Origin of the sequence: Nonomuraea sp. NPDC005501, assembly GCF_040605905.1 — a bacterium.
GTDB lineage: Bacteria > Actinomycetota > Actinomycetes > Streptosporangiales > Streptosporangiaceae > Nonomuraea.
Genome location: NZ_JBEXDT010000080.1, coordinates 1 through 43,555, shown reverse-complemented (window position 1 = coordinate 43,555; position 43,555 = coordinate 1). Strand labels below are relative to the sequence as shown.

The following is a 43,555-nucleotide window of genomic DNA, read 5'->3' as shown; positions in this document are numbered from 1 at the left end:
TTAATTGTGTTGGTAGTGGTTTACAGCGGTGTGAAATCCCGAACGGCGGCGCCGCGGCCCGTCTCCCGGCGGGCCGCGTCGCCGTGAGGCGGCCTCCCGGGATGCCCGGTTCGCGGCATTCACAGGTGATTCCGGTAAGGTCGCCGCGACCGGATCGAGGGACGGGACGAATGACGAAGAGGGTGGCGGCCGTGCTGGCCGCCTTGGCGGTGCTGGCCGCGCTCGTGGTGTTCCAGACGAGCGGCGGCGACGGGTCGTCGCCGGGTGTGCGGCTGCTGCGGCAGGCCGACGGCAGCATGGTGCTGGCCGACACCAGTGCCACGGCGCCGGTGCTGGACCTGTACGAGGACTTCGACTGCCCGGTCTGCAAGGACCTGCACAGCCGGGTGGACGCCACGATGCGGCGCCTGGCGGCCGAACGCAAGGTCAAGGTCGTCTACCACCCGATCACGATCTTCCAGGACGAGCCGATGCGCTCGAACTCCATCCGGGCCGCCGCCGCGGCGCGCTGCGTGCCCGAGGCCAACTGGCTGGCCTTCCGCGACGAGCTGTACGGCATGCAGCCCGCCCCGCACGGCGAGGCCTCCGGCTTCACGCTGGAGGAGCTGGTCAGGGCCGCCCGCCAGGCCGGCGCGTCGGTGGACCAGTGCGTCACCTCCCAGACGTACGCCGAGGACCACCTGAAGCAGAGCGCCAGAGTCCGTCTGGAGGGCACGCCCACGGTCGTGCTCGACGGGCGGCTGCTCGGTGACGAGGCGTTCGACCCCAAGGCCCTGGAGACGGCCATCACCGGAGGCTCGGGCGTCACCGTGTGACTCTTTGTGTCCATAAGGTGAGACCGATGTGCCGAATGGTGAGTCCGTATGGCAGACTCCTAGGCACCATGTTCTACGGTCTGCTCATTATCGGCAGGCGCGCTGGCTGACGCAGGGACCGAGCCAGCGCGCAGACCTCTCACGCCCGTGAGGGGTCTTTTTGTTTTCCAGGGAGACGACACCATGGCCGACGACCGCTTCCACGTCTATGACACGACGCTGCGTGACGGCGCACAGCAGGAGGGGCTCAACCTCACCGTTGCCGACAAGCTCGCCGTCGCGCGCCATCTGGACGGGCTGGGCGTCGGCTTCATCGAAGGGGGATGGCCGGGCGCCAACCCCAAGGACACGGACTTCTTCAGGCGGGCCCAGACCGAGCTCGACCTGAAGCACGCGCAGCTCACCGCGTTCGGCGCGACCCGCCGGGCCGGTGTGAAGGCAGCCGACGACCCACTGGTGGCCGCACTGCGCGAATCCGGGGCGCCGGTGGTGACCCTTGTCGCCAAGAGTCACGACCGGCACGTCGATCTGGCCCTCCGCACGACGCTTGAGGAGAACCTCGCGATGATCCGCGACACGGTCTCCCATCTTCGCGCGGAGGGCCAGAGGGTCTTCCTCGACGCCGAGCACTTCTTCGACGGCTACCGGTCCAACCCCGCCTACGCGCTGGAGGTCCTCAGGACCGCCGCCGAGGCCGGCGCCGACGTCGTCGCCCTGTGCGACACCAACGGCGGCATGCTCCCCGACGAGCTGGCCGACATCGTCCACGCGGCCTCGCAGACCGGCGCCCGCGTCGGCATCCACTGCCACGACGACACCGGCTGCGCCGTCGCCAACACCCTGGCCGCCGTCCAGGCCGGCGCCACCCACGTGCAGGGCTGCGCCAACGGCTACGGCGAGCGCTCCGGCAACGCCAACCTGTTCACCGTGGTCGCCAACCTCCAGCTCAAGCGCGGCTTCGACCTCGTACCGCCGCAGGCGCTGGCCGACATGACGCGCATCGCCCACGCCATCACCGAGGTCACCAACGTGACCCCCAACTCCCACGCCCCGTACGTCGGCACGTCGGCGTTCGCGCACAAGGCCGGCCTGCACGCCAGCGCCATCAAGGTCGACCCCAACCTCTACCAGCACATCGACCCCGCCCAGGTGGGCAACGACATGCGGATGCTGGTCTCCGACATGGCGGGACGCGCCTCGGTCGAGCTGAAGGGCCGCGAGCTGGGCTACGAGCTCACCCCGGAGCACACGAAGTCCCTGGTCGAGCGGGTCAAGGACCTGGAGTCGCAGGGCTTCACGTTCGAGGCGGCCGACGCCTCCTTCGAGCTGCTGCTGCGCGACACCGTCCAGGGGGAGCGGCGCCGCCACTTCGAGGTCGAGTCGTGGCGGGTGATCGTCGAGCGCACCAAGGGCGGCGACCTGGTCAGCGAGGCCACGGTCAAGCTGCACGCCAAGGGCGAGCGGATGGTCGCCACCGGCGAGGGCAACGGCCCCGTCAACGCGCTCGACCGGGCCGTGCGGCTCGCGCTGGAGCAGCTCTACCCGGAGCTGGCCAGGCTGGAGCTCATCGACTACAAGGTCCGCATCCTGGAGGGCACCCACGGCACGGGCGCCATCACCCGCGTGCTCATCACCTCCAGCGACGACACGGCCGAGTGGGCCACGGTCGGCGTCGCCGAGAACATCATCGACGCCTCCTGGCAGGCACTGGAGCAGGCCGTCACCTACAGCCTCCTCCGCGCGGGCCACGAGACCGGCTGAGACGTCCGGGGGTCTCCCGACCCCCAGCCGTCCGCCCGAGCTCGGACCGATGCTCGTGGAGCGAGGCGGTGATCAGAGCAGGCGGGTCGAGAAGGACACGCCCTCGACCTTGACCTTGCCGCCCGAGCACGACACCTTCGGGTCGTCCGTGCCCGGCACGACGACCGTCAGCAGCGACGCGGCGGCGGGGGAGACGACGACGGCGGCCGGCTCCTTGGACAGGTAGGTCGGCGACACCCAGCCCAGCTTCCCGCCGCGCTCGACCGTCTGCCCGCCGACCGGGCGGCAGGAGGAGTCGAGCTGGAGCAGCGTGACCCGGAACTTGCCGTCTCCCAGCACCACCCGGCCGCCCTGGTTCGAGACGACCTTGAGCGACGGGGCGAACCTCCACAGGTTGCGCACCTTCGCGCCGCCCGCCGCCGTGTCGAGCACCGCCATCAGGTCCTCGCCGTGGTTGACGAGCACCGAGCGGGTGCGGGCCGTGCCGTACGCCTTGTCGGTCAGACGGAACGCCTGCCGGTCGTCGCCGATCGCCGACTTGGTGAGCTTGCTGGCCGTGCGCGGGCGGAAGCTCCTGCCGACGACCGTCGGGACGTTGTGCGCCTCGGGGGAGAGCGTCCAGTAGCGGTAGGCGCTCTTCTCGTAGGAGTGGAAGCCGGCGTCCATGAGGATGTCGCGGCCGTGCGCGTAGTAGGTCACGCCCAGGTGGTCCTCGTGGCCGTGGAACTTCAGGCCGGGGCCGAACCGGATCGAGTAGAAGGTGGAGTCCGGCTTGTTCCACGCCGTCCGGCCGTACACGTAGCCGGCGCGGTAGACCTTGACCTCCTGCTTGGGCGTTCCGGTGTCCACCCGGGGCTCGGTCTCGGCGCTGCCGTCGCCGAGGGGCACCATGTAGCCGTTGGGCATGGTGGAGTGGGCGATGAAGTCCTTCAGGGCGTCGGTCCGTTTGGAGATCTCGCCCGGCACCTTGCGCCCGCAGTCCTTCATGTTGGCGATGGCCACCTGGAGCCGGCCGTACACGTAGACGGCGTAGCGCGGAGCCTGCTCCATGAGCGCGCCCTGCGCGTCCACGTCGAGCTTGACGGTGCCGGTCAGGCGCCGGGAGGCCAGGCTCGCCCAGTCGGAGCGGCCGTAGCGGCAGCCGATGCCCATGAGCGCGATGTCCTGGTCCATCCCATGGTTGTGGCCCTTCTTGTAGAGCCTCGGGTCGGCCAGCAGCCGGGCGTGGTCGGCCAGGCTGTCCTTCAGCCAGGCGTCCTTGACGTGCATGCTCAGGCAGACCAGCGCCTGCGAGCGCAGGGAGACGGGGTGGTCCTTCCAGACGTACGACGCGGTGCCGCGGGCGCCGCGCCGGTTGTGGGCCACCCAGTCCTTGGTGATCTCCTTGGCCCGGTCGAGGTAGCGCTCCTCGCCGCTGTTCTCGTAGGCCACCACGAGCGTGCCCATCCAGCGCAGCGACTGGAAGACGAACTCCCAGGAGCGGTTCCTGTACGGGCTCGCCGCCCAGTTGATCCTGCTGCCGAGCTTGTACGGCGGCAGGCCGACGAGGGAGATCTCGCCCCGCATGACCTCGTCGGCCGTGGGCGTGGCGGGCAGCCAGTCGCCCTGGCACTGGGCGGTGCGCTTCACCTTCTCCGGCCCGGTGGCGGGGGTGTCGGCCCGCGCCGAGCCCGCCAACCCGCAGAGAAGGAGCAGGGAGGCAAGGGGGATCGCGAGGCGGCGCACGCCGGTTTCCTTCCGGGCCGTGAAGATGGGGGCGGAACATGCTGTCCGAATCGCGATCAACCGGTCAAGTCGGGTGGCTTGCCAGGTGTCAGATCGTTAGCGGCCCGATAGTTGTTCGTCCTTTGTATCCTGTTTGCTCGTCCGGAGGCAGAGGAGGCCGATGATGTCGTTGGTACGCCGGCACTGGCCGCTGCTCCTCGTCCTCGCCGCCGGGGTCGTGCTGCGCGGCCTGGCCCTGCTCGGCTACCGGCCGGCGATCTGGTTCTGGGCGGACTCCTTCGCCTATCTCAACGCCGCGCTCGACCTGCGCCCGCTGGAGTCGCGCACCTCCGGCTACTCGTTCTTCCTGTGGGCGCTGCGCCCGCTGGCGAGCGTCGAGGCGGTCGTGGTCGTGCAGCACCTGCTGGGGCTCGGCATCGGCGTCCTCGTGTACGCGCTGCTGCGCCGCCGCCTGCCCGGCTGGGCCGCCGCCCTGTTCGCCCTGCCGGTCCTCCTGGACGCGTACCAGATCCAGCTCGAACACATGATCATGGCGGATCTGCTGTTCGTGTTCCTCGTCATGGCGGCCGTCGCGCTGCTCCTGTGGCGGCCCCGTCCCACGGTGGCCGCGGCCGCCGCGGCCGGGGTCCTGTTGGCCGCCGCCACGGTCACGCGGACCATCGGGCTGCCGCTGATCGCCGTCGTCGCCGTCGCGCTGCTGCTGCGCCGCGCCGGCTGGCGCTCGGTCGCCGCGCTCGCCGTGGCCGCCGCGATCCCGCTCGCCGGCTACGCCTCGTGGTTCGCCTCCGTCCACGGCACGTACCAGCTGAGCCGCGGCAACACGTTCCTGTGGGCGCGCACGCTCACCTTCGCCGACTGCGCGCGTATCCAGCCGGACCTGCCGCGCCTCTGCCCGAAAGAGCCGCTCGGGCAGCGCAGGCAGCCGCCCGAGTACATCTGGGACGCCGACTCGCCGATCAACACGATCAAGGGCGGCAACGCCGCGCGCGACGAGGCCGCGGGCCGCTTCGCCCGGCAGGCGATCCTCGCCCAGCCGCTCGACTTCCTCGCCGCCGGGCTCGCCGACGCGGCCCACGTCTTCAGCTGGGAGCGCTGGGTGTACCCGGTGGACGGGGAGCAGAGCGCCTACTCCTTCCCCGAGCGGATCCCGCCGTTCAAGGACGTGCCCGCCTCCAAGGACCGCACCGCCGCCGAGATCACCACCGACTACCAGGGCGCCTCCGGCCAGACGGCGGTCGTCGAGCCGTACGCGGGCTGGATCCGCGGCTACCAGAGCCAGGGCTTCCTGCGCGGGCCGTTCCTCGGCGCGCTGCTCCTCGTCGGCCTGGCCGGGGTGGCGCTCAGGTGGCGGTCGCTGGGCGGCGCGGTGCTGCTGCCGTGGGCGGCCTCCGTGACGCTGCTCCTGCTGCCCGTGCTGATCGCCGCCTTCGACCACCGGTACGTGCTGCCCGCCGTACCCCTCGCCTGCCTCGCGGCGGGCCTGGCCGTCGCCCGCCGTACGCCGTCGCCCTCTCTCGGGGACGACGCGGCGACCCGCCGGCGGCCCGCTCAGCCGGCCGGGCGGGCCGGCTGAGCCATGATGGCCTCATGAAGCTGAACGATCTGGTGATCCCCGACACCGCCGCCTGCCGCGGCGCGCTGGAGGTGGCGACCAGGTACCACTCGCCCTCGCTGCTCAACCACTCGGTCCGGGCCTACCTGTGGGCCGCCGCCCACGCCAGGAAGCACGGCATCGCCTTCGACGCGGAGCTGCTCTACGTCTCGGCCATGCTCCACGACCTCGGCCTGACCGCGGAGTTCGACAGCCACACCGTGCCGTTCGAGGAGGCGGGCGGGCACGTCGCATGGGCCTTCTGCGCGGGCGCCGGCTGGTCGCGCGAGCGCAGGCAACGCGCCCTGGAGGTGATCGTCCGGCACATGTGGGACGAGGTGCCCCTCGCGGACGACCCCGAGGGACACCTGCTGGAGCTGTCCACCGGCATGGACATCTCCGGCCGGCGCACCGACGAGATCCCGCCCGACCTGCGGGAGGAGGTCCTCGGCCGCTACCCGCGGCTGGACATCGCGAAGGAGTTCGCCGCCTGCGTCACCGAGCAGGGCGAGCGCAAGCCGTCCAGCCTGGCGGGCGGGTTCGTCCGGTCGGGGATCGCCGAGCGGATCGCCCGCAACCCGCTCGACTCCTGACCCCGCGCTCTCCTACTTCGGGCCGGCGGTCTGGACGACCTCGAACGACCACAGCTCCGAGCCGGACGCCGCCGGACCATGCCCGTGGCCGTGCCCCTGACCGGCCCCCTGGTTCTGGTCACCGCCCTGCTGTCCGGCCTCGGCGGCGGCCTGGGCGTGGCCGCGCTGGAACGCCTGCCCCTTCTGCCAGGCCTGGAAGTCCTCCTCGCTGCGCCAGCGCGTGTAGACGAGGTACCGGTCGGTCCCCTCCACCGGGCGCAGCAGCTCGAACCACTCGAACCCGTCGGAGGACTCCACCATCCCCGCCCGGTTGGAGAACCGGCGCTCCAGCTCTTCCCGCATCTCAGCGGGAACGTTCAGCACATTGATCTTCACGACGGACAACGCGACCCCTCTCGCGGCAGTCTCACCGCACCGGCCGCCCCGTCGCGAGCCGGTGCCGTTGCCAGGCTAACCCGCGCCCCCACCGGGGGACGGACCGGCTCGGCGGCGACGATAGCCTTGTCGGGTGCGTATAGCGAGGTTCTCCACAGGCGAAGGCGTCACGTTCGGCGTGGTAGAGGGCGGCCCGGGCGAGGAGTTCGTCTCCGCCATCTCCGGCCACCCGTTCGGCGAGGTCCAGTTCACCGGCGAGAGGTTCCCGCTCAGCCAGGTGAAGCTGCTCGCCCCCATGCTTCCGAGCAAGGTGGTGGCCATCGGCCGCAACTACGCCGAGCACGCCCGCGAGATGGGCAACGAGGTGCCGGACGAGCCGCTGATCTTCATGAAGCCGTCCACCTCCGTCATCGGCCACGGCGAGGCCGTCGCCTACCCCACCTCGCTGTCCCACCGGGTCGACTTCGAGGGCGAGCTGGCCGTGGTGATCGGCCGGCTGTGCCGCGAGGTGCCGGTCGAGCGGGTCAAGGACGTCATCTTCGGCTACACCTGCGCCAACGACGTGACGGCCCGCGACCTGCAGAAGCGCGACGTGCAGTTCACCCGCGCCAAGGGCTTCGACACGTTCTGCCCGCTGGGCCCGTGGATCCGCACCGACCTCGACCCGAGCGACCTCGCGCTCACCACGACGGTCAACGGCGAGGTGCGGCAGAGCGGCCGCACCAGCCAGCTCATCCACGACATTCCCGCGCTCGTCGCCTACGTCAGCGCGGTCATGACCCTGATCCCCGGCGACGTCATCCTGACCGGCACCCCGGCCGGGGTCGGCCCGGTCGAGATCGGCGACGAGGTCAGCGTCGGCATCGAAGGCATCGGCACTCTGACGAACAAGGTGGTCGCTCGTGACTGATCTCCGGGTGCGGTTCGCCCCGTCCCCCACCGGCATGTTCCACGTGGGCGGCGCCCGCACGGCGCTGTTCAACTGGGCGCTGGCCGAGCACGCGGGCGGCCGGTTCGTGCTGCGCGTCGAGGACACCGACGCCACCCGCAACCGGCCCGAGTGGACCGAGGGCATCATCTCGGCGCTCGACTGGATCGGCATCAACGGCACCAACCCGGCGTTCGAGGGCCCCTACTTCCAGTCGGCGTACGAGCCGCAGCACCGCGAGGCCGTGGCCAAGCTGCTGGCCGACGGCAAGGCGTACTACTGCGACTGCACCCGCGAGCAGCTCGTCGCCCGCACCGGCTCCGAGCACCGCGGCTACGACGGCCACTGCCGCGAACGCGGGCTGAGCGAGGGCGCGGTCCGCTTCCGCACCCCCGACGAGGGCGTCACCGTGGTCGACGACGTGATCCGGGGGCGGGTGGAGTTCCCCAACGACGCCCAGGAGGACTTCGTCATCGCCCGCACCGACGGCTCGCCCCTCTACGTGCTGGCCAACGCGGTCGACGACATCACCCAGGCCATCACCCATGTGGTGCGCGGCGAGGAGCACCTGGGCAACGCGGCCAAGCAGGAGCTCCTGTGGCCCGCGCTCGGCGCGACGCCGCCCGTGTGGGCGCACCTGCCGGTCATCGTCAACGAGCAGCGCAAGAAGCTGTCCAAGCGGCGCGACAAGGTGGCGCTGGAGGACTACCGCGAGGAGGGCTACCTGGCCGAGGCCATGGTCAACTACCTCATGCTGCTCGGCTGGGGCCCCGGCGACGACCGGGAGATCATGCCGTGGTCGGAGATGGTGCCGCTGTTCCGGCTGACGGACGTCAACAGCTCCAGCGCGTTCTTCGACGAGAAGAAGCTGCGCGCCTTCAACGGCGAGTACATCCGGGCGCTGCCGGTCCACGTCTTCGAGGAGCGCTGCTCGCCGTACCTCGACCCCGACTGGGACCGTGAGACCTTCAGCAAGGTCGCGGCGCTCGCCCAGACGCGCATCGCGGTGCTGTCGGAGATCCGGCAGAACGTCGACTTCCTCTTCCTCGACGAGCCGGTGTTCGACCAGGCGTCGTGGGACAAGGCGATGAAGAACGCCCCGGTGGAGATCCTCACCGGCTACCTGGAGCGCCTGGACGGGGTGAGCTGGGACCCCGAGTCGCTGAAGGAGGCGCTGGAGGAGGTCGGCGCCGCCCACGGCCTCAAGCTCGGCAAGGCGCAGGCGCCGGTCCGCGTCGCGATCACGGGCCGGACGGTCGGTCTGCCGCTGTTCGAGTCGATCGAGGTGCTCGGCCGCGAGCGCTCCCAGGATCGCCTCCGCGCGGCGCTAGCGCGCCTGCGAGGCTGACGGCCGCCCCGGCGGCCATCGCCAGCCACACCCCGGTGACGCCGGCGTACGCGCTCAGCCCGTACGCCAGCGGCACCTGCACGGCGAAGCCGGCCAGCGTGGCGGCGAGCAGCCGACCGCCCCTGCCGCTCGCCTGGAGCACCCCGCCCACGGCGATGAGCCCGCCGAAGGGCACCAGGTAGAGCGTCATCCAGCGCAGGAAGCCCACGGCGGGCTCGACGTCGGCCGTGAAGAGCGCGGCGACGGGCGCCGCCACGACGTTCAGTGCGAGCGCCACGGCCGCGCCGGCGCCCAGCCCCAGCAGGAGGGGCGAGCCGGCGGGCTCGGAGCGCGCGGTGCGGATCATCGCGGCCTGCCGCAGCGCGTAGAACACCATGACGCCGGCCAGCATGATCTTCTGCCCGATGCCGTACCCGGCCAGCTCCCGCGTCCCGAACCCGGCCACGAGGTCCACCAGCGCCATGCCCACGGCCGAGCGGGCGAGGAAGTCGCCGGACATGGGCAGCCCGGTCCGCACCACCTCCCACGCCGCGCGCCCGCCCGGTCCCGGTTCCGTGATGAGGTGGCGCGAGGTCACGAGGGCGAAGGCCAGGGTCACCAGCCTGGCCGCCACGGTCGCCAGCGCCGCGCCCTGGACGCCCATCCCGAGTCCGTAGACGAACAGCGGGTCGAGCGCGATGACGAGCACGTTGCAGATGATGGCGTGCCGCATCGGCCGCCGGGTGTTCCCCCGGCCCTTGAGGATGCCGTCCACGACGGTCTGCGCGAAGAACACGGGCAGCCCGCCGAGCGAGACCAGGAAGAACCCGGCCGTGAGCCGCCACTCGTCGGTGAACAGCGCCGCCAGCGGCTCGCGCAGCAGCACGCCGGGCACGGTGATCGCGGCCGACAGGACCGCCCACAGCGCCCAGCCGGCCCGGACCACCGGCGCGATGGGCGCGCGCCCGTCGCGCCGGCCGACCAGCACCGTGACGCCCGTGGGGACCGCCAGGAACAGCCCGTAGGCCAGGTACTCGACGGTGGTGCCCACGGTCACGGCCGCGATCGCCCCCTCGCCGAGGCCGGAGACCCAGAGCAGGTCGATCAGCCCCACCGCCACGACCGCCGTCACCAGCTCCACGTACACGGGAACCGCCAGCCGGATCATCGTCTACCTCGATTCGTTGTATCTCGTTTAGAGGTATAACGGTACGATGCGGCCCATGGCAAGCGGAGGAGACCTCGCCCTGACGATCCTGGGCTTCCTGAACGAACGGCCGATGCACGGCTACGAGCTCAAGACCCGCCTCGCGGCGCTCTCCGGCCACCTGCGCCCGGTCAGCGACGGCGCCCTCTACCCGGCCATCTCACGGCTCGAAGCGGCGGGCCTCGTCGAGCGGCACGAGGAGGCGGGCGCGGCGGCCGCGCGCCGGCAGGTGCTCACCCTCACCCCGGCGGGCCGTGAGGAGCTGCTGGCCCGCCTCCGGGCCCCCTCGGACCTCCAGATCAGCGACCAGGCGCGGTTCTTCGTCCTGCTGACGTTCCTGTCGGCCCTGCCGGACCCGGCCGACCGCGCCGCCGTGCTCCGCCGCCGCCTCGCCTTCCTGGAGGCCCCGGCCAGCTTCTTCTACGAGGGCGGCCGGCCGGTGCGCGCGGAGGAGGAGGCGGACCCGTACCGGCGGGGGATGCTGCTGGTCGCGCGGGCGATCAGCTGGGCGGAGAAGGAATGGCTCCGCGAGCGGCTCGCGGAGCCGCCCGCCGACACGGGCTGAGCGTCAGCCGGCCCGCAGCTCGGTGAGGACGGCGAGGACCCGCTGGAGCAGCGGCCCGGTGTCGTCGGCCCGCCACACCAGGTGCAGCACGGTCGAGGTGCCGGCCAGCGGGCGCGGGGTCACCCCGACGCGGCGCAACGTCCGGTGAGAGTCGGCCAGCACGGCCGCGCCGAACCCGGCCGCGACCAGCGCCAGCAGGGTCTGGACGCTGTGGCCCTCCGCGCCGATCCGCGGCACCACACCGGCGTGGTGGCACAGGGCGACGATCTCGTCGTGCGAACGGGGCGAGACCTCGCGCGGCCACAGCACCAGCGGGACCTGGCCAAGTGCGGACAGCGGGGCCGGCTCGCTCCCGTGCGCCAGCGGATGCCCCGCGGGCAGGAAAAGCGTGAGCGGCTCCCGCCACCAGACCTGGGTGGCCAGGCGGGCGTCGCGGGCGGGGAGCCGCTGCACCGCGAGGTCGCAGTGGCCGTCCAGCACAGCCGCTGACATCTCGGTGTCGTTGAAGCTCTCCCGCAGCCGCAGATCCACCCGGGGCAGCTCGCGGCGCAGCCGTCCCAGGGCCGCGCCGAGCGGCCCGTTGATGCCCGAACCCGCGAACGTGATCGTGAACCGTCCCGACAGCCCCTGACCTGCCAGGCGGGCCTCGTCCAGTGCCGCCCGCGCCTCGGCCAGGACGGTACGCGCCCGCCGCACGAGGGCCTCACCGGCGGGGGTCGGGCTCAGCCCGCGGCCGGTACGGGTGAACAGCGCGCCGCCCACCTGCCGTTCCAGCTCGCGGAGCTGGCGGCTCAGGGTCGGCTGCGTCAGGTGCAGGCGCCTGGCCGCGCCGCTGAGGCTGCCCTCCTCGGCGATCGTGACCACGTACGTGAGCAGCCGCAACTCCATGCCATACCTCCCGAGCATGGCAAGTATAGGAAAGACGCGCGCTCAGGCAGACCTCGGTCCGGCGAGGGCAAGGATGGAACCAGTTGAAACGGACAAAAACCGGGAGAAGCCAATGAACCGCCAGGAGTGTTACGAGCACGGCATGACGGTGCTGGAGCAGGTCGACGGCGAGGCCGGGCAGCGCATCGTGAACTCGCTCGCCGACATCTCACCCGAACTCGGTCACCAGGTCGTCGCGTGGGCCTTCGGCGACATGTACGCCCGGCCTGAGCTGCCGCCCCGCGACCGTCAACTCGTCACGCTCGGCGTGCTGACCGCGCTGGGCGGTTGCGAGATCGAGCTGGAGGTGCACGTCAACGCCGCGCTGAACGTCGGCCTGACGCCCTCGGAGATCTCGGAGGCACTGCTGCACTCGGCCGTCTACTGCGGCATGCCACGCGCGATCAACGCCACGCTCGTGGCCAAGAAGGTCTTCGCCGAGCGGGACCTGCTGCCCATCACCAACGTCGGCTGACCGTGAGCCGCACCGCCGGGGGCGCGGGGGCCGCCGTCCTGGCAGTCCCCCGCGATCCTCGGCCGAGTGGCCCGGTCAGACGAGGCCGCGGCGCTTCAGCAGCGGCTCGATGGACGCCTCGCGCCCGCGGAACTCGCGGAAGGCCGTCAGCGGGTCCGTGGCGCCGCCCCTCGACAGCAGCGTGCGCCGGAAGTGGTCGCCGTTCTCGCGCCTGAGCCCGCCGTTCTCCTTGAACCACTCGACGCTCTCCGCGTCGAGCACCTCGCTCCAGATGTAGGAGTAGTACCCGGCGCTGTAGCCGCCCGAGAAGATGTGCGCGAAGTAGTTGGTCCGGTAACGCGGCCGGACCGGCGGGAAGGCGATCTGGGCCGCCTCCAGGGCCGCCTGCTCGAACGCCTCGGCGTCCTCCACCGTCTGGCCGGGCTCCAGCTTGTGCCAGGCCCAGTCGAGCAGGGTGGCGGCGAGGTACTCGACCGTCATGAAGCCCTGGTTGAACTGCTCGGCCGCCTTCATCTTCGCCACGAGCTCGGCCGGCATCGGCTCGCCCGTCTCGTGGTGGCGGGCGTAGTTGGCCAGCACCTCGGGCCAGGTGCCCCACATCTCGTTGACCTGCGACGGGTACTCGACGAAGTCACGCGGCACGCTCGTCCCGGAGACCCGCGGGAAGCGCACCTCCGAGAACAGCCCGTGCAGCGCGTGCCCGAACTCGTGGAAGGCCGTGTTCACCTCGTCGTAGGTGAGCAGGGTCGGCCCGGAGGCGGGCTTGGTGAGGTTGAGGTTGTTGAGCACCACCGGCTTCTCGCCGAACAGCAGCGACTGGTTGACCAGGTTGTTCATCCAGGCGCCGCCCCGCTTGCCCTGCCGGGCGTACGGGTCGAGCGCGAACAGGCCGAGGGCGCCGCCGTCCTCGTTGAACACCTCGAAGACGCGCACATCCTCGTGGTAGCCGCGCAGGTCCGGCCGCGGCGTGAACGTGATGCCGTACAGACGGGTGGCCGCGAAGAAGACGCCGTCGCGGAAGACGCGGTCCAGCTCGAAGTACGGCCGCATCGCGCTCGCGTCGAGGTCGTAGCGGGCCCGGCGCACCTTCTCGGCGTAGAACGACCAGTCCCACGGCTCGATCTCGAAGCCGGCCTGCTCGGCCAGCGCCTCCGCCTCCTTGCGGGCGTTGCGCACGGCCGGGCCGACGAGCTGGCCCAGCATCTCCTCGACCGCCTCGACGGTCTTGGCCGTCTGGTCGGCCACCTTGTACGCGGCGTGGCTCGGATAGCCGAGCAGCCGGGCCCGCTCGGCGCGCAGCGTCGCCGTGCGGATCGCCAGGCCGAAGTTCGCCGGCGCCCGCTCCACGCTCAGCGTGTAGAGCCGCCGGCGCACGTCGCGGTCGGTGAGCTGGGCCAGGCCGGGCTGGTTGGTGAAGTTCAGCAGCGGCAGCACGTACGTGCCCTCGCGCTTCAGCGACGCGATCCGGTCCTCGTCGAACCCGTCGAGCTCCTTGGGGTCCTCCACCACGAGCGCGGACTCGGTGGAGGCGCGCATGAGGTTCTGGGCGAACTCGGTGGACAGCCGCGACAGCTCCTCGTTGAGCTCCCTGAGCCGCTCCTGCTCGGTCTCGGACAGGTCGGCGCCGGCCCGGACGAAGTCCTCGCGGTACTTCTCCAGCAGCCACGCCTCCTCGGGGTCCTCGGTGGTGACCTGCTTGACGCGGGCCCACAGGGCGCGGTTGAGGCGGATGGCGTCGCTGTGTTTGGCCAGCTCGGGAGAGATCCGCTTCTCGATCTCCATGATCCCGTCGGTCGAGGCGGACGCGGCGACCGAGAAGAACGCGGTGGCGGTGCGGTCGAGCAGCCGGCCGGAGCGTTCGAGCGCGGCGATCGTGTTGTCGAACGTCGGCGGCTCCTCGCTTCCCGCGATCGCGTCGACCTCGGCCAGCTGCTCCGCCATCCCGCGCTCGAACGCGGGCGGGTAGTGCTCCTCGCGGATGTCGGCGAAAGGCGGCAGTTGGTACGGCAGGGGACTGGGGGCGAACAAGGGGTTCTCGGCCAACGCTCGGGCTCCTCACGTGGTGTTTTGTCCCCCTCAGCTTGGCACGGGGAGAAGCCCGCCGGGTGTTCCGGGGGAATCGTTTTGGCACTGGCCCCAAGCTGGGCTATTCTTTCGGACGTCGCCGAACGCGCCCCCCGGGGCTCGGAGCGGTGGGGTATGGTGTAATTGGCAGCACGACTGATTCTGGTTCAGTTAGTCTAGGTTCGAGTCCTGGTACCCCAGCAGTGAGCAGCGGATGTCTCGGAAACCGAGGCGTCCGTTTTTCATTTCACCAGACTGCCGAGGATCTCGGCGATCCGCCGGCACGCCGCCGCGGTGGGCGCATGGGCAGCGATCGCCGGCTGATCGGCGAGCTGCGTGCCGCCATGGCCGAGAACGCCGACCCGCACGCCCGCCTCCTTCGCAGCCCGGCACGCCGGCATGCTCGACGAGCGGCAGCGGATGGCCGGTGAGATCCACGACACGGTCGCCCGGGACCTCGTCGCGCTGATCGGGCCGCTCGACGCGGCTGCCCGCGGAAGGACGCCCCGGCGGGGGAGCAGGGACGAGCCGTCCGCGCCGCCCACCGGGGCGAGACGGTCCTCGCGCCCGCCGCCGTGGGCCGCCTGCCCGAGCGGGTTCGCAGGCCCGCCCGTGGCACGCTGAACCCCCGGGAGCTGGAGGTGCTGCGGCTGGTAGCCGGGGGAGCGACCGGCCGCGAAGCCGTGGCGGAGGCGTACCGCCGCGGACTGCTGGGCGACCGGCGCCGGCGGCCGGGGGCGGGCGCGGACCGGGACCCATGCCGCGATCTACCGGCGCGTGATCGCGGTTTGGTTGTGGTCTCCGGGGTGCGGTAGAGTTACGTCCGTCGCCGGGGCAGCCCGGCGGATCACTTGTGGGACACGGTCCCGTCGTCTAGTGGCCCAGGACGCCGCCCTCTCAAGGCGGTAGCGCCGGTTCGAATCCGGTCGGGACTACCACAGTCACACAAGTCAGCGAAGGTCCCGTCGTCTAGTGGCCCAGGACGCCGCCCTCTCAAGGCGGTAGCGCCGGTTCGAATCCGGTCGGGACTACGTTCTTTCTCGTTCACGCCCCGAGCGCCTCAGCGCCGGGGCGTTTTCGCGTCGGGCAGTTGCCTGCAGCCGGCCACGGTTCCGGTGAGGGGCCATGGCGAGCGGCGGGCCGTTCTGGAGGCGTGTCCTCGACCGACAGCCGCGCGGACGGATGAGCACTGTGGCCCGGGACCGCAGGCAGCGGTCCCGGGCACGGCGGCTAGGAGGCGTTGGAGCGGGCCTTGAACAGCGCCCGCCGGGCCGCCTTGGCGACCTGCTTGTCCGGATGCACCTGGGAGATCAGGTCCAGCAGCTCCTCCACGTGGGAGTGCGGGATCTTCCAGATCACTTCCAGGAGGTTGTTCAGCAGCTCCGGCCCGATGTCGCGCAGGCTGCTGACGAACTCCGACCGGCCGAGCCCGGCGGAGATGGTCCACATGTCCAGGATCAGCCAGTGGGTGTCGTCCTCGGTCGGCTCGGGCGCCCCCTCGATCTCCAGCTGGCTCAGGTGCGTGGCCGCGTACGGCCGCAGCGACGGCTCCTTGAGCGCGGCCTCCCAGGCCGGGATCGCGGCCTCGCCGAGCGTGCCCACGACGCTGGCGGCCTGGACCCGGATGAGCGCGTCGCTCTCGTCCTCGGCCGCCGCGTCGAGCAGCTCCTCGGCCGCCTTGGCCGGCTCGCGCAGCCGCATCCACGCGGCGAACTCGGCGTCGGCCTCCTCCTCGGGCAGCTCGGCGCTGAGGGCGAGCAGCTCGTGGGCGCTCATGGACTCGATGGCGGGCCGCGCATCGATCTCGACGTCGGCGTCGTCCACCAGGTGGATGACGCCCTCGGTGCCGAGCGCCGTCAGGCTGAGCGTGCCGCCGGCGCCCTCGGCGGCGTCGAGGGCGACCATGCCGTAGCCGGTCAGCCAGTCGATCGCCGGGGCCAGCGGGTCGCCCGCCGCCTCCCACGCGTCGGAGCCCAGCTCGTCCAGGTCGGCCGCGGCCTCGGCCAGCTCCTGGCGCAGGCCGTCGAGCTCGCGCGCGCCGCCGGCCAGCAGCAGCCGCACCAGCACGCCCCGGGTGAGCCCCGACAGGGCCATGGTCAGATCGTCGTCGGGCAGCTCCGGGTCGCCGTAGTCGACCGAGTGGAGGCCGAGCATCCAGGCGTCGAGCACGTCCTCGTCGTCGTCGAACGGCCACTCCGACGTGTCGTCCTGGACCGCCACCGTGTTGCCCTCGCCCGGCTCAAGGAACTCCAGGTCGACGGCGAGGTTCCAGACGTTCCAGAGCTGGGGGACGGCCTCGGCGAGCGAGCCGTCGGTCTCCGGCCTGGCCAGGCCGACGGCGGCCAGCGCCTCCTCGACCTCGGCGTCGGACAGCAGGGTGTCCTCGCCGACGCGGCGGCCGGAGCCGACCCACAGGGCCAGGTCGCGGGCCTTGGCGATCAGCGGCACCTCGCGGGCGGCGGCGGCCAGCTCGGAGTCGGGCCGCAGCCGGATCGTGGGCAGGGCGGCGAGCTCGTCGGCGAACGGCTCGAAGTCTCCCAGATCGCTGGTCTCCTCCTCGTCCTCGTCTCCGCCCTCGGAGTCGTCGAGGAGCTCCTCCATGAGCTCGACGAACTCGTCCTCGACGTCGTCGAGCTCCTCCCGCAGGCCGTCCAGGGTGTCGGAGCCCTGGGTCAGCCTCCCGGTCTCGGAGAGGAAGGTGAGGTAGGCGTCCACGGCCGGCAGCATCCCGTCGGCCGCGGCGTCGGGGTCCTCCACGACCTTCGGCATGCGGTCCAGCAGGAGGTTGCGCAGGTCAGGGCGCTTCCACGTGCCGAGGTCGCTGGAGAAGGCGAGACGGTGCCACAGGGCGGCGGGCCCGACGAGCTCGGGGTCGCTGTCGGGCGCGTTGACACGTGCCCACATGATGAACTCTTCGAGCAGGGGTCGCAGCTCAGTGGCGGCTACCTCGATGCGATCTGTCACGCACTCAGGCTAGTGCGCCAGCGGCGCACTCGGCCCCCCAAATGCGTGCTTTTGCTGATCATGACGTGCGGCGCATCGATTCGGTGATCCGCTCGGCGGCGGCCATCACGGGCACGGCGTGCAACCGCCCGGGGGCCCGGGTGAGCCGCTCAATGGGGCCCGAGACCGACACCGCGGCGATGACCTTGCCGCCGCTGCCCCTTATGGGCGCAGAAACGCTCGCCACGCCCTGCTCGCGCTCGCCCACGCTGTGCGCCCAGCCCCGGCGTCGCACCGACGCGAGCGTCGCGGCCGTGAACTTGGCGCCGCGCAGGCCGCGGTGCAGCCGGTCGGGCTCCTCCCAGGCCAGCAGGATCTGCGCCGCCGAGCCCGCCGTCATGGGCAGCGCCGATCCCACGGGCACGGTGTCACGCAGGCCGCTGGAGCGTTCGGCGGCGGCCACGCACACGCGTTCGTCACCCTGGCGGCGATAGAGCTGCGCGCTCTCGCCCGTCAGATCCCGCAGGTGCATCAGCACCGGCGAGGCCACCGCGAGCAGCCGGTCCTCGCCGGCGGCCGTGGACAACTCCGAGAGGCGCGGACCCAGGACGAACCTGCCCTGTGTGTCACGGCTCACAATGCGGTGGTGTTCGAGCGCGACGGCGAGCCGATGCGCGGTGGGGCGGGCCAATCCGGTGGCCTGAACGAGCTGCGCCAGCGACGCCGGGCCGGCTTCGAGGGCATTGAGCACCAGAACGGCCTTGTCGAGTACTCCGACTCCGCTAGAGTTGTCCATAGGCCGATACTGCCGTCTCGACATATGAGAAGGCAAGTCGGAGCGAAGCCATCAGGCGAGGGAGCGCCGGTCTCTGGACTGAGGAGCGACCGAGCTGCGATGCGGAGCATCGCCACAAGCAGGCGGAGCATCGCCTTGACCAGGAGGAGATCATGGGCCGCACACTGGCGGAGAAGGTCTGGGAGCAGCATGTCGTGCGCCGCGCCGACGGCGAGCCCGACCTGCTCTATATCGACCTGCACCTCATCCACGAGGTGACCAGCCCGCAGGCGTTCGACGGGCTCCGGCTCGCCGGGCGCAAGGTGCGCAGGCCCGACCTCACCATCGCCACCGAGGACCACAACGTCCCCACGGTGCTCGGCCCCATCGCCGACCCGGTGTCGAAGACCCAGGTCGAGACGCTGCGCAAGAACGCCGCCGAGTTCGGCATCCGGCTGCACCCCATGGGCGATGCCGGCCAGGGCGTGGTGCACATCATCGGCCCGCAGTTCGGCCTGACGCAGCCCGGCATGACGATCGTCTGCGGCGACTCGCACACCTCCACGCACGGCGCGTTCGGCGGCATCGCGTTCGGCATCGGCACCTCCGAGGTCGAGCACGTGCTGGCCACGCAGACCCTGCCCGCCTACCGGCCCAAGACCATGGCGATCGAGGTCTCCGGCGAGCTGCCCGTCGGCGTCACCGCCAAGGACCTGATCCTGGCCATCATCGCCAAGATCGGCACCGGCGGCGGCCAGGGCTACATCGTCGAGTACCGCGGCGAGGCCATCCGCAAGCTCTCCATGGAGGGCCGGATGACGGTGTGCAACATGTCCATCGAGGCCGGCGCCCGCGCGGGCCTGATCGCCCCGGACGAGACCACGTTCGCCTACCTCCAGGGTCGCCCGCACGCCCCCTCCGGCGAGCAGTGGGACCAGGCGGTCGAGTACTGGACGTCGCTGCGCACCGACGACGACGCCGAGTTCGACAAGGTCGTCGAGATCGACGCCTCGACGCTCACGCCGTACGTCACCTGGGGCACGAACCCCGGCCAGGGTCTGCCCCTGGACGCCTCCGTCCCGGACCCGGCGGGCTTCGCCGACCCGATCGAGCGCTCCGCCGCCGAGCGCGCCCTGGAGTACATGGGGCTGACCGCCGGCACGCCGCTGCGCGAGATCGAGGTCGACACCGTGTTCGTCGGCTCCTGCACCAACGGCCGCATCGAGGACCTCCGCTCGGCCGCCGAGATCCTGCGCGGCCGGCAGGTGAGGACGCGCACCCTCATCGTGCCCGGCTCGATGCTGGTCAAGCTGCAGGCCGAGCAGGAGGGGCTGCACGAGGTGTTCAAGGCCGCCGGCGCCGAGTGGCGCGAGGCCGGCTGCTCCATGTGCCTCGGCATGAACCCCGACACGCTCCAGCCGGGCGAGCGCAGCGCCTCGACCTCCAACCGCAACTTCGAGGGCCGCCAGGGCAAGGGTGGCCGCACCCATCTGGTGTCGCCGCAGGTCGCCGCCGCGACCGCCGTCACCGGCCGCCTGACGGCTCCCGCCGACCTCTAGGAGATCCCGACCATGGACGCGTTCACCACCCACACCGGTACGGCGGTGCCGCTGCGCCGCAGCAACGTCGACACCGACCAGATCATCCCGGCCGTCTGGCTCAAGCAGGTCAGCCGCACCGGCTTCGAGAACGGCCTGTTCGCCGCCTGGCGCGAGGACCCCGGCTTCGTCCTCAACGACCCCGCCTACCAGGGCGCCTCGATCCTCGTCTCCGGGCCCGACTTCGGCACCGGCTCCTCGCGCGAGCACGCCGTATGGGCGCTCCAGCAGTACGGCTTCCGCGTCGTGATCGCCGCCCGGTTCGGCGACATCTTCCGCAACAACTCCACCAAGATGGGCCTGCTGCCGGTCATCCTGCCGGGCGACAAGGTGGAGGAGCTCCAGGCCGCGGTGGAGGCCGACCCGACGCTCCAGGTGACGGTCGACCTGGACGGCCGCGAGGTGCGCTGGGCGGGCGAGGTCGTCGGCTTCGAGATCGACGACTACACCCGCTGGCGGCTCATGGAGGGGCTCGACGACATCGGCCTGACTCTGCGGCACGCGGAGGACGTGACGGCGTACGAGAATGAGCGGCAGCCATGGCTGCCGACGACCGTCTAGAGGACGACGAGCTGGCGCGGCGGTTGCGCGAGGCGCACCGCCGCGTCAACGCCGTGCTGGCCGGGCTTCCCGCCGACCGGAAAGAGCGGCTGGCGCGCAGATATCTGACGATCTGCGACCTCGCGAAGCGCGATCCGGTACGGGCCGCGGCCCGCCTGGATCTTCTCCTGGCCTCCCTGGACGGCGATTCCGACACGCCACGCGCACCCGAAAGCACGCCGGGTGATTGAGTTCGCCCGCAATCCGGCCTAGTTTCGGGAGTGTAAGGGGTTTCTACGTCGAACTTCGTTAGCTGGAACCCCGAGCCGTAACGGGGGGAGCACAACTTACATGAACAAGCGAGAGCTCGTTGACGCCATAGTAGAACGGGTCGGCGACCGGAAGACGGCGACCGAGGCGGTCAACGCGATCATCGACGTCGTCCAGAAGGCCGTGGCCGGTGGGGACAAGGTTTCGATCACCGGCTTCGGTGCCTTCGAGATGGTCCACAAGCCGGCGCGTTCGGCCAGGAACCCGTCGACCGGCGCCGAGATCAAGGTCCAGGAGAGCTGGGGGCCGAAGTTCCGGCCGGGGTCGGACTTCAAGGAGCTGGTGAACGCCGGCGGCAAGAAGGCCGCGAAGAAGAAGTAACGACGTCCCACCCGCCCGGTCCCCGTCTCGGGGGCCGGGCGTTCCTTTGCCCGGACCTCCTCACCCGGGAGGCTCGGGCACGGGGAACGTGGACAGCGTGACGTAGCTGATCTCCCCGTCCGTCATCGCCAGCCGCACCCGCTGACCCGAGCGGAGCAGCAGCAGCGGGCCCGCGTCGAAGGCGTGCGTCGCGAAGGGCAGCACGGTCCCGTCGTCGAGGAAGACCGTGCCGGAGCGGGTGACCTCGTCGAAGGTACGCACCGTGGCCTGCACGCGTACCAGCCTATTCCGTTTGCTCGGGCCGCCGAACGGAACTATTTCCACCTATGCGGTCGAACCCTGACTTCCAGCGCTTCGTCTGGGCGAACGCGGTGACCCAGATGGGCACGCAGGTCACCACCGTCGCCCTGCCCCTGGCCGCCGTCCTCACCCTGGACGCCGGCGCCCTGGAGCTGGGGCTGCTCGCCGCCGCCCAGATGGTCGCCTTCCTCCTCGTGGGGCTCCCGGCCGGTGTCTGGGTGGACCGCGTGCGCCGGCGGCCCATCCTGGTCTGGTCCGACCTCGTGCGCGGCCTGGCGCTGGCCACGGTCCCGCTCGCGGCCTGGGCGGGCGTCCTCACCCTGCCGCAGCTCTACGCGGTGGCGCTGGTCGTCGGGTTCGGCACGGTGTTCTTCGACGTGGCCCACATGAGCCTGCTGCCCGCCGTCGTGCCCGAGGACCGGCTCGAACGCGGCAACGGCGCCCTGGAGGTCACCCGCAACGTCTCCCTCCTGGCCGGCCCCGGCGCGTACGGACTGCTGCTGTCAGCCTCCGCCTGCGGGGCGCTGGCCGGCGCGGCGCTGGTGCCGCGGCTGACCGCCCGCTTCGGCACGGGCGCCACCCTGTACGGCTCGGCGGCGCTGGCCGCGGTGCTCTCTACCTGCCCGCGCTGGGCACCGGGCCCGGGTGGCGCCTGGCGTTCCTGCCCGTGGCCGGGGCGCTGTTCGGCGCGGCCAGCTCGGTCTTCGGCGTCGCCCAGCTCAGCCACCGGCAGCGCGTCACCCCCGGGCACCTGCTGGGCCGCGTCAACGCCGCCGTGCGCTTTTTCATGTGGGGCGCCGTGCCGCTGGGCGGGCTGCTCGTCGGGGCGCTGGGGGAGCGGGCGGGCGGTCACGCGGTGTTCGCCACGGGCGTGGCCGCGCTCGGCCTCTCCCACCTGGCGGTCGTCACCGCGCCCCGGCTCAGGACGGCCACAGCTCCGCCACCACGGCCGCGGTGTGCGGACCGAGACCCAGCCTGACGGCCGCGCGCAGGTCGTCGGGGGTGTCCACGTCGCGCCGCACCGAGTCGACGCCGTCGAGGCACAGCTCCTTGGCCCCGCCCGCCAGGTGCCTGGCCCGCGACTCCCCGCCGAAGCGGGGCGTGAACGGCAGCCCGGCCCGCACGCCGTAGAAGGTGGTGCCCACGTCCAGCGCGTCCGGCACGAACGCCTGGTCGAACTCCGCCGCGGCGGCCAGCACCACGGCCAGCTCCGCGGGCCGCAGCGCGGGCAGGTCCGCCTGCAGCGCTCCCACGGGGTCACCGGGGGCCAGGCGTACCGCATGGGCGGCGCCCGTGCGCAGCGCGGTGTTGAGCCCGCGGTCGGGGTCGTGCACCACGTCCGCGCCCAGCGCGGCGAGCGGCCCGGCGGCGGCGGGATCGGCGGTCACGACGACCACCCGGGCCACGGCCGGGCAGGCCAGCGCGGCCGACACGGTGTCACAGGCCACGGCGACGGCCAGCCGCGTACGATGCGGACCGGTCGCGGCGGCCAGCCGCGTCTTCGCCGCGACCAGCGTCTTCACCGGGACGACCAGTGACCAGCGGTTGCTCATAGCCGCTCCCCTGAGCTGTGGATTCCGCTGTCGGGCATTGCTCAACCGTAAGCCCCAGGACAGGACGCTCAGCGCGCGGGCCTGAGTCCGAACGTTCGTACGACAGTCGGCTGGGGCTTGCACCAAGTCCGGACGTTCGGCTGTGTTCGCCTGGTCTACAACAGGGCGCTGGAGGAACGCACCCGCGCTTTCGCGTGTTTCTCGCACTTCCTCGCCGGACCGTTGGTTCCCTTTGTCCAGATTGTGCTCCGGTTGCGGAACGATAGGGACGCGCATGCCGTTAGATGCTCGGGTATGGCGGTGCGCCTGCGGCGACTCCCATGACCGCGACGTGAACGCGGCCCGCAACATCCTCGCCGCCGGGCCGGCGGAGAGGCCAAAGGGTTAAGCATCGCGCCTCGACATCCCGCGCGGCCAACCGGGAGACTTGGGGCGCGATACGTTCGTGTTGGAGGGTTGGAGGAGAGCATGAGGCGCCTCACGCGACCATCGCGTTTCTGGGAGACCCTGGCCGTGGTGATCGTGAAGCCACTGTCGCTGCTCCTGGTCAGACATGACTGGCGCCATGGGGAGCGGATCCCGCGTGCGGGCGGTGTCATCATCGCCGCCAACCACCTGTCGTGGTCCGACCCCGTGCTGCTGTCCCATTTCCTGTACAACAACGGGCGCTGGCCGGTCATCCTGGCCAAGGCGGCGCTGTTCCGGGTGCCGCTGCTCGGCCACGCCGTGCGCTCCTTGTGCGCGATCCCCGTCGAGCGGGGCAGCAGCGAGGCGGCCAGGTCGCTGGAGGCCTCGGAGCAGCGGCTGCGCGACGGCGGTGCGATCTTCTTCTACCCCGAGGGCACCTGCACCCGCGACCCCGGCCTGTGGCCGATGGTGGGCAAGACCGGCGCCGCCCGGCTGGCCCTGGCGAGCGGCGCCCCGGTGATCCCCGTGGCCCACTGGGGGGCGCAGGAGCTGCTGCCGTACGGGGAGAAGAGGCCCAGGCTGTTCCCGCGCAAGACGTTCCGCGTGTCGGTGGGGCCGCCGGTGGACCTGTCGCGGTACTCCGGCAAGCCGCCGCAGGGGCAGGTGCTGCGCGACGCGACCGCCGACATCATGGCGGCGATCACCGTGCAGCTCGCCGAGCTGCGCGGCGAGAAGGCGCCCGAAACTCCCTACGACCCGGCCGGACGGTGACCCGATGACGAAGGCGGCGGTGTTCGGCACCGGCTCGTGGGGCACCACGTTCGCCATGATCCTGGCCGAGGCGGGCAACGGGACCACGCTGTGGGGGCGGCGGCCGGAGCTGGCCGAGGCGATCGACCGTACCCACACCAACCTCGACTACCTGCCGGGCGTGACGCTGCCCGCCTCGCTGCGCGCGACGACCGACCCGGCCGAGGCACTGGACGGGGCCGACTTCGTGGTGCTGGCCGTGCCGTCGCAGACGCTGCGGACCAACCTGGCCGCCTGGCGCGCGCACATCCCGCCGGACGCGGTGCTGGTCAGCCTGATGAAGGGTGTCGAGCTGGGCACCACCAAGCGGATGAGCGAGGTGATCCGCGAGGTGGCGGGCGTCCCCGAGGAGCGGGTGGCGGTCGTCTCGGGCCCCAACCTCGCCAAGGAGATCGTCCAGCGTCAGCCCGCCGCCACCGTCGTGGCGTGCAGCGACGAGAGCGTGGCCGCGCGCCTGCAGAGCGCCTGCCACCTGCCGCCGTGGTTCCGCCCCTACACCAACACCGACGTGGTGGGCGTGGAGCTGGGCGGCGCGGTCAAGAACGTCATCGCGCTGGCCGTCGGCGTCGCGGTGGGCATGGGCATGGGCGACAACGTCGCCGCGATGCTGATGACCCGGGGGCTGGCGGAGATCTCGCGGCTGGGCGCCGCGCTCGGGGCCGACCCGCACACGTTCGCCGGGCTGGCCGGCATGGGCGACCTGGTGGCGACCTGCACCTCGCCGCTGTCGCGCAACCGCACGTTCGGCGAGCGCCTGGGCCGCGGCATGACGCTGGAGGAGGTCGTGGCCGCCACCAAGCAGACCGCCGAGGGCGTCAAGTCGTGCGAGTCGGTGCTGGAGCTGGCCAGGAAGCACGACGTCGAGATGCCGATCACCGAGGTGGTCGTGGGCGTCGTCCACGACGGCATGTCGCCCAGTGAGGCGGGAATGCTGCTGATGTCCCGTTCGCCGAAGCCTGAGCGTTATGGGGTCTGACCATTAGGGACAACACCGGCGTGCTTGGCTCGCTGTGGTGCGGACACGCCGGTAGATTCGGACGTCATGAGCAAGCCACGTGTCGCCGTCGTTTTCGGGGGTCGTAATTCCGAGCACGCCGTGTCCCTGATGGGCGCGGGCAGCGTGCTGGAGGCGATCGACAAGGACAAGTACGAGGTGATCCCGGTGGGGATCGCCCAGGACGGCAGGTGGGTGCTCGCCGCGGCCGGCCAGCGGTTCGCCATCGAGGAGGGAGAGCTGCCCAGCGTCGACACCTCCGGCGCCGCGCTCGCCGTGCCGCCCGGGCAGGGCTCGCTCGTGGCCTACGACCCGGGCAGCATCCCGGTCGAGCTGGGCACGGTGGACGTGGTGTTCCCGGTGATGCACGGGCCGTTCGCCGAGGACGGCACGATCCAGGGGCTGCTGGAGATGGCCGGCGTGCGGTACGTCGGCTCCGGGGTCCTGGCCAGCGCCGTCGGCATGGACAAGGCGTACATGAAGACCGTCATGGCCGCGGCCGGGCTGCCGGTCGGGCGGTACGTGGTGGTGCGCGACCGCGACTGGCGGCTCGACCGGGAGCGGGTGCTGAAGGAGGCCGAGGAGCTGCTCGGCTGGCCGGTGTTCGTCAAGCCGGCGCGGGCCGGCTCGTCGCAGGGCATCTCCAAGGCGCACGACCGGGCGACGCTGGCCGAGGCGGTGGAGACGGCCCGGCGGCACGACCCCAAGGTGCTGGTCGAGGCGGCGGTCGAGGGGCGCGAGATCGAGTGCGCGGTGCTCCAGTCGCTCGGCGACGAGCCGTCGCGGGCGTCGCTGCCCGGCGAGGTGAGGGTCGAGGGCGGCCAGGAGTTCTTCGACTTCGAGGCCAAGTACTACCCCGACCAGATGTCGCTGACCGTGCCCGCCGACCTGCCGGGCGAGGTGGCGGAGGAGCTGCGGGCGATGGCCGTGCGGGCGTTCGAGGCGCTGGAGTGCGAGGGGCTCGCGCGGGTGGACTTCTTCTACACGCCCGAGGGCCGGATCGTCTTCAACGAGATCAACACGATGCCGGGGTTCACGTCGCTGTCGGTGGCGCCGCAGCTGTGGGCCGCCTCCGGGATGAGCTATCCGGAGCTGGTGGACCGGCTCGTCCAGCTCGCCCTGGCCCGTCCGGCCGGATTGCGCTGACCCGCTCAGGGCTTCGGCGTGACCTGGCCGATCGGGTCCGAGAGGTCGGCGAGCACCTGGGGCGCCACGTGCGTCCCGGCGATCGTCACCTCCACGTACAGCGGGGCCGCGACGGCCGTGTAGAGGGTGGGCTTGTCGGGGTCGGCGAACCAGCCGACCCCGTCGATCTCCTGGAGCTGGTCGGTCGGCGCCATCCGGGCCGGTCGCGGCACGCCGCAGCGCAGCGCGATCTCCCCTTCACCCCAGACGGCCACGTACGGCGACTCGGGGACGGACGTGCCGCGTGCGGCGCCGTCCAGCGTGCGGGGCAGCACCCCGGACAACCGTTGGCAGGCCGAGGCCGCCTCGCCCTGCGGGGTGGGCGGCTCGACCTGCACGGCTCCGCACGCGGCGAGCGCGAGCAGCAGCGGCGCTATGGCGGCGGCACGCATGGACGGCGAGTTCTCCCGGAAAGATCTACCTCAGATGTGCACGATCGGGCATGTCAGGGTCCGTGTGATCCCCTCGACGCCCTGGATCTGGGCCACGACGAGTTTGCCCAGCTCATCGACGTTGCGGGCCTCCGCCCGCACGATCACATCGTACGGTCCCGTCACGTCCTCGGCCTGCGTGACTCCGGGGATGCCGGAGATCTCGCCGGCCACGCTCGCCGCCTTGCCGACTTCGGTCTGAATAAGGATGTAGGCCTGCACCATTACGTCCTCCCGGGCGATTGGATCACGCCGAAGGGCCACCGTACCCTGTGTGGGTCAGGAGGTGTGTCATCAGAGTCGGAGATCTCGGCGAATTCGGAGCGGTAAGGCGTATTTCCGGACGTCTACCGCAAGGAGCCACTGTTCTACTCGGACCGGGCGATGATGCCGCGATGGTCGGTGCGCCGGACGGGCGCGTCGTGGTGTCAACGGACCTCTTGATTGAGGGTAGGCACTTCCGGCGCGATTGGTCCAGCGGCTATGACGTGGGCCGGAAGGCGGCGGCCCAGAACCTCGCCGACGTGGCCGCCATGGGCGCGGTTCCGACGTCTCTCGTGGTCGGGCTGGGCATGCCGGCGGATCTGCCGGTCAGCTGGCTCGACGCGCTGACCGACGGGTTCCGCGACGAGTGCGCGGTCGTGGGGGCGAGCGTGGTCGGGGGCGACATCGCCCGCAGCGACCTGGTGGTGCTCGGGGTGACCGCGCTCGGCGACCTGGGCGGACGGGCCCCGGTGACCAGGTCCGGGGCGCGTCCCGGACAGGTGGTGGCCGTGGCGGGACGGCTCGGCCACGCCGCGGCGGGTCTCGCTCTCCTGGAGGCCGGTCGTGACGTCCCGCGGGGGGCGGGGGCGCTGTTCGAGGCGGTGGAGGCGCACCGGCGGCCGTGCCCGCCGTACGAGCAGGGGCCGGAGGCGGCGCGGCTGGGCGCCACCGCGATGCTGGACGTGAGCGACGGGCTGCTGCAGGACCTCGGGCACATCGCCCGGGCCGGCGGGGTGCGGGTGGAGGTGGACCCGGACGCCCTCGTGGTGGGGAAGCCGGTGGCCGCCGCCGCCGAGGAGCTCGGGGCCGATCCTCTCGACTGGGTGCTCACGGGCGGTGAGGACCACGCGCTCGCGGCCGTGTTCCCGGCCGGGGCACGGCTCGGGTCGGCGTGGCTTGTCGTGGGGGCCGTCGTGGCCGGCGAAGGCGTGACCGTACGGGGACGTGCCGTCGGACAGGGTGGTTGGGATCACTTTCAGTGACATGATGTCCCGTTTTGCAGGATATTTCCCCAATATGAGATGTGACTCACGGGAATGCTGGGACAAAGTCGTAGCGAAGGTGTTATGAAGATTGGCGGCCACTGTAACCGGCAAGAAAGGGCAGCCATGGGCCGCCACGGCACAGGTGGATCCGACGACGCGAGCGAACGGGGGAACGGCAGGTCCGACGACTCTCAGGACGAGGACTTCGGACTGACCGACCGCGCCGCGCAGTGGGCCGCCGCGCCGGATCCGACCGCCAGGAGCTCCTTCTGGGACTCCGACGACCAGCAGGCCGAGCCGCCAGGCTGGCCGGAGCCGCCGGACCAGGTGGGGGTGACGGGTCAGTGGGCGCCGATGCCCAAGCAGGAGCCCGGCCCCGCCGTCCGCCGCCCGGAGAACGATCCGTTCGAGACCACCGGAGCCCTGCAGCCGCCCTCGCGGGGCGCGGCCGGCCCGGGACCGGCCGCGGAGCAGCCGTTCGAGACGACGGGTGCCTTCGTACGGCCTCCGAACTGGGACGAGCCCGGGGTCTGGGACGCGCCCGCACGCGGCGAGGTCGGAGACAGCACACAGACCTTCGGCATGCCGCAGGACTTCGGCGGCGATCGCCCGTCGAGCCCCAACGTGTTCGGAGGTGACGCTCCTTCGGGCCCGCATGGGTTCGGCGGCGATCGCCCGTCGAGCCCCAACGTGTTCGGCGGCGACGCTCCTTCGGGCCCGCAGGCGTTCGGCGGCGATCGCCCGTCGAGCCCCAACGTGTTCGGCGGCGACGCTCCTCCGGGCCCGCAGGCGTTCGGGCCCGCCGACCCGCACGCGACCGCGCCTGGGGCGCCGCACGGGTTCGGGCCCGCGGACCCGTTCGGAGCCGCGGACCCGTTCGGAGCCGCGGGCCGGCGACCGTCCGGGGCCGACGCCACGCAGGTGTTCGGGCAGGACCGGGACGCGTCCGGGCAGACGCAGGCGCTCCAGCCTCCGGCGGGCGGCCCGCCCGCGCCCGGCGACGTCAAGGTGTACGGCAGCCCGACCATGATGGACCTGCAGGGCCCTGAGTGGTCGGAGCGGCCCGACAACGGGTTCCTCGGCTCCGGCTGGTCCGGCGACGACGAGCCCGCGGGAGAACGCGATGCCGAGCGCGGCAGGGACCGCGACGGGGAGCGTGACGGCGGGCGGGACGGTGAGCCCGAGCCGCGCCGCCGCGGGCGCCGCAAGTCCCCGTCCGGCGACGCCGACCCGTTCGCCGAGCCCCCGGCCAAGGGCCGGGGCCGCCTCGCGCTGCTCTCCGTGGCGGCCGTGGCCGTCGTGCTGGGCGGCACCGTGGCGGGCGTGAAGCTGATGAGCGGAGGGTCGCAGCCGTCCGGCTGCCCCGGCGACGGCTGCGTCGCCGTACAGGCGACCAACCAGCCCGGTCCGCAGGGCTCCCAGCCCGTCGAGGAGGACACCGAGCCGGCGGAGGGCGAGACCGAGGAGCCGACGGAGGAGCCCACGGGCAAGACGGCGCAGCCCGCCGGGACTCCCGGCCCGCAGGCCACGACCGGCACCCGCGTCCCGCGCCGGACCGCCTCGCCTCAGCCGAAGCCCACCAAGACCAGGAAGCCGGCCAGGGCCACCGAGGAGCCGCTGCCGACGAGCTTCCAGGCGACCGAGACGACCGTGCCGGAGGAGGTCGCCACGATCACGGTCACGGACCCCGCGGACAACACCTCGGGCAACCCGGCGCCGACGGCGCCGGCCACCGAGACGGCGGCGCCCATGGGCGGCGGCTCGGTCAGCCTCGGCTTCAGCGTGGTCAGCCAGCGGCTGGCCGGCTACACGGCCCACCTGGACGTGGCCAACGCCTCGCCGCAGGCGCTCAAGTCCCTCACGGTGTCGGTGCCGGTGAAGGGGCGCGTGCTGAACATGACGGGCGCGGAGTGGACGCAGGACGGCGATCTGCTGATCATCGACCTGCCGGCCTCGCTGGACGAGGGCGACTCGACCGAGATCACCTTCACCGCCACGGGCCGTGCCACCGAGCCGCGGAACTGCGGCCTCGTGGGCGGGGACTGCGCCGTCGACTGACGTCCCCAGGGCGGGCGGCGCAAGGGTCGCCCGCCTCCTGCCGTCGCCCCTCCCACGGCGCCCCGCCGGCTGCGGAGGGCGCGGACGGTGGAATGGTTGGATGGGGGCATGACCGTTACGACCCCTCCGCGTGTATTGACCGTCGCCGGATCCGACTCCGGCGGCGGTGCGGGCATCCAGGCCGATCTCAAGACCATGCTGGCCCTGGGTGTCCACGGCATGAGCGTGATCGCCGCCGTGACGGCCCAGAACTCCGTCGGCGTCCAGGGCTACTGGGAGCTGCCCGCCGAGGCCGTGCGCGCCCAGCTCGACTCCGTGCTGGGCGACATCGGTGCGCAGGCGGTCAAGACCGGCATGCTCGCCTCACCCGAGCTGGTCGAGGTCGTGGCCGTGACGCTCGGCGCGTACGAGGCGCCGGTCGTGGTCGATCCCGTGGGCGTGTCCAAGCACGGCGACTCCCTGCTCGCGCCCGAGGCCGTCGAGACGATGCGCACGCGGCTGCTGCCCGTCGCCACCGTCGTCACGCCGAACCTGTGGGAGGTCGAGCAGCTCACCTCGGTCAAGGTCGAGGACGAGGACGGCATGCGGCGGGCCGCCGACGCGGTGCTGGAGCTGGGCCCCGCCTGGGCGCTCATCAAGGGCGGGCACCTGCCCGGCGAGCCGGTGGACCTGCTGACCGACGGCGCCCGCGAGTACCGCTTCACGGCCGAGCGGCTCGACAACCGCCACACCCACGGCACGGGCTGCACGCTCGCCTCGGCGATCGCCTCCCACCTCGCGATGGGCGAGGACGTGCCGGGGGCGGTGGGCAAGGCCAAGGAGTACGTCACGGGGGCGATCCGGCTGGGTTTCCCGCTCGGCGACGGCATCGGCCCGGTGGACCACGCCTGGCGGTGGCGCTGATCGCCCGTCGCTCGTCGGGCATGACGAAAGCCCGCCGCTCGGCCGGGAGCGGCGGGCTTTCGCGAAGATCGGTACTAGCGGGTGACCTTGCCCGCCTTGATGCACGAGGTGCACACGTTCAGCTTCTTCGGCGTGCCGCCGACGACCGCGCGAACCGTCTGGATGTTGGGGTTCCAGCGGCGACGGGTGCGGCGGTGGGAGTGGGAAACGTTGTTGCCGAAGATCGGGCCCTTGCGGCAGACATCGCAGACGGAAGCCACGGTATCGCTCCTTAAAACAGTCGATGTAGCCCTGTCCGCTGATGGTCGTCGGGCGGAGGGCATGCCGGGACAACCGGCCAGCCAGACGAGGATATCCGATCCACGCCACCAGGTGCGAACTGGAGCACTGGACTGGGACAGATGCGGCGATATCCTCCTCGTTCAACGGTAGCGCACTCGGGAGGTCGTAGCACCGCATGGAGGTTCTCGACCCGCCCCGGGTACGCCGCTGGGCCCGCCTGGCCGCGGACGCGCTGGGCAGGTCACGGGCGGAGATCGACGCGCTCAACGTGTTCCCCGTCGCCGACGGCGACACCGGCACGAACCTCCACCTGACCATGCTGGCCGCCGCCGAGGCCGTCGAGGCGCTGCCCGACGACGTGGACCGCGCGGTGGTGTGGCAGACGCTCGCGTACGGCGCCCTGGTGGGCGCGCGCGGCAACTCCGGCGTCATCGTCAGTCAGGCCCTGCGCGGGCTGGCCGAGGAGCTGAAGGACGGCTCCGACCTGAGGGCCGGCCTGGTCAGGGCGTCGTCGCTGGCCAGGGAGGCGGTCGCCCGGCCCGTCGAGGGCACGGTCCTGAGCGTGCTGGGCGCGGTGGCGGGAGCCGTGCGGGAGGCCGACGGCGACCTGGCCGAGATCGCGCGGCGGGCCGCGCGGGAGGCCCGCGCCGCGCTTCGCCGCACCCCCGGGCAGCTCGACGTGCTGGCGCGCAGCGGCGTCGTGGACGCGGGCGGCGCCGGGCTGGCGATCATCCTGGAGTCGCTGGCGGCCGTGGTGACGGGCTCCTCCGGCGATCGGTACGGCGAGCGGTACGAGGTGCCCGCGCCGACGGCGCGCGTGTCGCCGATGACCGAGGTGGGCGCGGGCTACGAGGTGATGTACCTGCTGGACGCCGACGACGCCGCGGTGGCCACGCTGCGCGAGGAGCTCGACGCGATGGGCGACTCGCTGGTGGTCGTGGGCGGCGACGGGCTGTGGAACGTCCACGTCCACGTGGACGAGGCCGGACCCGCGGTGGAGGCGGCGCTGCGGGTGGGGCGGCCGTACCGGATCAGGATCACGTACCTCGCCGAGCGGACCCACCGCGGCGACGCGGGCAGGGGCGTGGTGGCCGTCGCCGCCGGCGACGGCATCGCGGCGCTGTTCGAGGAGTGCGGCGCGGTGGTCGTGCGGCGGGAGCCGGGCACGCGGCCGTCGCTGCCGGTCATGCTGGCCGCGATCAGGCAGGCGGGCGGCGAGGTCGCCGTGCTGCCGAACGACGAGGGTGCCCAGGCGGTCGCCGCCGCGGCGGCGGAGATCGCCCGGGAGGACGGCGTCGTGGTCAGCGTGCTGCCGACCCGGGCGACGGTGCAGGGGCTGGCGGCGCTGGCCGTCCACGACCCGCTGCGCCGCTTCGACGACGACGTGGTGGCGATGACCGGCGCCGCGGGGCACACGCGTCACGGTCACCTGGTGACGGCCCGCAGGGAGGCGGTCACCAGCGCGGGCGTGTGCCGGCCCGGTGACGTGCTCGGGCTGATCGACGACGACGTGGCGGTGATCGGCCGTGAGCTGGGGGAGGTGGCCGTCGCCGTCGTGGACCGGATGGTGGCGGGCGGCGGCGAGATGGTCACGCTGGTCACGGGCGCGGACGCGCCCGAGGACCTCGCGGGCGCGGTGGGGGAGCACCTGCGGGCCACCCGGCCGGACGTGGACCTGGTGGTGTACGCGGGGGAGCAGGGCGGCTACCCGCTCCTCATCGGCGTGGAGTGAGCGGGTGGCGCCGGTGAGCGGGCGTGGCGGCGCGGCGATTCGGGGGGCGCGACATGCGTTCCTGTCGGTCGCAGGCGGTAGAACATAGTGCCGTGAGCCGTTTCGACGAGCCGCTGACCAAGGCGCTCGACCCGAAGACCGCCAAGCTGCTGCACAGCGTGCTCGGCCTGGAGACGGTCGGCGACCTGCTGCGCCACTACCCCCGCCGCTACGCCGAGCGCGGCGAGCTGACCGCGCTCGACGCGCTGGAGGTCGACGAGCACGTCACCGTGGTCGGCGAGGTGAGCCGGCTCATGCGCAAGCCCATGCGCAACCGCGGCGGCACCTGGCTGGAGGTCGAGGTCGTCGACGCCGCCCGTAACAAGATCTACCTGTCGTTCTTCGGCAAGGGCTCCCACGTGGCCGAATCGCGGCTCAAGCCGGGACGGCGCGGCATGTTCGCCGGGAAGGTCGGCCTCTTCGGCTCCCGGACACACCCGCGCTGGCAGCTCTCGCACCCCGAGTTCGAGCTGTTCGAGGAGAACGAGGCCGGCGCCGAGGAGTTCTCGGCCGCGCCGGTGCCGATCTACCCGGCCGGCAAGGACCTGACGCCGTGGGTGATCAGGCGGGCCGTGGGCGTCGTGCTCGACACGCTGGGGCCGCTGGCCGACCCGCTGCCCGGCGACCTGCGCGCCCGCCACGGCCTGCGCGACCTGGCCGAGGCGCTGGAGGCGGTGCACCGGCCGAAGGACTTCGGCGACGTGCAGCGGGCCCGCGACCGGCTCAAGTTCGACGAGGCGTTCGTGCTCCAGGCCGTGCTGCTCCAGCGCCGGCAGGCGGCGACCGCCTGGCCCGCCAAGGCCCGCCCGCGCCGCGGCGACGGCATCCTGGCCGACTTCGACGCGCGGCTGCCGTTCGAGCTGACCGAGGGCCAGTCCCAGGTCGGCGAGGAGATCGCCGCCGACCTGGCCCGCGAGCACCCGATGCACCGGCTGCTGCAGGGCGAGGTCGGCGCGGGCAAGACCGTGGTCGCCCTGCGGGCGATGCTCCAGGTGGTCGACGCGGGCGGCCAGGCCGCGCTGCTGGCGCCCACCGAGGTGCTCGCCCAGCAGCATCACCGCTCGATCACCGCCATGCTGGGCGACCTCGCGCAGGGCGGCATGTTCGGCGGCACGGCCGTCACCCTCCTGACGGGCTCCATGGGCGCCGCCGCCCGCCGCGCCGCGCTGCTCGACGCGGCCTCGGGCACGGCCGGCGTCGTCGTGGGCACGCACGCCCTGTTGCAGGAGCACGTCCAGTTCGCCGACCTCGGTCTGGTGGTGGTCGACGAGCAGCACCGCTTCGGTGTGGAGCAGCGCGACGCGCTGCGCGAGAAGGCCGGCGGCGGGCGCCCGCACGTGCTCGTCATGACCGCGACCCCGATCCCGCGCACGGTCGCCATGACCGTCTTCGGCGACCTGGAGGTCTCCACGCTGTCGCAGCTCCCGTCCGGGCGCGCGCCCATCACCACCCACGTGGTGCCGGCCGCCGAGAAGCCCCACTTCCTGGAGCGCACGTGGGAGCGGGTGCGCGAGGAGGTCGCCCTGGGCCGGCAGGCCTACATCGTCTGCCCGCGCATCGGCGACCTGGAGGGCGACGAGGGCGACCTGGAGGCTCGGCTGGGCGAGTCCGGCGGGGAAGCGTCGGGGGAGGAGCGCCGGCCGCCGCTGGCCGTCCTGGACGTCGCCCAGCTGCTGTCCGAGGGGCCGTTCCACGACCTGCGGCTCGGCGTCCTGCACGGCAAGCTGCCGCCGGAGGAGAAGGACGCGATCATGCGGGCGTTCAGCCGGGGCGAGCTGGACGTGCTGGTGGCGACGACGGTGATCGAGGTCGGCGTCGACGTGCCCAACTCCTCAGTCATGATCATCATGGACGCCGACCGGTTCGGGGTCTCGCAGCTCCACCAGCTCCGCGGCCGCGTCGGCCGGGGCGGGCTGCCGGGGCTGTGCCTGCTGGTGTCCGACTTCCCGGAGGGCACGCCCGCGCGGGCGCGGCTCGACGCGGTGGCCGCCACGCTCGACGGGTTCGAGCTGTCGCGGGTGGACCTGGAGCAGCGGCGTGAGGGCGACGTGCTGGGCGCGGCCCAGTCGGGCAAGCGGTCGTCGCTCAAGCTGCTCCAGCTCCTGCGCGACGAGGACGTGATCGAGGCGGCCCGGGACGAGGCGGCGCGGCTGCTGGCGGCCGATCCCGAGCTGTCGGCGCACGAGGCGCTGCGCGCGGAGATCGACCGGCTGCTGGCCGACGAACGCGCCGAATACCTGGAGAAGACGTAACCACCTGGACAACCGGGGCGCCGCGGGGGAGCGGCGGAAACAGGTGCTGGGCCCAGCCATGGGGACGGCCTCCCCCCGAATGCCGTCCCCGGCTGGGCCCACCCCTCGGGTCAGGTGCCGAGGGAACCGGCGTGCGGAAGGGCTCACGACCACGCCGGTCGGCCTTCTGATGGGTCACCTCGAAGGCCGCAGACCCATCATGCGTGGCCGGTGGGGCGATGGGAATCACCCTTGCGTCTTCGAGGCCGACACTTGTCCACTCTTGACCTGCGCCGACGTGCGCGAGAATGGCTGCCATGACTCGGATCATCGCGGGCAGCGCGGGCGGGCGACGCCTGGCGGTCCCGCCGGGGCGCGGCACGAGACCGACCAGCGACAGGGCCAGGGAAGGCATCCTCTTGACGCTCGACTCCCTGGGCGGGGTGAGGGGGTCCCGGGTGATGGACCTGTACGCCGGGTCGGGGGCCGTCGGGCTGGAGGCGCTGTCGCGGGGCGCGGAGCACGCGCTGCTCGTCGAGTCCGATCCCAGGGCCGTCCGGGCCATCAGGACGAACGTCCGGGAGCTGGGGCTGCCAGGGGCGCGGGTGGTGGCGGACAAGGTCGAGCGGTTCCTGGGCCGGCCGGGCGGGGACGTCGCGGGGCAGGGCCGGGGTGGGGAAACTCACACCGACCCGGTCGGGCCGGTCGAGCCGTACGACATCGTGTTCGCCGATCCGCCGTACGCGGTGTCGGACGAGGAGGTCACGCGGGTGCTGGAGCTGCTGCGCGACCACGGGTGGCTGGCGGAGGACGCGGTGGTGGCGTTCGAGAGGGAGACCCGGGGAAAAGCCCTGGTATGGCCGGAAGGTTACGTTGAGGAGAGGGTTCGCCGTTATGGCGAAGCGTCCGTTTGGTACGGTCGCGCCGCCGGTAATCCGTAGACCTGCCCGCTGACCAGGGAGGCGTCTTGCGCCGCGTTGTCTGCCCGGGGTCCTTCGACCCCATCACCAACGGTCACCTCGACATCATCGCCCGGTCCGCCAGGCTGTACGACGAGGTCACCGTGGCCGTGCTCATCAATGTGGAGAAGAGCAGCCTCTTCACGGTCGACGAGCGGATCGAGGTCCTCCAGACCGTGACCAAGGAGTTCCCGAACGTCACGGTTCGCAAGTTCCACGGGCTCCTCGTCGACTTCTGCAAGCAGAACGACATCCCGGCCATCGTCAAGGGCATCCGCGTGGTCAGCGACTTCGACTACGAGCTCCAGATGGCCCAGCTCAACTACCGGCTGTCCGGGGTCGAGACGCTGTTCATGCCGACCAATCCCGAGTACTCGTTCCTGTCTTCCAGCCGGGTGAAGGAGATCGCGCGGTACGGTGGGGACGTGTCCGGCCTGGTCCCCGACCTGGTGCACAAGCTGCTCGTCGAGCGGCTCAGGGGCTGACCGCCACCTGGTATCCTTTCATTTCGGCCTTGTACGACGGCGACAGTTCCGCCATGCCTAGCGAGAGCAGGATGACTCAGCACCTCGACCCCCGCTCGCCTTGGGTGATCTCCACTCACGACCTGGGAAAGCGGCCGGGGACGATGAGGCAGATGACTCTGTCCCTCCCGGCTCCGGCGAATCTCGGCGTCGACATGATCGGCGTTCCCAAGGACGCCGAAGTCGAGCTGGACCTCCGGCTTGAAGCAGTGATGGAAGGCGTGCTCGTGTCCGGCACGGCGCAGGCCCCGCTGGGCGGGGAGTGCGCGCGGTGCCTCGACCCGTTGTCCTCGGACCTCGAGGTCGATCTGCAGGAGCTGTTCTTCTACTCCGACGAGGACGCCTCGGAGGACGACTCGCTGATGGACGGGGAGCTGCTCGACCTCGAGCCGACGTTCCGTGACGCGGTGGTGCTCGCACTGCCGTTGAGCCCGGTCTGCCGCGACGACTGCCCGGGACTCTGCACGGAGTGCGGGATCAAGCTGGCCGAGGCCGGCGACGATCACCGGCACGAGAAGATCGACGCTCGCTGGGCGTCGTTGCAAGGTCTGGTTTCCGAGAACGATAACGATCAGGAGAAGTGACGTGGCCGTCCCGAAGCGAAAGATGTCGCGGAGCAACACCCGCGCCCGTCGCTCCCAGTGGAAGACGACTGCTGTCGCCCTGGTGAGCTGCCCGCAGTGCCGTTCGCCCAAGCAGCCGCACATCGCGTGCCCCACCTGCGGCACCTACAACCGTCGTCAGGTCATCGAGCCGTCCGCCTGATCTCGCAGTTGACGTGATGCCGACCGGGTGCCATTGTGCCCCGGTCGGCGTGAACGTCTCAGTTGCGCACGGCGGCGGCTCGCCCGCGGTCGTGGTGGACGCCGGGGCTCTGTACCCCCGACGCCCACCACGTTTTCGGGCATCCTCCGCGGCCGTCGCGGCATGTGAAGGTGTCCGAGGAGGAAAACCCGTGGGCGCAGGTCCCAAGCCGGTGGCCGTCGAGGTCGCCAGAGCAGAGCTGGAGCGAGTGCTGTCGATCAGCATCGACTCCGACATCCTGGAGCGGGCGTTGACGCACCGCTCCTACGCGTACGAGAACGGCGGCCTGCCCACCAACGAGCGCCTGGAGTTCCTCGGCGACTCGGTGCTGGGCCTGGTGGTCACCGACACCCTCTACCGCAACCACCCCGACCTGCCCGAGGGGCAGCTCGCCAAGCTGCGGGCCGCGGTGGTCAACATGCGCGCCCTCGCCGACGTGGCCCGTGGGCTCGGTCTCGGCCGGTTCCTGCGGCTCGGCAGGGGCGAGGAGGGCACCGGAGGCCGCGACAAGTCCTCGATCCTGGCCGACACCCTGGAGGCGCTGATCGGCGCCGTCTACGTGGACAAGGGGCTCGACGAGGCGTTCCGGGTGGTGCACGTGCTGTTCGACCCGCTGATCGTGCGCTCGGCCTCGCTCGGCGCCGGGCTCGACTGGAAGACCTCCCTGCAGGAGCTCACCGCCTCCGAGGCGCTCGGCGTCCCCGAGTACCACGTCGAGGAGAGCGGCCCCGACCACGCCAAGTCCTTCACCGCGGAGGTGCGCGTCGGCGGCGAGTCCTACGGCGCGGGCAACGGGCGCAGCAAGAAGGAGGCCGAGCAGCAGGCGGCCGAGGCGGCGTGGACCCGCATCCGGGCCCGCCGCGAGCAGCGCGAGAGCCAGCCGGCGGGCTAGGTTGCCTGAGCTGCCGGAGGTCGAGGTCGTCCGGCGCGGCCTCGCGCAGTGGGTGGCCGGGCGGGAGATCGCCTGGGCGGAGGTGCTGCACCCGCGGGCGGTGCGCCGGCACGTGCCGGGCGCGGAGGAGTTCGCCGCGCGGCTGAAGGGCCGTGTCGTGCTCTCCGCCGAGCGGCGCGGCAAGTACCTGTGGCTCCCGCTGTCGGGCGCGGAGGAGGCGCTGCTGGCCCATCTGGGCATGAGCGGCCAGCTCCTCGTCGTGGAGCCGGACTCGCCGCCGGAGAAGCACCTGCGCGTACGGCTCGCCTTCCAGGACGGCGGCCCCGAGCTGCGCTTCGTCGACCAGCGCACGTTCGGCCACGTCATGCTGACGCCGCTGGAGGGCGGCGTGCCCGCGCCGATCTCGCACATCGCGCCGGACCCGTTCGAGGAGGCGTTCGACGACGACCGGTTCGCCGCCGCCCTGCGCCGCAAGGACACCGAGATCAAGCGGGCGCTGCTCGACCAGACGCTGATCAGCGGCGTCGGCAACATCTACGCCGACGAGGCCCTGTGGCTGGCCCGGCTGCACTGGGCGCACCCCACCCGGACGCTCACCCGGCCGAAGATCGCCGAGCTGCTCGCCGCGGTCCGCGAGGTGATGACGGCCGCGCTGCGCCAGGGCGGCACGTCGTTCGACAGCCTGTACGTCAACGTCAACGGCGAGAGCGGTTACTTCGAACGCTCCCTGGAGGCGTACGGCCGGCGTGACCGGCCCTGCTCCCGCTGCGGCAGCCCCATCGTCCGTGACGCGTTCATGAACCGCTCGTCCTTCTCCTGCCCCACGTGCCAGCGACGGCCGCGGCGGCCAGTGACAGCCCCGCGCCGAGCCACATGACGGCGGGGACCGACATCCCGTCCACCACCCGGCCGCCGGTGAGCGCGCCGAGCGAGATGGCCGCGTTGAAGACGGCGGTCAGCATGGCGGTGCCCGCCTCCCCGCCGCCGGCCCTGACGATCCAGATCTGCACCGTCACCGACACGCCCCCGTAGGCGACGCCCCACAGCAGGAGCAGGGCCGCCACCGGACCGATCGAGCCCGGCGCGGCGGCGAGGAGCGCGGTGGCGCCCCCGATGAGCAGGGCGAGCGTCACCAGCGTGCCCCTGGGGTGCCGGGCCGCCCGCGCGCCGGCGGCGAAGTTGCCCGCCACGCCCGCGACGCCGTACCCGAGCAGGACGGCGCCGACGGCGGCGGCACTCGCGCCCGCACCGTCTCGCGAGGCCTGCTCCAGGAACGGCCGGACGTAGGTGTAGGCCGCGAAGTGGCCGGTCACCACGAGAGCGGTCACGATCAGCACGATCCTGGACGGCCCGGTCCGCCACACCGCCCACAGGTCGGACGGGCGCGCGGCCCGCTCGGCGGGCAGCGGCGGCAGCAGCCTGGCCAGCACCACGCACAGGACGGCGGCGAGCAGGGCGACGGCTCCGAACGCCACCCGCCACCCGGCGGCGGAGGCGGCCAGCGTCCCGGCGGGCACACCCAGCACGGAGGCCACCGCGATCCCCGAGGCGATCGTCGCCGCCGCCCGGCCGATCCGCGGCTCCGGCACCAGCAGTACCGGCAGTCCCATCGCGTACGTCCAGAACCCGCCGATGCTCACCCCGGTCAGGACCCGCGCCGCCAGCATGACCGGGTAGGCCGGCGCCAGGGCGGCCACCAGGTTGGCGGCCGCGAGCAGGGCCATCAGCGCGCACAGCACCGTCCGGCGGTCCAGGCGCCGCGCGGCCAGCGTCATCAGCGGCGCGGACACGGCCGCCACCAGGCCCGGAGCGGTCATCATGAGCCCCGCCGTGCCGTCGGACACGCCCAGCTCGGCGCCGATCGGGGTCAGCAGGCCGACGGGCAGCATCTCACTGGTGACGATGGCGAACGTGCCGGCCGCGACCGTGGGCACGGCGAGCCGGTGCGCCACGGTCGTGGTCTCAGGTGTGATGGTCATGGCCTCCACCTTTCGGTGGTGGCGCCGGGGGAACAATGACGGGACGCTCAGGCTTGGTTTAGCTGGACTAAGGGGTGACATGGAGTTCAGGGAGCTGGAGTGCTTCGTCGTCCTCAGCGAGGAGCTTCACTTCGCGCGGGCCGCCGACCGGCTGTACCTGTCGCCGGGGCGGGTGAGCCAGCTCGTGCGGTCGCTGGAGACGCGGATCGGCGCCCGGCTGTTCGACCGGACCAGCAGGCGGGTGCGGCTGACGCCGCTCGGCGAGCGCTTCCTGGCGGACCTGCGCCCGGCGTACGACGGGCTGCGCGAGGCGGTGGAGCGGGCCCGGGCGGCGGCCCGCCAGGTGACGGGAGTGCTGCGCGTCGGCTTCCTCGGCACGCCGACGGAGCTGGTGACCGAGGCCGTGCGGGCCTTCGAGGCGCTGTACCCGTCGTGCGAGGTGCGGCTGGTGGAGGTGCCGCTGTCCGACCCGTTCGGCAAGCTGCGGGCGGGCCTGGTGGACGTGACGTTCACGCTGCTGCCGGTGGACGAGCCGGACCTGGAGACGGGCCCGGGTCTCAACCGGGTGCCCGTCCGCCTCGGCCTGCCCGCCGGCCATCCGCTCGCGGGCCGGGACGCCGTCGACGCGGAGGAGCTGGCGGACCTGCCGCTGATCGAGCCGGGGGGACCGGCGCCGCGCGCCTGGCGCCAGCTGCTCGCGCCGGCGGGCACCCCGGCGGGCCGGCCCATCCCCCGAGGGGGTACGGTCGCCACCAGCCAGGAGGGCATCACGCTGGTCGCGCTCGGGCGCGGCGGGATGCTGTTCTGCACGCCGACGGCGGCCTACCACGAGCGTGGTGACGTGGTGTTCGTGCCGGTGACGGGCCTGCCCGCGTCGGTGCTCGGGCTGGTGTGGCCGAGAGCCGGCGCGACGGCCGCGGTGCGCGCGTTCGGTGAGACGGCCGCGGGCGTGGCGGGCCCGGAGGCGGCCCGCAGGGTGGCGTGAAACGGCCGCGGAGGCCCGGAGGCATGCCCGCAAAGGGGCGGCGGGGATGGCCGGAACGGGTGGCCGGGGATGACCGGAAGGGGTGGGGCATGGAGGACGTACGGCTGACCGCCTGGGTCAGGGGGCGCGTGCAGGGCGTGGGGTTCCGCTGGTGGACCCGGGCGCGGGCGCTGGAGCTGGGCCTGGAGGGCTGGGCGCGCAACACGGACGACGGCCGGGTGGAGGTGGTCGCCGAGGGGCCGCATGAGGCGTGCGTCAAGCTGCTGGAGCTGCTCAGGGGTTGCGACACGCCGGGCAGGGTCGATGGAGTAGTGGAGAGGTGGAGCGAAGTCCGAGGTGGTTTGGGTGGTTTCCGGGAGCGGTAGCCGCTTTCGCGAAACGGGCCAAATGGGGTATAGTTATATGCCGGGAGTGCCCCACGAGGGGTGTGGCGGTTCGTTCGACTTGACCGCCCACACTGCCGGTGCGACTCTTGTTAAGTACCACGCGCACCCCTCCCGCGGAATAAGAAGTGCGCGAACCAGTCTGGTCACTCAGCGTGGAGGACCCTTTACCATGGCGAAGGCTCTACTCGGCCACGTCGGTGGTCCTGACCCTCGGATGGTCTCGGAGATGCGGCGCTTGCAGCAGCGGATCCGTGACCTGGAGGCAGAACTCATCCGGCTTCAGGCTCAGAATGACGCTCTTGCGGCGCAAACCCGCGATGAGGCGCTCAGCCGCATGCAGGAGCGCGAGCCGGCACTCACCTGAGAGTGATCGGAACGCAAGATTGAGGGACGTCTCGGCGAGGCGTCCCTTGTTATTTGCCCTCGTTCGGGATGTCTTTGCGCCCCCTTTCCGCGTCCGGCCGCCGACGCCACCGTTGTGGCCAGCGACGAGGCGCTCGGACCAGTAGGCTTTCCCGAAGTCCGTTCAGGGAGAAGGGGGCCTGTTCTTGCATTTGAAGACCCTGACCCTGCGCGGCTTCAAGTCCTTCGCCTCGGCGACCGCCCTGCGGTTCGAGCCGGGCATCACCTGCGTGGTCGGTCCCAACGGCTCCGGCAAGTCCAACGTCGTCGACGCCCTGGCCTGGGTCATGGGCGAGCACAGCGCCAAGTCGCTGCGCGGCGGCAAGATGGAGGACGTCATCTTCGCCGGCACCTCGTCACGGCCGCCGCTGGGCCGGGCCGAGGTCACGCTGACCATCGACAACGCCGACGGCGCGCTGCCCATCGACTACACCGAGGTCACGATCAGCCGGCTGATGTTCAGGTCCGGCCAGAGCGAGTACGCCATCAACGGCGACACCTGCCGCCTGCTCGACATCCAGGAGCTGCTGTCCGACTCCGGCATCGGCCGCGAGATGCACGTCATCGTCGGGCAGGGCCAGCTCGACGCCGTGCTGCACGCGGGGCCGGAGGACCGCCGGGCGTTCATCGAGGAGGCCGCGGGCGTCCTGAAGCACCGCAAGCGCAAGGAGAAGGCGCTGCGCAAGCTCGACGCGATGCAGGCCAACCTGACGCGCGTCCAGGACCTCGCCACCGAGCTGCGCCGCCAGCTCAAGCCGCTGGGCCGCCAGGCCGAGATCGCCCGCAAGGCCGCGGTCATCCAGGCCGACTGGCGCGACGCGCGGCTGCGGCTGCTCGCCGACGACGTGTGCGTCCTGCGGGTCACGCTGGAGCGGGAGGCGGCCGACGAGGCGGCGGTCCTCGCCCGGCGCGCCCAGGTGGAGGCCGAGCTGGCCGAGGGACAGCGTCGGGAGGCCGCGCTGGAGACGGCCGAGGCCGAGGCCCAGCCACGGCTGACCGCCGCGCAGCAGACCTGGTTCCGGCTGTCGTCGCTGCGCGAGCGCATCACCGGGCTGGAGCAGCTCGCCGCCGAGCGCCACCGGCACGCCCTCGACGCCGCCGCCATCGAGCGCCGCGGCCGTGACCCCGAGGACCTCGAACGCGAGGCGGCCGAGGTGCGCGAGAGCGAGCTGGTGCTGCGGGCCGAGCTGGAGGAGGCGCAGGAGCTGCTCGACACCGCGGCCGAGCGGCGCGCCGAGGCCGAGTCCGAGCTGGCCGCCGAGGAGCGGCGGCTGGCGATGGCCGCCCGCGCCGCCGCCGACCGGCGCGAGGGCCTGGCGCGGCTGCGCGGCCGGGTCGACTCCGCGCGCAGCAGGTCACGCGCCGCCGAGGACGAGATCGGGCGTCTGACCAAGGCGGTCGCCGACGCGGCCGAGCGCGAGCGGCGCGCCCTCGACGACCTGGAGGAGCGGCGGAGCGAGGAGCCCGCCGCCGACCCGGCGCTGGCCGAGGAGCTGGCGACCGCGCAGGCGCTGGTCGAGGAGGCGCGGTTGCGCAGCGGCACCTTCGACACCATCTCGATCTTGCCGCCGAGGTGCATGAGGAAGGT

The 43,555-nt window shown here is 72.2% G+C and carries 47 protein-coding genes, 3 tRNA genes and 3 pseudogenes; 38 read left to right on the top strand and 15 right to left on the bottom strand.

Going from position 1 to position 43,555, the window contains the following annotated elements; all coding sequences use genetic code 11:
• The first annotated feature begins 170 nt into the window (after window positions 1-170).
• Window positions 171-815, top strand: a complete 645-nt coding sequence (locus ABZS51_RS31585) for a thioredoxin domain-containing protein (protein WP_355448590.1) — start codon at window positions 171-173, stop codon at window positions 813-815.
• 183 nt (window positions 816-998) lie between these two features.
• Entirely contained in the window at window positions 999-2,576 is a 1,578-nt protein-coding gene (gene cimA / locus ABZS51_RS31580; protein WP_355448588.1) for a citramalate synthase, read from the top strand.
• Between the two features lie 72 nt (window positions 2,577-2,648).
• Here cimA and ABZS51_RS31575 read toward each other — a convergent pair whose 3' ends face one another.
• A complete protein-coding gene (locus ABZS51_RS31575; RefSeq protein WP_355448585.1) occupies window positions 2,649-4,301 on the bottom strand; it encodes a heparinase II/III family protein in 1,653 nt (550 codons plus the stop codon).
• Window positions 4,302-4,464: 163 nt separating this feature from the next.
• Here ABZS51_RS31575 and ABZS51_RS31570 point away from each other — a divergent pair, with 163 nt between their 5' ends.
• The gene (locus ABZS51_RS31570; RefSeq protein WP_355448582.1) at window positions 4,465-5,874 is read left to right on the top strand and encodes a hypothetical protein; all 1,410 of its coding nucleotides are present in this window, start codon (window positions 4,465-4,467) and stop codon (window positions 5,872-5,874) included.
• A 14-nt stretch (window positions 5,875-5,888) separates the two neighbouring features.
• A complete protein-coding gene (locus ABZS51_RS31565; protein ID WP_310708772.1) occupies window positions 5,889-6,485 on the top strand; it encodes an HD domain-containing protein in 597 nt (198 codons plus the stop codon).
• Window positions 6,486-6,497: 12 nt separating this feature from the next.
• On the opposite strand, the gene ABZS51_RS31560 is transcribed toward ABZS51_RS31565, so the two are convergent.
• A complete protein-coding gene (locus tag ABZS51_RS31560; RefSeq protein ID WP_310708773.1) occupies window positions 6,498-6,869 on the bottom strand; it encodes an antibiotic biosynthesis monooxygenase in 372 nt (123 codons plus the stop codon).
• Between the two features lie 124 nt (window positions 6,870-6,993).
• Between ABZS51_RS31560 and ABZS51_RS31555 the strand changes: the two genes are divergently transcribed.
• Both ABZS51_RS31555 and gltX read left to right on the top strand, forming a co-directional pair.
• On the top strand, window positions 6,994-7,770 hold the full coding sequence (locus tag ABZS51_RS31555) for a fumarylacetoacetate hydrolase family protein (RefSeq protein WP_310708774.1): 777 nt from the start codon (window positions 6,994-6,996) through the stop codon (window positions 7,768-7,770).
• Complete coding sequence (gene gltX / locus ABZS51_RS31550; RefSeq protein ID WP_355448578.1) at window positions 7,763-9,136, top strand: glutamate--tRNA ligase; 1,374 nt, start codon at window positions 7,763-7,765, stop codon at window positions 9,134-9,136. Before ABZS51_RS31555 ends, gltX begins: the two co-directional genes overlap by 8 nt.
• Here gltX and ABZS51_RS31545 read toward each other — a convergent pair.
• Entirely contained in the window at window positions 9,030-10,283 is a 1,254-nt protein-coding gene (locus tag ABZS51_RS31545; protein WP_355448576.1) for an MATE family efflux transporter, read from the bottom strand. The genes gltX and ABZS51_RS31545 overlap by 107 nt on opposite strands.
• Before the next feature lie 55 nt (window positions 10,284-10,338).
• Between ABZS51_RS31545 and ABZS51_RS31540 the strand changes: the two genes are divergently transcribed.
• Window positions 10,339-10,887 (top strand): PadR family transcriptional regulator, encoded by a 549-nt coding sequence (locus ABZS51_RS31540; RefSeq protein WP_355448573.1) that lies wholly within the window; start codon window positions 10,339-10,341, stop codon window positions 10,885-10,887.
• Window positions 10,888-10,890: 3 nt separating this feature from the next.
• Here ABZS51_RS31540 and ABZS51_RS31535 read toward each other — a convergent pair whose 3' ends face one another.
• On the bottom strand, window positions 10,891-11,793 hold the full coding sequence (locus tag ABZS51_RS31535; protein ID WP_355448570.1) for a LysR family transcriptional regulator: 903 nt from the start codon (window positions 11,791-11,793) through the stop codon (window positions 10,891-10,893).
• A gap of 94 nt (window positions 11,794-11,887) precedes the next feature.
• Between ABZS51_RS31535 and ABZS51_RS31530 the strand changes: the two genes are divergently transcribed.
• Window positions 11,888-12,289, top strand: coding sequence for a carboxymuconolactone decarboxylase family protein (locus tag ABZS51_RS31530; protein WP_355448567.1), 402 nt, complete (start codon window positions 11,888-11,890; stop codon window positions 12,287-12,289).
• 75 nt (window positions 12,290-12,364) lie between these two features.
• On the opposite strand, the gene ABZS51_RS31525 is transcribed toward ABZS51_RS31530, so the two are convergent.
• Entirely contained in the window at window positions 12,365-14,332 is a 1,968-nt protein-coding gene (locus ABZS51_RS31525) for a M3 family metallopeptidase (RefSeq protein ID WP_310708780.1), read from the bottom strand.
• Between the two features lie 150 nt (window positions 14,333-14,482).
• Between ABZS51_RS31525 and ABZS51_RS31520 the strand changes: the two genes are divergently transcribed.
• Window positions 14,483-14,554: transfer RNA gene (locus ABZS51_RS31520), tRNA-Gln, on the top strand.
• Window positions 14,555-14,595: 41 nt separating this feature from the next.
• Here ABZS51_RS31520 and ABZS51_RS31515 read toward each other — a convergent pair.
• Window positions 14,596-14,721: a hypothetical protein gene (locus tag ABZS51_RS31515; protein ID WP_355448564.1), complete on the bottom strand. Its 126-nt coding sequence runs from the start codon at window positions 14,719-14,721 to the stop codon at window positions 14,596-14,598.
• A 31-nt stretch (window positions 14,722-14,752) separates the two neighbouring features.
• Here ABZS51_RS31515 and ABZS51_RS31510 point away from each other — a divergent pair, with 31 nt between their 5' ends.
• The 3 genes from ABZS51_RS31510 to ABZS51_RS31500 all read left to right on the top strand — a co-directional run bounded on the left by ABZS51_RS31510 (window position 14,753) and on the right by ABZS51_RS31500 (window position 15,384).
• Window positions 14,753-14,977 carry a histidine kinase gene (locus tag ABZS51_RS31510; RefSeq protein ID WP_355448561.1) on the top strand — a complete coding sequence of 75 codons (225 nt, stop codon included), beginning with the start codon at window positions 14,753-14,755 and terminating at the stop codon, window positions 14,975-14,977.
• 238 nt (window positions 14,978-15,215) lie between these two features.
• Window positions 15,216-15,291, top strand: a tRNA-Glu gene (locus ABZS51_RS31505).
• A 20-nt stretch (window positions 15,292-15,311) separates the two neighbouring features.
• A tRNA-Glu gene (locus ABZS51_RS31500) sits at window positions 15,312-15,384 on the top strand.
• Window positions 15,385-15,583: 199 nt separating this feature from the next.
• Here ABZS51_RS31500 and ABZS51_RS31495 read toward each other — a convergent pair.
• Window positions 15,584-17,317, bottom strand: coding sequence for a hypothetical protein (locus ABZS51_RS31495; RefSeq protein WP_355448558.1), 1,734 nt, complete (start codon window positions 17,315-17,317; stop codon window positions 15,584-15,586).
• Between the two features lie 58 nt (window positions 17,318-17,375).
• Window positions 17,376-18,092: an IclR family transcriptional regulator gene (locus ABZS51_RS31490; RefSeq protein WP_310708783.1), complete on the bottom strand. Its 717-nt coding sequence runs from the start codon at window positions 18,090-18,092 to the stop codon at window positions 17,376-17,378.
• A gap of 152 nt (window positions 18,093-18,244) precedes the next feature.
• Between ABZS51_RS31490 and leuC the strand changes: the two genes are divergently transcribed.
• The 4 genes from leuC to ABZS51_RS31470 all read left to right on the top strand — a co-directional run bounded on the left by leuC (window position 18,245) and on the right by ABZS51_RS31470 (window position 20,860).
• Window positions 18,245-19,630, top strand: coding sequence for a 3-isopropylmalate dehydratase large subunit (gene leuC / locus ABZS51_RS31485; protein ID WP_355448555.1), 1,386 nt, complete (start codon window positions 18,245-18,247; stop codon window positions 19,628-19,630).
• A gap of 12 nt (window positions 19,631-19,642) precedes the next feature.
• Window positions 19,643-20,230, top strand: coding sequence for a 3-isopropylmalate dehydratase small subunit (leuD, locus tag ABZS51_RS31480; protein ID WP_355448553.1), 588 nt, complete (start codon window positions 19,643-19,645; stop codon window positions 20,228-20,230).
• Complete coding sequence (locus ABZS51_RS31475; RefSeq protein ID WP_355448550.1) at window positions 20,209-20,460, top strand: hypothetical protein; 252 nt, start codon at window positions 20,209-20,211, stop codon at window positions 20,458-20,460. The genes leuD and ABZS51_RS31475 overlap by 22 nt, the downstream gene beginning before the upstream one ends.
• 100 nt (window positions 20,461-20,560) lie before the next feature.
• Window positions 20,561-20,860: an HU family DNA-binding protein gene (locus ABZS51_RS31470; RefSeq protein WP_310708787.1), complete on the top strand. Its 300-nt coding sequence runs from the start codon at window positions 20,561-20,563 to the stop codon at window positions 20,858-20,860.
• A 60-nt stretch (window positions 20,861-20,920) separates the two neighbouring features.
• On the opposite strand, the gene ABZS51_RS31465 is transcribed toward ABZS51_RS31470, so the two are convergent.
• Complete coding sequence (locus tag ABZS51_RS31465) at window positions 20,921-21,133, bottom strand: hypothetical protein (protein WP_310708788.1); 213 nt, start codon at window positions 21,131-21,133, stop codon at window positions 20,921-20,923.
• A gap of 53 nt (window positions 21,134-21,186) precedes the next feature.
• Between ABZS51_RS31465 and ABZS51_RS31460 the strand changes: the two are divergent.
• Window positions 21,187-21,606 (top strand): annotated as a pseudogene (locus ABZS51_RS31460) (MFS transporter); the annotation flags it as partial.
• On the opposite strand, the gene ABZS51_RS31455 reads toward ABZS51_RS31460, so the two are convergent.
• Window positions 21,492-21,731 (bottom strand): hypothetical protein, encoded by a 240-nt coding sequence (locus tag ABZS51_RS31455; RefSeq protein ID WP_355448546.1) that lies wholly within the window; start codon window positions 21,729-21,731, stop codon window positions 21,492-21,494. The pseudogene ABZS51_RS31460 and the gene ABZS51_RS31455 overlap by 115 nt on opposite strands.
• Window positions 21,732-21,827: 96 nt before the next feature.
• On the opposite strand from ABZS51_RS31455, the gene ABZS51_RS31450 reads away from it, so the two are divergent.
• The gene (locus ABZS51_RS31450) at window positions 21,828-22,139 is read left to right on the top strand and encodes a hypothetical protein (protein WP_355448543.1); all 312 of its coding nucleotides are present in this window, start codon (window positions 21,828-21,830) and stop codon (window positions 22,137-22,139) included.
• Here the strand turns inward: ABZS51_RS31450 and cofC are convergent.
• Window positions 22,081-22,713, bottom strand: a complete 633-nt coding sequence (cofC, locus tag ABZS51_RS31445; RefSeq protein ID WP_355448540.1) for a 2-phospho-L-lactate guanylyltransferase — start codon at window positions 22,711-22,713, stop codon at window positions 22,081-22,083. The two genes, ABZS51_RS31450 and cofC, sit on opposite strands and share 59 nt — an antisense overlap.
• Before the next feature lie 117 nt (window positions 22,714-22,830).
• Here cofC and ABZS51_RS31440 point away from each other — a divergent pair.
• From ABZS51_RS31440 to ABZS51_RS31420, 5 genes and pseudogenes are all read left to right on the top strand, one after another.
• Window positions 22,831-22,902: pseudogene (locus ABZS51_RS31440) on the top strand (helix-turn-helix domain-containing protein); the annotation flags it as partial.
• Window positions 22,903-22,930: 28 nt separating this feature from the next.
• Window positions 22,931-23,101: pseudogene (locus tag ABZS51_RS31435) on the top strand (zinc ribbon domain-containing protein); the annotation flags it as partial.
• A gap of 80 nt (window positions 23,102-23,181) precedes the next feature.
• On the top strand, window positions 23,182-23,892 hold the full coding sequence (locus tag ABZS51_RS31430) for a lysophospholipid acyltransferase family protein (RefSeq protein ID WP_355448537.1): 711 nt from the start codon (window positions 23,182-23,184) through the stop codon (window positions 23,890-23,892).
• A gap of 4 nt (window positions 23,893-23,896) precedes the next feature.
• The gene (locus ABZS51_RS31425; protein ID WP_355448534.1) at window positions 23,897-24,907 is read left to right on the top strand and encodes an NAD(P)H-dependent glycerol-3-phosphate dehydrogenase; all 1,011 of its coding nucleotides are present in this window, start codon (window positions 23,897-23,899) and stop codon (window positions 24,905-24,907) included.
• Between the two features lie 66 nt (window positions 24,908-24,973).
• The gene (locus tag ABZS51_RS31420) at window positions 24,974-26,071 is read left to right on the top strand and encodes a D-alanine--D-alanine ligase family protein (RefSeq protein WP_355448531.1); all 1,098 of its coding nucleotides are present in this window, start codon (window positions 24,974-24,976) and stop codon (window positions 26,069-26,071) included.
• 5 nt (window positions 26,072-26,076) lie between these two features.
• Here ABZS51_RS31420 and ABZS51_RS31415 read toward each other — a convergent pair whose 3' ends face one another.
• Both ABZS51_RS31415 and ABZS51_RS31410 read right to left on the bottom strand, forming a co-directional pair.
• Window positions 26,077-26,502, bottom strand: coding sequence for a DUF3515 domain-containing protein (locus tag ABZS51_RS31415; RefSeq protein WP_310708795.1), 426 nt, complete (start codon window positions 26,500-26,502; stop codon window positions 26,077-26,079).
• A gap of 30 nt (window positions 26,503-26,532) precedes the next feature.
• Entirely contained in the window at window positions 26,533-26,766 is a 234-nt protein-coding gene (locus tag ABZS51_RS31410; RefSeq protein WP_310708796.1) for an Lrp/AsnC ligand binding domain-containing protein, read from the bottom strand.
• A 68-nt stretch (window positions 26,767-26,834) separates the two neighbouring features.
• Here ABZS51_RS31410 and ABZS51_RS31405 point away from each other — a divergent pair, with 68 nt between their 5' ends.
• The 3 genes from ABZS51_RS31405 to thiD all read left to right on the top strand — a co-directional run bounded on the left by ABZS51_RS31405 (window position 26,835) and on the right by thiD (window position 30,752).
• The gene (locus tag ABZS51_RS31405; protein WP_355448595.1) at window positions 26,835-27,788 is read left to right on the top strand and encodes a thiamine-phosphate kinase; all 954 of its coding nucleotides are present in this window, start codon (window positions 26,835-26,837) and stop codon (window positions 27,786-27,788) included.
• Between the two features lie 126 nt (window positions 27,789-27,914).
• Window positions 27,915-29,849 (top strand): hypothetical protein, encoded by a 1,935-nt coding sequence (locus tag ABZS51_RS31400; protein WP_355448527.1) that lies wholly within the window; start codon window positions 27,915-27,917, stop codon window positions 29,847-29,849.
• 108 nt (window positions 29,850-29,957) lie between these two features.
• Complete coding sequence (gene thiD / locus ABZS51_RS31395) at window positions 29,958-30,752, top strand: bifunctional hydroxymethylpyrimidine kinase/phosphomethylpyrimidine kinase (protein ID WP_355448524.1); 795 nt, start codon at window positions 29,958-29,960, stop codon at window positions 30,750-30,752.
• 74 nt (window positions 30,753-30,826) lie between these two features.
• Here thiD and rpmB read toward each other — a convergent pair whose 3' ends face one another.
• A complete protein-coding gene (rpmB, locus tag ABZS51_RS31390) occupies window positions 30,827-31,012 on the bottom strand; it encodes a 50S ribosomal protein L28 (RefSeq protein ID WP_253772968.1) in 186 nt (61 codons plus the stop codon).
• 197 nt (window positions 31,013-31,209) lie between these two features.
• Between rpmB and ABZS51_RS31385 the strand changes: the two genes are divergently transcribed.
• From ABZS51_RS31385 to mutM, 8 genes are all read left to right on the top strand, one after another.
• Window positions 31,210-32,766, top strand: coding sequence for a DAK2 domain-containing protein (locus ABZS51_RS31385; protein ID WP_355448520.1), 1,557 nt, complete (start codon window positions 31,210-31,212; stop codon window positions 32,764-32,766).
• A gap of 92 nt (window positions 32,767-32,858) precedes the next feature.
• Window positions 32,859-35,057: an ATP-dependent DNA helicase RecG gene (recG, locus tag ABZS51_RS31380; RefSeq protein WP_355448517.1), complete on the top strand. Its 2,199-nt coding sequence runs from the start codon at window positions 32,859-32,861 to the stop codon at window positions 35,055-35,057.
• Between the two features lie 296 nt (window positions 35,058-35,353).
• Window positions 35,354-35,977 (top strand): RsmD family RNA methyltransferase, encoded by a 624-nt coding sequence (locus ABZS51_RS31375; protein WP_355448514.1) that lies wholly within the window; start codon window positions 35,354-35,356, stop codon window positions 35,975-35,977.
• A 26-nt stretch (window positions 35,978-36,003) separates the two neighbouring features.
• A complete protein-coding gene (coaD, locus tag ABZS51_RS31370; RefSeq protein WP_310708802.1) occupies window positions 36,004-36,480 on the top strand; it encodes a pantetheine-phosphate adenylyltransferase in 477 nt (158 codons plus the stop codon).
• 71 nt (window positions 36,481-36,551) lie between these two features.
• Window positions 36,552-37,103 (top strand): YceD family protein, encoded by a 552-nt coding sequence (locus ABZS51_RS31365; protein ID WP_310708803.1) that lies wholly within the window; start codon window positions 36,552-36,554, stop codon window positions 37,101-37,103.
• Between the two features lies 1 nt (window position 37,104).
• A complete protein-coding gene (gene rpmF, locus ABZS51_RS31360) occupies window positions 37,105-37,284 on the top strand; it encodes a 50S ribosomal protein L32 (protein WP_033409409.1) in 180 nt (59 codons plus the stop codon).
• Between the two features lie 211 nt (window positions 37,285-37,495).
• Entirely contained in the window at window positions 37,496-38,215 is a 720-nt protein-coding gene (gene rnc, locus ABZS51_RS31355) for a ribonuclease III (RefSeq protein WP_310708883.1), read from the top strand.
• Between the two features lies 1 nt (window position 38,216).
• A complete protein-coding gene (gene mutM, locus ABZS51_RS31350; RefSeq protein ID WP_310708804.1) occupies window positions 38,217-39,092 on the top strand; it encodes a bifunctional DNA-formamidopyrimidine glycosylase/DNA-(apurinic or apyrimidinic site) lyase in 876 nt (291 codons plus the stop codon).
• Here the strand turns inward: mutM and ABZS51_RS31345 are convergent.
• On the bottom strand, window positions 39,010-40,194 hold the full coding sequence (locus ABZS51_RS31345) for an MFS transporter (RefSeq protein ID WP_355448510.1): 1,185 nt from the start codon (window positions 40,192-40,194) through the stop codon (window positions 39,010-39,012). The two genes, mutM and ABZS51_RS31345, sit on opposite strands and share 83 nt — an antisense overlap.
• Window positions 40,195-40,273: 79 nt before the next feature.
• Here ABZS51_RS31345 and ABZS51_RS31340 point away from each other — a divergent pair, with 79 nt between their 5' ends.
• The 4 genes from ABZS51_RS31340 to ABZS51_RS31325 form a co-directional block, all read left to right on the top strand.
• Complete coding sequence (locus ABZS51_RS31340) at window positions 40,274-41,179, top strand: LysR family transcriptional regulator (protein WP_355448507.1); 906 nt, start codon at window positions 40,274-40,276, stop codon at window positions 41,177-41,179.
• 89 nt (window positions 41,180-41,268) lie between these two features.
• A complete protein-coding gene (locus ABZS51_RS31335; protein WP_355448504.1) occupies window positions 41,269-41,544 on the top strand; it encodes an acylphosphatase in 276 nt (91 codons plus the stop codon).
• 190 nt (window positions 41,545-41,734) lie between these two features.
• The gene (locus ABZS51_RS31330; RefSeq protein WP_055505123.1) at window positions 41,735-41,929 is read left to right on the top strand and encodes a hypothetical protein; all 195 of its coding nucleotides are present in this window, start codon (window positions 41,735-41,737) and stop codon (window positions 41,927-41,929) included.
• Window positions 41,930-42,113: 184 nt separating this feature from the next.
• Window positions 42,114-43,555 (top strand): AAA family ATPase (locus ABZS51_RS31325; protein WP_355448500.1); only part of this gene is annotated, 1,442 nt, incomplete at its 3' end.

What these genes read in the sequence shown, in the direction of transcription:
- ABZS51_RS31585 (WP_355448590.1), top strand. Translation starts at nt 171, where the DNA reads ATGACGAAGAGGGTGGCGGCCGTGCTGGCCGCCTTGGCGGTGCTGGCC.
- cimA (WP_355448588.1), top strand. Translation starts at nt 999, where the DNA reads ATGGCCGACGACCGCTTCCACGTCTATGACACGACGCTGCGTGACGGC.
- ABZS51_RS31570 (WP_355448582.1), top strand. Translation starts at nt 4,465, where the DNA reads ATGTCGTTGGTACGCCGGCACTGGCCGCTGCTCCTCGTCCTCGCCGCC.
- ABZS51_RS31565 (WP_310708772.1), top strand. Translation starts at nt 5,889, where the DNA reads ATGAAGCTGAACGATCTGGTGATCCCCGACACCGCCGCCTGCCGCGGC.
- ABZS51_RS31545 (WP_355448576.1), bottom strand. Translation starts at nt 10,283, where the DNA reads ATGATCCGGCTGGCGGTTCCCGTGTACGTGGAGCTGGTGACGGCGGTC.
- ABZS51_RS31540 (WP_355448573.1), top strand. Translation starts at nt 10,339, where the DNA reads ATGGCAAGCGGAGGAGACCTCGCCCTGACGATCCTGGGCTTCCTGAAC.
- ABZS51_RS31535 (WP_355448570.1), bottom strand. Translation starts at nt 11,793, where the DNA reads ATGCTCGGGAGGTATGGCATGGAGTTGCGGCTGCTCACGTACGTGGTC.
- ABZS51_RS31530 (WP_355448567.1), top strand. Translation starts at nt 11,888, where the DNA reads ATGAACCGCCAGGAGTGTTACGAGCACGGCATGACGGTGCTGGAGCAG.
- ABZS51_RS31510 (WP_355448561.1), top strand. Translation starts at nt 14,753, where the DNA reads ATGCTCGACGAGCGGCAGCGGATGGCCGGTGAGATCCACGACACGGTC.
- ABZS51_RS31490 (WP_310708783.1), bottom strand. Translation starts at nt 18,092, where the DNA reads ATGGACAACTCTAGCGGAGTCGGAGTACTCGACAAGGCCGTTCTGGTG.
- leuC (WP_355448555.1), top strand. Translation starts at nt 18,245, where the DNA reads ATGGGCCGCACACTGGCGGAGAAGGTCTGGGAGCAGCATGTCGTGCGC.
- leuD (WP_355448553.1), top strand. Translation starts at nt 19,643, where the DNA reads ATGGACGCGTTCACCACCCACACCGGTACGGCGGTGCCGCTGCGCCGC.
- ABZS51_RS31475 (WP_355448550.1), top strand. Translation starts at nt 20,209, where the DNA reads ATGGCTGCCGACGACCGTCTAGAGGACGACGAGCTGGCGCGGCGGTTG.
- ABZS51_RS31470 (WP_310708787.1), top strand. Translation starts at nt 20,561, where the DNA reads ATGAACAAGCGAGAGCTCGTTGACGCCATAGTAGAACGGGTCGGCGAC.
- cofC (WP_355448540.1), bottom strand. Translation starts at nt 22,713, where the DNA reads ATGAGCAACCGCTGGTCACTGGTCGTCCCGGTGAAGACGCTGGTCGCG.
- ABZS51_RS31430 (WP_355448537.1), top strand. Translation starts at nt 23,182, where the DNA reads ATGAGGCGCCTCACGCGACCATCGCGTTTCTGGGAGACCCTGGCCGTG.
- ABZS51_RS31425 (WP_355448534.1), top strand. Translation starts at nt 23,897, where the DNA reads ATGACGAAGGCGGCGGTGTTCGGCACCGGCTCGTGGGGCACCACGTTC.
- ABZS51_RS31420 (WP_355448531.1), top strand. Translation starts at nt 24,974, where the DNA reads ATGAGCAAGCCACGTGTCGCCGTCGTTTTCGGGGGTCGTAATTCCGAG.
- ABZS51_RS31415 (WP_310708795.1), bottom strand. Translation starts at nt 26,502, where the DNA reads ATGCGTGCCGCCGCCATAGCGCCGCTGCTGCTCGCGCTCGCCGCGTGC.
- ABZS51_RS31410 (WP_310708796.1), bottom strand. Translation starts at nt 26,766, where the DNA reads ATGGTGCAGGCCTACATCCTTATTCAGACCGAAGTCGGCAAGGCGGCG.
- ABZS51_RS31400 (WP_355448527.1), top strand. Translation starts at nt 27,915, where the DNA reads ATGGGCCGCCACGGCACAGGTGGATCCGACGACGCGAGCGAACGGGGG.
- thiD (WP_355448524.1), top strand. Translation starts at nt 29,958, where the DNA reads ATGACCGTTACGACCCCTCCGCGTGTATTGACCGTCGCCGGATCCGAC.
- ABZS51_RS31385 (WP_355448520.1), top strand. Translation starts at nt 31,210, where the DNA reads ATGGAGGTTCTCGACCCGCCCCGGGTACGCCGCTGGGCCCGCCTGGCC.
- ABZS51_RS31375 (WP_355448514.1), top strand. Translation starts at nt 35,354, where the DNA reads ATGACTCGGATCATCGCGGGCAGCGCGGGCGGGCGACGCCTGGCGGTC.
- ABZS51_RS31365 (WP_310708803.1), top strand. Translation starts at nt 36,552, where the DNA reads ATGACTCAGCACCTCGACCCCCGCTCGCCTTGGGTGATCTCCACTCAC.
- ABZS51_RS31345 (WP_355448510.1), bottom strand. Translation starts at nt 40,194, where the DNA reads ATGACCATCACACCTGAGACCACGACCGTGGCGCACCGGCTCGCCGTG.
- ABZS51_RS31340 (WP_355448507.1), top strand. Translation starts at nt 40,274, where the DNA reads ATGGAGTTCAGGGAGCTGGAGTGCTTCGTCGTCCTCAGCGAGGAGCTT.
- ABZS51_RS31335 (WP_355448504.1), top strand. Translation starts at nt 41,269, where the DNA reads ATGGAGGACGTACGGCTGACCGCCTGGGTCAGGGGGCGCGTGCAGGGC.
- ABZS51_RS31330 (WP_055505123.1), top strand. Translation starts at nt 41,735, where the DNA reads ATGGCGAAGGCTCTACTCGGCCACGTCGGTGGTCCTGACCCTCGGATG.